The sequence below is a fragment of the Roseobacter sp. GAI101 genome, from assembly GCF_000156335.1.
In the GTDB taxonomy this organism is placed as follows: domain Bacteria; phylum Pseudomonadota; class Alphaproteobacteria; order Rhodobacterales; family Rhodobacteraceae; genus Sulfitobacter.
Map to the genome: position 1 here is coordinate 2,342,995 of NZ_DS999213.1, position 47,732 is coordinate 2,390,726.

Consider the following 47,732-nt stretch of genomic DNA (forward strand, 5'->3'; position numbering starts at 1 on the left):
CGAGGATTTTGATCCATTTGGAAGGGTTAAGGGCGTTCGATCGCGATGGCCGTGCCTTCGCCTCCGCCGATGCAGATGGCCGCGACGCCGCGCTTGAGGCCCCGTTTTTCAAGTGCATTCAGCAGTGTGACGATGATTCTGGCACCTGAAGCACCGATTGGGTGGCCAAGCGCGCAGGCACCGCCGTTGACGTTCACGATATCATGGGACAGCCCCATCTCGTGCATGAAGGCAAGCGGGACCACGGCGAAGGCTTCGTTTACCTCCCACAGATCGACGTCTTCCTTTTGCCAGCCCAAACGGTCCAGCAGTTTTTGTGCCGCAGGAACAGGTGCCGTGGTGAACAGGCCGGGGGCCTGGGCATGGCTGGCGTGGCCCATGATGTGGGCGCGGATGGTCAGCCCCTGATCAAGCGCCGCCTGTTCAGAGGCCAGCACCAACGCTGCAGCACCATCGGAGATCGATGAGGAATTGGCGGCCGTGACAGTACCGCCCTCGCGGAATGCGGGTTTGAGTTGGGGGATCTTTTCGGGACGCGCATTGGCGGGTTGTTCGTCGGCAGTGATTGTTGTGCTGCCCTTGCGAGATGTCACGTCCAGCTTGGCAATTTCACCATCGAAGGCCCCCGAAGACTGCGCCTTGAGCGCGCGCGACAGGGAGGCGAGCGCATAATCATCCTGAATGGTGCGGGTGAACTGATAGGTTTCTGCACAGTCTTCAGCAAACGTACCCATCAGACGGCCCTTGTCGTAGGCGTCTTCAAGGCCGTCAAGGAACATGTGGTCAATCACCTGGCTATGGCCCAAACGCGCGCCGCTGCGCATTTTCGGCAAGACGTAGGGTGCGTTCGTCATGCTTTCCATGCCACCTGCAACCATCACATTCGTCTGGCCAAGCGCGATCTGGTCAAAGGCGATCATCGCGGCTTTCATGCCGGACCCGCACATCTTGTTCAACGTGGTGGCCGGCACCTCTTCGCCCAGACCTGCCTTGAAACCTGCCTGACGTGCCGGTGCCTGGCCCTGGCCTGCGGGCAGAACACAGCCCATCAGCACCTCGTCCACGGTCTTGGCCCCTGCCCCGTCAAGGGCGGCCTTGATCGCGTGGCCGCCCAGATCGGCAGCAGTCATGTTGGCAAAGACACCTTGGAATCCGCCCATCGGCGTGCGCGATGCCCCTGCAATAACGACCTTGTTCATTTTGAACCCTCCCCGGAAAATGATCACCAAATGGTAAGATATGAGCGCTATTCCAACAGGTAACGCAATATACCTTTGGGACGAGCATATGAAACTCTCAGCCAGAACAGAAGAGCTGCTGCAGATTGTTACGGTGATAGATGACCGAATTGATGCCGCTGTTGCGCTTGAGTTCAAGGAAACCATGCGCCAATTGACGGATGGCGCGCCCGATACGGTCATCCTTGACCTAAGCCGGGTAACCTTCATCGATTCAAGCGGGCTTGGGGCGATCGTTGCCACCATGAAATATCTGGCCCCGGGGCGCACGCTGGTATTGGCCGGTCTCACCGGACCGGTTGATCGCGTCTTTCGCCTGACCCGCATGGACAGCGTCTTTACCTTGTATCCCACATTGGAAGCTGCCGTTCATGATCAAGCACTGCAATGATCGTTGAAACCCCGGAAGCAACCAGTGGCCGACACTCCAGCCCCCACATTCGCATTCGAGCAAACCCTTGACGGGACCCAGGAGGCGGTCAGGGGCGCGCTTGCCTTTTTTCTGAACCGGCTTGCCCCTTTGAACCTGTCGGACGATGCGCGTGACACAATCGAACTGGTGGTGGCCGAAACGCTCAACAACATTGTGGAGCATGCGTTTTGCGATCACCCGCAACCCGGCTTCATTTGGATCAGGTGCCACTACCGGTCTGGCGACTTGCATCTGCGTATCACCGATTTTGGAAACGCGATGCCTGATAGGGCATTGCCCCAGCCCAAGAAATTCGACGCGGCGTCGCCCGTTTCTGACCTGCCGGAGGGCGGATTTGGCTGGAACCTGATCCATGAATTGACCGGTGATGTATCGTACGCCCGAAGCGGGCCGATGAACATAATCAACATGCGCATCCCCGTCGGGGCGCACTGACACCGCACCGAAGCCCTGAGATCTGAAACGGAACTGCCCGCACGCGCTGGCTTGGCTGCGCTCGGAAACCACGAACTGCCCAGTCTGCCTTATTGGTTCGCGATAATACCCTGAAACTGCCTTATACGCATCACAGTTTTGCCGCGCTTGGCCGTCAGGTTGGGACTCGTAGCTGCATATGGCTTCCCTCAACGTCGCGTTTCATAGCCCCCACCCAGTGCGTGACGTTGAGGATTTACCCCCCGTAAAATAATTGGCACTCTGGCCAGCCGCACGCTAGGTTCCTGCAGAACAGTCATCTGCAACAGGACCTTACCCGATATGCGCGATTTCCAACTTCCCGGGCGTTCGCCCGTTTTGGCAAAAAACGGCATGTGTGCCACATCACATCCCTTGGCGGCGAAAACTGCCCTGAACATTCTTGAGCGGGGCGGCAATGCCATGGACGCCGCCATTGCCGGGGCGGTTCTGCTGGGCATTTGCGAACCCCAGATGACCGGAATTGGTGGCGATTGCTTTGCGCTCTACTCTCCCGCGGGCAGTGACGAAGTGCACGCCCTGAACGGATCAGGCCGCGCACCCAAGGCCCTTGATGCGAGCATCCTGCGCGATGCCGGTGAAAAAACCGTGCCATTGCAAAGCGCCCATGCGGTCACTGTACCCGGCGCGATTGATGCGTTTTGCCATCTGTCCGAGAACCTCGGCACGCTGGGGCTGGATGTGATTCTGGCACCTGCGATCCACTATGCCGACGCAGGCGTGCCCGTCGCCCCGCGCGTGTCCTTTGACTGGGCCAACGATGCGGGCACGCTGCAAGGCAAAGCGCGCGATTTCTTTCTGGTCGACGGCAAGGCACCGCAGGTCGGGTCCGTCTTTCGCGCGCCCGGCCAGGCCGAAGTGCTGCGCCGCATCGCCAAGGATGGTCGCGACGCCTTCTACACCGGAGAGATCGCAGAAGACATGATCGCCGCGCTGACTGCGCGTGATGGCAAGCATACCGCAGAGGATTTTGCCAATGTCAGCTGCACCAAGGGCGACCCGATCGCGACGACCTACGGCGGCGTCGAGGTGCTGGAACATGCCCCGAACGGGCATGGGGCGACCGCGCTGCTGCTACTGAACATTCTGTCGCATTTCGATATCGCGTCGATGGACCCCTTCGGGGCCCAGCGTCTGCACATCGAAGCGGAAGCAACCAAACTGGCCTATGATGCGCGCAACCGCTTTTTGGGCGACGCCGATTACACCACACGGCTGGCTCACATGCTGGACCCGATGACAGCGCAAAAACTGGCAGAGCTGATTGACCCCAACAAGGCGATGGCCAATCCTGCCCAACTGTCCGAAGCCGTCCACAAGGATACGATCTACATCACCGTCGTGGACAAGGACGGCATGGCCGTGTCCTTGATCTATTCGATCTTCCATGGGTTCGGCTCCGGGATCGCGTCGGATAAATTCGGTATCCTTCTGCAAAACCGTGGCGCTGGCTTTACCCTTGAAGAAGGCCACGTGAACGAGATGAAAGGCGGCAAGCGGCCCATGCATACCATCATTCCCGGCATCATCCGGCAAGATGGCAAGGTGCAGATGCCCTTTGGCGTGATGGGCGGGGCGTATCAGCCCACGGGTCACGCGCGACTGGTCAGCAACCTGACCGATTTCGGGATGGATCCGCAGGCCGCGATTGATGCACCTCGCGCGTTTTCAGACAAGGGTGTGCTGAATGTCGAACGCGGTTATGGCGACGACGTGCGCGCCAAGCTCGTCGAAATGGGCCACAACGTCGAAATCCCGAGAACCGCCATTGGCGGTGCGCAGGCGATCAAGCTGCGCAGCGACGGCGTGCTGGAGGGGGCAAGCGATCCGCGCAAGGATGGCTGCGCTTTGGGCTACTAGAGCGACCATGGGAAGGCTGCGTGCAAGCGCGCCTTCCCGCTTAGTTCAGTTGGAAATGCAGCGGATAGGCACCGTCGGTGAACGGGCCGAACAGATCGGGGATATCCGGATGATCGACAGGTTCGCCGGAATAGTCCGCCACCAGGTTCTGTTCAGAGACATAAGCGACGTAATAGCTTTGGTCATTTTCGGCCAGCAGGTGATAGTAGGGCTGATCCTTGACCGGGCGGCTTTCCTCGGGAATCGCCTCGTACCATTCGTCGGTGTTGGCAAATTCAGGGTCCACGTCAAAGATCACCCCCCGAAAGGGATGTTTCTTGTGCCGCACGACCTGGCCCAGATGATATTTTGCGCGTGTTCTAATCATGACATTGAAGCACCTATCCATCGTTAGTAGTCGCTTCAAGGGGCATTTGTCCAATCACGGTAGTCGAATCATAGGAAACAGTTTGTGAACCTGACGTTAACAGTGCTCGAAATCGTGGCCCCGGTCTTTCTTTTGGCAGGCATCGGCTTTGCTTGGGTAAAGCTTGGATTTGAATACCGCATCCAGTTCGTGACCCAACTGGCCATGACCCTGTCGGTTCCGTGTCTGATCTTCGTGTCCCTGATGAACACCCAGATTGATCCCGCCGCCCTCACGGCCCTGTCACTGGCCACGGTCGTGACCTATGGCGGCGTTACGATCGGGGCAGCCCTGCTGGTTCGGGCGCTTGGACTGAACCGGCGGACCTATCTGGCCCCGCTGATTTTCGGCAACACCGGAAATCTGGGCCTGCCGCTGGCGCTTTTCGCCTTCGGTGATCTCGGTCTTGGCTATGCCGTCGTGGTCTTTGCCATCATGGCGATCTGGTCTTTCACCTTTGGCATCTGGCTGGTGGCTGGTGCGGGATCCTTCGGCAAAGTCATGCGCGAACCCTTGGTCTGGGCCACGCTGTTGGGGGCGCTGTTTCTGGTGCAGGACTGGCAGACGCCAAAATTCCTGACCAACACCCTAAGCCTGCTGGGGCAGATGGCGATCCCGATGATGCTGATCACCCTTGGCGTCGCCGTCGCGCGCCTGTCCCCCGGGGGGATCGGGCGGGCCGTCGTGCTGTCAGCGGTCAAGCTGGCGATCTGCGTGGGCATTGCATGGGCGGCCGGGCTTTACTTTGATCTCGACCGCGTCGCCTTTGGGGTGCTGGTGCTGCAGGTCGCAACGCCTGTTGCGGTGACTTCCTATCTTCTGGCTGAAAAATACGGGGCCGATGCGCAGTCCGTCGCCGGATTGGTTGTCGCCTCGACCTTGATGTCGGTGGCGGCTTTGCCGGTCTTGCTGGCGTTTTTGCTCTAAGTTTTTGGTGGGCGATCCTGCGGAAATCTGGTAAGCTGATCGTTAATAAAAAACGAAAAGAGCGAGAGGCAAATGAGCAGAACCTTTTGCGCCCTGATAATTGCAGTGCTTTTGGCATCATGTAGTGGCGGCCCTACCAGCGCCCCACGAAACCTTGATAATGCCTGTGCGATTCTCAAGGAGCGCCCAGAATACTACAAGGCTTTCCGCGCGACCGAGCGCCGTTGGGGTGTGCCTGTGCATGTCCAGATGGCGACGATCCATCAGGAAAGCAAATTCATCGCAGACGCGCGCACGCCGTTTCGCTATGTGATCGGCGTCATTCCGATGGGTCGGCAATCAAGTGCATTCGGCTACGGTCAGGCGCTGGATGCGACGTGGGATGAATACCTGTCCGAGACCGGCAAACGGTCAGCCAAGCGTGACCGGATCAGGGACGCGTCGGATTTCATGGGATGGTACATGACCAAAAGCCGCGCGAAAAACGGTATCGCGCTGCATGATGCACGCAACCAGTACCTTGCCTATCACGAGGGCAACACCGGCTTTTCGCGTCAAAGTTATAACGGCAAGCCGTGGCTTGTGACCGTGGCCAGCAAGGTACAGCAGCGCGCAGACATGTACCAAGGCCAGATCGCAGGCTGCCGCCTGAGCCGCTGGTGAAATAAAAAAAGGCCCGAAGGGATCACCTTCGGGCCTTTGGTTTATTAGCGGCTTGCCCGCGCCGGTGACTTGCTGACATCGAACAACGAATTCGGCAGGCTGACACCTTTTTGCATATCCCCCAGAACCACGGTCGTCTGATCGCCGTTGCCATTGTTGATGATCCACTGGCGCAGCTCGATCGGGTTGTCGGTGAACTTTAGTTCAATATTCCCATATTCGGGATGCTGCGGATCCTGCGCACGTACGGTGGTTGCCGTGCCGTCATAGCTGTGCCCCGTGACCATCCGCGCCTGCCCCAGGTTCACATTCGCCGCCAAGATGATCGACAGCGGGGTTTTGGACAAAGGATAAGTCTCGGCTGGCTGGTTGGACTTCTTGTCGTAGATCACAACGGTGTTGCTGCCCGCGATCACGATGCCTGAATCGGGCGCGTTGTATTCAAAGCGCACCTTGCCGGGACGCTTGATGTAGATCGTCCCAGTGCTGATCGACCCGTCATCATTGATCTGGGTAAAGTCGCCCTTGGCGGTCTTCATCGCGTTGAGATACTTGGAAATCGCACCCAGCGATAATTGCTCGGCTGTTGCTGGCAGTACAGAAGCCAAGCCAAGGCCCAAGGCCAGAACGGTGGTGGTCACAAAACGCATCTGAGTATTCCTATCGTTATTTCAGTGCCGTCCCTCAGACATAGGCGGTGCCTTGGTGATATGCGATATCACGCGGCAGATTATCGCCCGTTCCAGCTGGAAACGAAAAAGGGTTGGCCTGTTCCCAGACCAACCCCGCACATCTGCACTTCGTTCCGCCTAGCCTTGTTCAGGCACCAGAATTTCGCGTTTGCCAACGTGGTTGGCAGGGGACACAAGGCCCTGATCTTCCATCTGTTCGACCAGACGCGCGGCCTTGTTGTAGCCGATCGCCAGTTTGCGCTGGATATACGAGGTCGAACACTTGCGGTCCTTGATAACGATCGCCACGGCCGTATCATACAGCGCATCCTCGCCATCGGTGTTGCCACCCAGCCCCAGAACGGCGTCTATGCTGCCTTCCTGATCTTCGGGCGGGCCTTCGACGACGCCGGAAATATAGTCAGGCGCGCCATAGGCCTTAAGGTGGTTCACGATCTCTTCGACTTCTTCATCGGACACGAACGGACCATGGCAGCGCACAATCTTGGACCCGCCCGCCATATACAGCATGTCGCCCATGCCCAGCAGTTGTTCGGCACCCATTTCACCCAAGATCGTACGGCTGTCGATCTTGGACGTCACCTGAAACGAAATCCGCGTCGGAAAGTTTGCCTTGATCGTGCCGGTGATCACATCCACCGACGGGCGCTGCGTCGCCATGATCAGGTGGATGCCCGAAGCCCGCGCCATCTGTGCAAGACGTTGGATACAGGCCTCGATCTCCTTGCCCGCGACCATCATCAGGTCGGCCATCTCGTCGACGATGACAACGATATAAGGCAGCGTTTCGGGCTTGAATTCGTCGGTCTCAAAGATCGGTTCGCCGGTTTCGTCGTCAAATCCGGTCTGGACCGTGCGGCTGAACATCTCGTCCTTGGCCAAGGCGTCACGCACGCGGCCGTTATAGCCTTCGATGTTGCGCACGCCCATCTTGGACATCTTGCGATAGCGCTCTTCCATCTCGCCGACAGTCCACTTCAGCGCGACAACGGCCTTTTTCGGGTCCGTCACCACCGGGGACAGAAGATGCGGAATCCCATCATAAACGCTTAGTTCCAGCATTTTGGGATCGATCATGATCATCCGGCATTCTTCCGGCGTCAGCTTGTACAGCAGTGACAGGATCATCGTGTTGATCGCCACCGACTTACCCGACCCCGTGGTCCCCGCGATCAGCAGGTGGGGCATCTTGGCCAGATTCGCGACCACAGGATCGCCGCCGATGTCCTTGCCCAAGGCAAGCGGCAGGCGCATGGTGCTGTCGCCAAAATCACGTGCGGACAGGATTTCGCGCAAGACGACCTTTTCGCGGTTTTCATTGGGCAGTTCGATCCCGATCACACTGCGCCCCGGCACGGTAGACACACGCGCGGACAGCGCCGCCATCGACCGCGCGATATCGTCCGCCAGACCGATAACGCGGCTGGCCTTGAGGCCCGGTGCCGGTTCAAGTTCGTACATCGTGACAACAGGGCCCGGACGCACGGCGACAATCTCGCCCTTCACGCCGTAGTCATCCAGAACGTTTTCCAGCATCCGCGCGTTTTCTTCCAGCGCATCATCGCTCAGGTGAAGACGCTCGACTGAATCAGGGCTTTCCAACAGGCTTAGCGGCGGTAGTTCAAAGCCGGGGTGCGTGTCATCAAAGGTCAAGGCCGGCTGCGCTTCGGCCTGGGCCTTCTTGCTGGGCTGGATCACCTTGCGGGTCGGCTGCTGCACCACCTTGCGTGGCTGGGCGACAGGAATTTGAATGGTGTCTGACGGCGCTGCATCCTGAAGCGGCAAGCCATCGTCCTCCTCGAGGATCAGATCTACATCGGCGGCAGCCTCGGCCTGCGCGGGCCGGATCAGACCGGGCGACATGCTGGCACTTGTCAGCGGTGGCTCGACCCGTGCGGGGCTGGTCAATGGCGGTTCTTCACGGCTGTGAATGCGCGGTGTCGTATCCAGCACCAAGGGGTCCGGTCCGCGACCGCGGCCGCGCGTGAGCGGCGACGTCACAGGTGTGTGCAGGGCGCTTGCCGTACGCACACGACTTTTGATCACGTCGGCGATCTTTGATTTGATACGGTCATTGCTGGGGGTTTCGTCAACTTCGACGTCAGACCAGTCCTCTACCAACTCGGGCTCGGGCAAAGGTTCAGCGCGCTTGACCAGCGCGGGCATCTTGGACAGCAATCCGGTTTTGGGTGCCACAGCGGGGGCTGCCGCATAGGAGTGTTCTTCGTAATAAGCCTGAGATGCGGCATATTCCGCGTTCTCTTCCGCCTCGATCCGGTTGCGCTCGCGTCGCTCTGATTGCTTGGCCTGTAGCGTCTGTGCCGCCGAAACAGCCCCCGCCGCCCCACGCCCCAGCAAGGTCATCAACCCCGCATAAACCATGATCACGCCCACCAGCATGAAGCGCCCGATACGGGTCAGTTCAAGCTTGGTAAAGCCCAGAACAAACGCACCGAAGACAAGGATCGACACGCCCATCAACAGCGACATCAGCTTGATCGTGAATGTGGAGCCAATCGGCAGGATCGTCAGGATCGCGCCCATCACCGTATCCCCGAACAGACCGCCCAGACCAAAACTGTGGGTCTGCAACCACTCGGACCCGGGCGTCAGCGTGGCCCCGTAGACCGAACACAGCGCCACCGCGATCGGGGCAAAGATCAAACGCCCCATGGCGCGGTCCTGCCCACGGTGCAGCGCAAACCGTGCGCCCCATGCCAGCAAGATCGCGGCCACAGCCCAAGCCCCCCATCCGACGATCATGAACAGGGGCGCTGCCAATGACGCCCCCATCCGGCCCAGCCAGTTTTGCGCAGGCGCGTCGGTCGACACCATCCAGTTGGGATCATCCGGCGTATAGCTTCCGATCATCATCGCGGCCATCAGACCCAACGCGATCAATCCGATGCCCAGCAGTTCCTTGCCACGCTTTTCGATGGCCTGGGTCATGCTGGAATCCAGCAAAGGATCGCGCCCACGTGTCTGATATGCCATTGTCCTGATCCCTCGTCTTATTCTGGATAAAGACACGCACGGATCGCTTCGATTCCGCGCGTGGTCTCTTCTTTCGGGGCGACCAAGGCCACCCGGATATATGTCTTGCCGGGGTTTTCCCCGTTCACCTCTTGCGCCAGATAGCCGCCGGGCAGCACCCGCACGCCAGTCTCGCGCCACAGCTTCAGCGCTGCAGCTTCGTCATTCTCCACCGGCAGCCAAAGGAAAAACCCGGCCTCGGGGCTTTGGTAGCCCGGCACATTGCCAAGAATACGGTCGGCGATTTCGTATTTTTCCACATAAAGCGCGCGGCTTTCGACCACGTGCGCCTCGTCCGCCCAAACGGCTGCGGCGGCAGCCTGCAACGGCAGCGGCAAGGGCGCGCCGGCGTAATTGCGCAACTGCTTGATCTCGCGCATCGTGTTCGGCCCGCTGGCCACGAAACCCGACCGCAGCCCCGGCAGGTTCGATCGCTTCGACAGAGAATGGAAAATCACCACACGGTCCGGATCAGCGCCAACCTCCTGGGCCACCTGCATGGCACCGACGGGCGGCGTATCGCGGTAGATTTCCGAATAACATTCATCCGCAAAAATCTTGAAATCGTATTTTTCGGCAAGCGCCAGCAGATCCGTCCAGTATTCGCGGCTTGCGACAGACCCCTGCGGATTGGCGGGCGAACAGATATAGGCAGCAGTGGTACGGTTCAGCACATCGGCGGGCAGGCCCGCGAAATCCGGCAGATGGCCGGTAGCCAGTGTCGCAGGCACCATGATCGGGTCCGCAGCGCCCGAGATGGCAGCGATCATGTAGACTTGGTAAAACGGGTTTGGCATCAAAATGGCTGGTTTCTTGCCATTCTTGGTTTCCGGACACACCGCCATCACCGCGTTATACAGCCCCTCGCGCGTGCCGTTCAGCGCCATCACCTGAGTGTCAGCATCCACAATGACGCCATAGCGGCGCTGGATCCAGTCCGCGATGGCACCGCGCAGGGCCGGTGATCCGTCGTTCGGGGGATAGCTGTTGAACCCGCTGGCATTCTCGGTGATCACATCCGTCACCCACGCCGGAAAGGCATGTTTCGGCTCGCCAATCGTCATGTGAATCGGCGTGCCGCCACCTTCATGGACGTCAAGCAATGCACGCAAACGGGGCCACGCATGGGCCGGAAGGTTCGAAAACCGGTCGGGATATAACATCAAAACTGCCTCGGGTTCGGGATCATTCATGCCCCGTTAAATATAAACTACCCAAGGGGGTGGCCCACGTCCAGAGAATCTAGGACTTGACCTGCGGTTTGTGTCTTTTAGGCCAGCGACTCTTCTGCGGCGGCCGCCAGACGCAACAACCGCTCTTCCGAACCTGGGGCCGCCATCATCATCAACCCGCAAGATGCTGTGCCCGTCGGGATGGTTATTGCGCAAAGCCCCATCAGATTTCCGATGCGGGTGTTCCGCAGTGTCATCAGGTTGGCCGAGACATAATAGTCATGGTCGCTTTCCAGCCGTGCCAGTTTTGGCGGCAAAATCGGAGCGGTCGGCAAGAGGACCGCGTCATAGCCTGCGACTGCACGGTCATAGGCTTTGCGCAATGCCTCGAGCGTGGCCCATGCGGCGACATAATCAGGGCCGGAATGGGACTTGCCCAGCCGGAAACGTTCTAGGATTTCGCCATACATCGCTTCCGGGTCTGCCTCGATCACATCGCGCCATAGCCCGTATGCCTCGGCGGTGAACAAACACCCGCTCAGCGGCATGGCTTGGGCAATCTCTGGCAGGGTGATGTCTTCGATAATTGCACCGGCTTCGCGCAATTTGTCCACGGCATCACTGAAAGCGGCACGTGGGCCGTCATCCAGATCCTCCATCGCAACGCTGTGCAGGATCGCGAAACGACGCCCCTCAAGGTCGGTGCCGGACAGATCGGCGGGTTTCGTCCCCTCAAGCGCCGCCAGTAACAGGCCGGCATCCTCGACCGACCGACATAGCGGACCAACCGTGTCGAATTTCATCGCCAAAGGCACAACGCCTTGCAATGACAGCCGTCCAGCGGTGGTTTTCAGCCCGACCAGATCGTTCCACCCCGATGGAATACGGACTGAACCGCCCGTATCGGACCCGATTGCAGCCGCTGCCAGCCCGAAGGCAACCGACGCCGCTGCCCCTGAGGACGATCCGCCCGAAACGGCCTCGGTGTCATTGATACAAGGCGGGGTGGCGGTGGACGGGTTGTGACCAAGGCCGGAAAAAGCAAGCTCGCTCATGTGGGTTTTGCCCAGGCAGACCAGCCCCATCGCCGTGGCGTTTTGCAGCACCAGCGCATCCGTATCCGGCATGCGGTCTTTCAACAACATCGACCCGGCTTCGGTCACGGTGCCTGCGGTATCAAACAGGTCCTTCCAGCTGATCGGCACGCCATCGAGCGGCGACAGACGGTGCCCCGCCTTGGCCCGCATAGACGCCGCGTGGGCTTCGGCAATGGCACGATCCGCGGTCACACGGGCGTAGATGCGATCGCGCAAAGGATGCGTGTCGATCGCGTCAAGGTAGGTTTTACACAGGGCAACCGGGTCAATCTGCCCGCCCGCGATCCCACGCCCCAAATCCGCCGCCGTCATTTTTAGCCAATCTTGCATGGTGTCCCCTTACGAAATGCTTTGAAAGCGACGGTAGCGACCGTTGCACGCATGGACAATCCCTGCCGCGCGACCATATCTAAGCATATGGAATTCGATACAGATATTGCGATCGTCGGCGGGGGGCTGAATGGTCCCGCTTTGGGGTTGGCCTTGGCGCAGATCGGTCTGCGCGTGACGATCATTGATCGCCTCCAGACGCAGGTCCGCGAAACCCCCGGTTTCGACGGGCGGTCCTACGCGCTGGCGCTGACTTCCACCCGGTTGCTGGACGGCATCGGCGTGTGGGACGCGGTGGCGGATCATGCGCAGCCCATGCTCGAGATCAAGGTGACGGACGGCCGCGCAGGCGAAGGGCCGTCGCCGTTTTTCATGCATTTCGATCACGCCGAGATCGAAGAAGGCCCGATGGGCCACATGGTCGAAGACCGCCACCTGCGCAGCGCCTTGATGCAGGCCGTGGCCACGACCGACGGCATCACAGTGCTGGACGGTGAGACAGTCACAACCCAAACCGTCGATGCCTCGGGTGTCACGCTCAGCTTGGCCAATGGCAAATCGGTGCGTGCCAAGCTGTTGGTGGGGGCGGATGGGCGCGGGTCAGGCACGGCAACACGCGCCGGGATCAAGCGGATCGGCTGGGGCTATGGGCAAACCGCGCTGGTCTGCGCGATCGCACATGAAAAACCTCATGACGGCGTGGCACATCAGTTCTTCATGCCCCCCGGACCGCTTGCGATCCTCCCTCTGACGGAAAACCGGTCGTCCATCGTCTGGAGCGAAACCGCCGAGAATGCAGCCCGCATCAATGCCCTGCCCGATGATGCATATCTGGACGTGCTCCGCCCGCGTTTCGGCGATTTTCTGGGCGAGATTTCGTTGGCGGGCGCGCGCTACACCTATCCGCTTAGCCTGTCACTGGCCCATTCCATGGTCGCCCCCCGTGTGGCGTTGCTGGGGGATGCGGCGCATGGGGTGCACCCGATTGCAGGGCAAGGGTTGAACGCCGGGATGCGCGATGTGGCGGCCTTGGCCGAGGTTATCGCGGATGCGCGGCGGCGGGGTCAGGACATCGGCAGCCCGACGGTGCTGGATCAGTATCAACTGTGGCGACGGTTCGACAACACGGCGCTGGCCTTGGCGACAGACAGCTTTAACCGGTTGTTTTCAAACGATAACCCGCTCATTCGAATTGCACGCGACATGGGCATGGCCGCGATCAACGCGATCCCCGGTGCACGGCGGGGATTCATCCGCGAAGCTGCCGGTCTGACCGGCGACCTGCCCCGCCTGATGCGCGGCGAGAGGCTGTAGTTCAGTCCAGAAGGCGCGCTTCGTCCACCAGCATCACGGGAATGCCATTGCGGATCGGATAGGCAAGGCCAGCAGCTTTTGACACCAGTTCCTGACGCTCTGCATCATAGTGCAGGGTCGTCTGGGTACGCGGGCAAACCAGCGCCTCAAGCATGCGACGGTCAAACTGGATTTCTTCTCGGCTCAATTCATCATCTCCCCTTCGTGGCCGCCACGCAGGGCGTATTCGATCAAGGTCAACAGCGTTTCCCGACGGGTGGACAGCGACGGAGCCTCGAGCAAGGCCTGTTTATCCTCGGAATCGAAATCCAGCATCATTGACAGCGAATTGATCAGCAGTTCGTCATCCGCCTCTTTCAGCGTGTCCCAGTCGGCAGACAAATCGCGCGCATCGAAATAGCGGCCCAACGTGTCCAGAAACGCAGCGCGGTCAAAGGCGACATCGTCTTCGTCCTTGCCCAGATCACGCTCGAACCCGTCCCAGCTTACGTCGCAGCGACGGTAGGGCGTAAATCCTTCGATTTCCTTCACGACACGAAACCGCGACACGCCCCCGAGGGTGATCATGTACCGACCATCCTCGGTCTCGGAAAACTGGGTGATCCGGCCAGCGCACCCGATCGTTTGCAGGCCCGGACCCTCGCGGCCCGGCACAACATTGGGCTGCACCATCCCGATCAGACGCCCCGGCGTCTTGAGGCTGTCTTCGATCATCTGAAGATAGCGGGGTTCAAAAATGTGCAATGGCAGACGCGAACGGGGCAGCAGCAAGGCCCCCCCAAGCGGAAAGATCGCAATTGTATCTGGCAGTTCGGATTGCTTTATCATGATGCTCTATCTAGTGCTCCGAACCCCTTAAGCAAATATCATCGAGCTAAGCTTGCGACGTCCGTTCAGGGCGATTGGGTCATTGCCCTTGAGCGCATCGAAAATAGTGAAAAGCTGCGTCTTGGCGGCGCTTTCGTTCCACTCGCGATCCTTGCCGAACAGCGTCAGCAGCTGATCGACAGCGCCTTGCGTGTCGCCGCTTGCCTGCAAGGCCAGCGCCAGATCAAACCGCGCCTGGCTATCATCGGGGTTGGCATCAACGGCGGCCTGCAATTCGGCAACGGGCCCCGCATTCGCGGCCTGACGGGCCAGTTGCAATTGCGCATGGGCGGCTTCAAGTTCCGGGCTTTTCGAGATTTCGATCGGCGCGCCGTTCAGGTGGCCTTCGGCGGCATCAAGCTGATCAAGCGCGATATAGGCCCGCACCATGCCACCATACGCAGCAGCGTGGTTCGGGTCTTCGCCAAGGATCGCGCTAAAGGTGTCCAAGGCATCTTGTACGGCCCCGTCGGTCAGCATTTCTTCGGCGACGGCGACGGCCTCGTTCAGCGTTTCGCCGGGCGCTTCACCACCGCCCGCCTTGATCACGCGGTCGACGAAGGCTTTGACTTCGGATTGCGGCAGCGCGCCCTGAAACCCGTCGACGGGCTGGCCTTTGAAGAACGCAAAAACAGTCGGCAGCGACTGGATCTGCATCTGCCCGACGATCTGCTGCGCCTCGTCTGCGTTGAGCTTGACCATCTTTACCGCACCCTTGGCGGCGCGCACGGCGTCTTCCAGCATCGGGCCCAGCGTCTTGCACGGGCCGCACCAAGGTGCCCAGAAGTCGACGATGACCGGCACAGTTTGGGACGCTTCGACCACATCAGCCATGAATGTCGCTTCGGAACCGTCCTTGATCAGGTCGGCATCCGGGGCGGGCGAAAGGTTCAAGTCCATCATATCAATATCCTCACTTGGGGCTCACTCTTTATATGAGGGCGCGCCCACTGAATTCAAAGGTCGAATGTCGCAAAGACCGGCGCATGGTCGCTTGGCTTTTCCCATCCGCGCGCGTCGCGCAGGACGCGGCTGGAGTGGGCGGCGTTGGAAATGTCGGGCGTGGCCCAGACGTGATCAAGGCGACGCCCCTTGTCAGCCGCATCCCAATCCTTGGCCCTGTAAGACCACCAGGAATACAGGTTTCCTTCTGGAATATCCTGACGGGTAATGTCGATGAAGCCACCGGCATCTTGCGTTTCGGCCAGCTTTTCAACTTCGATCGGGGTATGGCTGACCACTTTCAGAAGTTGCTTGTGCCCCCAAACGTCGTCTTCACGCGGGGCGATGTTCAGGTCGCCGACAAGAATGGATTTGCGGGGTTTGTCGCCACGAAACCAGTCGCGCATCCCGGCAAGGTAATCCAGCTTTTGGCCGAACTTTTCGTTGACCTCGCGGTCTGCGACATCGCCCCCTGCGGGCACGTAAAAATTCTGGATCGTCACGCCGTTCTCAAGCCGCGCCGCGACGTGGCGCGCGTGGCCCAGATCGGCGAAATCCTGATCGCCGACATCTTCAAGCGGCAAGCGCGACAGGATCGCAACACCATTATAACCCTTCTGCCCCCGTGCAACCATGTGGGTATACCCGGCAGCCGCAAAGGCTTCGGTAGGGATCTTGTCAACCGGGCTTTTACATTCCTGCAGGCACAAGATATCCGGCCCTTGTTCTTGCAGCAGCTTCAGCACGATCGGCTCGCGCAAGCGCACCGAGTTAATATTCCATGTCGCAAGCGTGAATGCCATCGATAGCCCCCAAAGTTCAGATCGCGCGCACCCTAGCCCGAAATGTCCATCGGCTGCCATGGCGAAACAAGGCTTGGGCAGCACAAAAAAGGCCGGGCACTATGGCCCGGCCTTTATTGGGGAGGGATATGTCATTGCCCGGACATAAGCTTCGGGTTCAAACCGATCGACGGGTCATGAAAACCCCGTCTTTCATAGTGACAACAACCGTGGTCCCATTTGGTTCCAAAAAATTATGACACCAATCTGTAACCGCCGGATTCAGTCACCAAAAGACGCGCGTTCGACGGATCGGGTTCGATCTTCTGGCGCAAACGGTAAATATGGGTTTCCAAAGTATGCGTGGTGACGCCGGCGTTATACCCCCAAACCTCGTGCAACAATGTATCGCGCGGCACGACCCCCGCAGCAGACCGGTAGAGGAACTTGAGAATATTCGTTTCTTTCTCGGTCAGGCGTATTTTTTTGTCGTCTTCGGTCACCAGCAGCTTTGCCGATGGCTTGAACGTATACGGACCAAGCTGGAAAATAGCCTCTTCGGACTGTTCGTGCTGGCGCAACTGCGCACGAATGCGCGCCAACAGCACCGGGAACTTGAACGGCTTGGTGACATAATCGTTCGCGCCGGCATCCAGCCCCATGATGGTATCAGCGTCGGAATCGTGGCCCGTCAGCATCAGGATCGGGCTTTTGACCCCTTGTGCCCGCAGTTCTCGGCACAGATCGCGCCCGTCGATGTCGGGCAGGCCCACGTCGAGGATGACCAGATCATACAGCGCCTCGGCTGCGCGGGTCTTGGCATCTGCGCCGGTGCCAGCCTCGAAAACATCAAAGTCTTCGGTCAGCAGCAACTGTTCGCTCAGCGCATCGCGCAGGTCATCGTCATCGTCCACGAGCAAGATTTTCTTTAACTGGGGCATATCAACTCATCCTTTACGTTGACTTGAAGGTGTGATCACGAAGCCGTGCGCACAAGGGGTACGACATTTTGTTCACAGCACCGTGCACAAATCGCGGCTAATGTTTCAATTCCTGCGCATCTCACCTAAGTATTTGGCCACAACCGCAGTGAAAGATTTCAGACCATGGCATTTGGCCCCGACATTATCGAACAACTGGCCCGCGCGCGCGCAGATTTGCGCATGGGCGTGCCGATCGTATTTCTGGGCGACCAGCCCGTGCTGGTGCTGGCGGCTGAAACCTTGACCGCGCAACGCCTGACCGACCTGCTGGCGCTCGGGGGCGAACCCGTGCTGGCCATCACGGCACGTCGTGCCGAAACGCTCAAGGCCCGCGCCTATGATGGTGATCTGGCACGCGTGCTGTTGCCCCAGGACGCGACGCCGCGGTGGGTGCAATCGCTGGCAGACCCTGCGGATGACCTGCGCAGCCCGATGAAGGGGCCGCTGTCTTGCGCACGCGGGGGGACCGCAACGGCGCATGCCGCAGCCTTGCAGCTGACAAAATCCGCCCGCCTGCTGCCCGCAGCCTTGGTGCTGGACCTGCCGGATGCCCCTGCGTTTGCAGCACAACATGGCCTCACGACGCTTGATCTATCCGCAGCTCTGCCTGCCCTTGCCACCCGCAGCCCGCTGCATCCGGTGGTGAATGCCCGCCTTCCGATGGAGGTATCGGAGGCCGGACGCCTGCACATCTTCCGCCCCGATGATGGCGGAGAGGAGCACTATGCGATCGAAATCGGCCGCCCGGACCGAAGCAAGCCAGTGCTGGCACGGCTTCACTCCGCTTGCTTTACTGGCGATCTGATGGGCAGTCTGAAATGCGACTGCGGTCCGCAATTGCATGCCGCATTGGCGCAGATGGGGGTCGAAGGGCATGGTGTGCTGCTATACCTAAACCAGGAAGGGCGCGGCATCGGCCTTGCCAACAAGATGCGCGCCTATTCCCTGCAAGATCAGGGATTTGACACAGTCGAAGCCAATCACCGCCTTGGCTTTGAGGATGACGAACGTGATTTCCGCCTTGGGTCGGACATTCTGAAATCCATGGGCTTTTCATCCACCCGCCTGCTGACCAACAACCCTCGCAAGGTCGAGATGATGGAGGCCAGCGGCATCAAAGTCGCTGAACGCGTCCCCCTGAGGGTCGGAGAAAACAGCCATAACACGGCGTATCTTGCTACGAAGGCCACGAAATCGGGGCACCTGCTATGACGCCGGACGACATGGTCCTGACCCCGAAGGGACTGCGCTTTCAAGGGCAAACCTATCCCTGCACCATCGGCAAATCAGGCATCACATCGCGCAAGAAAGAAGGCGACGGGGCGACACCGTCCGGCGTGCACCGCATTGTCGGCATGCTGTATCGTCCAGACCGGATGCCCCGCCCTGCGGATTGGGCAAAGCCGATCGGTCCATTGGATCTCTGGTCGGATGACCCCGGCGATGCGGATTACAACATGATGGTCCGCGCGCCCTATCCCCACAGCCATGAAAGGCTGCGCCGGGCAGATCCGCTGTATGATCTGGTGATTCTCACCGATTGGAACTGGCCCTACGCTGTCAAAGGGCGGGGCTCTGCGATCTTTATCCACCAATACCGCCGCCCGGGGTTTCCCACCGAAGGCTGTATCGCGCTGTCCCGCAGCCATCTGCGCCAGATCGCCCCGATGATCAAACATCGCACCCGCCTGATCATTGCGTAGGGTGGGTGCAACCCCACCCCTGCGCCCTTAGCTTGGGACCCGCTCGCCGAAAATTGCCGACCCGACACGCACATGGGTCGCGCCCAAGGCAATCGCTTTCTCGAAATCGCTGCTCATTCCCATCGACAGGCCCTCAAGCCCGTTCCGCGCGGCAATCTTGGCCAAGAGCGCGAAGTGAAGCGCCGCTTCCTCGTCGACGGGGGGAATGCACATGAGGCCCCGGATCGGCAGGTCAAGGTCCTGACATTCCTTGATAAAAGTGTCAGCCTCACGTGGTAGAACACCGGCCTTCTGATCCTCTTCGCCGGTGTTCACCTGAATGAATAGATCGGGACATTGCCCCAACTCTTGCGCCAGCCTTGCCAATGTTTTGGCCAGTTTCGGACGGTCCAGCGTATGGATCGCGTCAAAAAGCTCCATCGCGGGGCGGGCCTTGTTGCTTTGCAGCGGGCCGATCAAATGCAGGTCAATGCCGTCGAACTGTTGTTTGAAATCAGGCCATTTGCCTTCGGCCTCTTGCACGCGGTTTTCACCGAAACAGCGGTGACCTTGCTCAAGCACTGCCTGCACGCGGGCTAACGGCTGCACCTTGCTGACGGCGATCAGCGTGACGCTGCCAGGCGCGCGGCCTGCGTCGGCTTCGGCTTTTGCGATGCGTGTGGTGATGTCTTCCAAGCTCATGATCTGCCCCCTGTTCAAGGTCGCACAGAACAACAGCTTGGCCCAAAAGAAAAGGGGCAGACCAATGGCCTGCCCCTCTTTTTAGACTGTTGCGTTCAACTTAGAAGTTGAAGCGAACACCCAGATCGGCACGGACGAAACCGTTGCCACGGTGAGCAACACCACCGCGGAGCGACGTGCCGCCACCCAGGTCGTGGTTGAAGTCAACACCGTAGGATGTGTCTACGAAGTAGTCAGCGTCTGCAACGTAAACTTCAACGTCTGTGGCTGCGCCAACGTCGAATTTTGCGGCCAGAACGTAGTGATCGCCAGTTGTTGTGCCAACACCTGTGTCATCGCCGTTTTTGGCATATGCAAATGTCAGAGCTGCTGGACCAACGTTGCCACCAACAGAGAAGGCAACTTCTGTGTCAGCTGCGCTGTCGGAGTCCTGCAGACCCAGAGCAACTGTGAAGCCGCTGTATGTGTAAGCAGCGTAACCAGCTACGCGGTTGTTTGTGTCGGAAGCAGAGATGTGAAGTGCCAGGTCGCCCATGGAGTACAGAACTTCAACACCGTTGGAACCGGCTGCGCCGTTACCACCGGAGGAGTACGCGTCGCCGCGGAAGTTGAATGCTGTGTAGTCATAACCCAGACCGGTCAGACCCAGATCGATTGGGTACATGCCAGGCATGAATTCCAGAGCGCCGAAGATGTTGCCAACGCCGACTTCAAGACCACCGGAGCGTGCGAAGAAGCGAACGCCGTTGATGCCTGTGCCGGCTGGGCCGGAAGCACCGTTCACGTCGTCTGCTGTACCGGCTGTGCCGTCAGGACCAACGGAGTATGTTGGTGAGTTGTCTGTGTTGTTCTGCTGGATACGAGCACGTGCACCGAATGTAACGCCCATGTCGGACTCGGCTGTCGCGTCGATCTGCAGACGGAAACGGCTTGTGACGTTTGTTTCGTCTGTGCCTGTAGCGTTTTCATTGTACAGAACGCCAAAACGGCCGTAGCCACCAAATGTTACGTCTGCTGCTGCAACGCCGGCTGTAGCAACCAGAGCTGTTGTAGCGAAGAGAACTTTTTTCATGAGTTGTCCCTCGGTTTGAATTCACATGCCCAGACCGGGGAATCCGGAAAGGGTATGACGGTCTTTTCCGCCTTTGCCCCAGTTTTGGCAAGGATCGCGCATCGCTTTGCCACAATGTGAAAAACTCTGATGCAGCTTTGCCACAGTATGCAGATGCAGCGACAGGCCCAGTTGGCGATCATGATGCCCTGCTTTGCACGATCCGCCGGCCAATGCGATCACCCGCCCGCTCTGTATATAGTCGACATAGCGCTTGCCCACGGAACCCTGCTTGGTTAGACCAGTGGCCAAACAGGCAAAGGACGGCTGGGATGGCGCGCACTTCGGTATTCAAATCCACGATTGCCCTAATGGCACTTGTATCGCTCGGGGCGTGTGGCAGTCTTGCGCGCCCTGCGGGCGAACTCGCGCCGCAATATTCCAACACGAACAGTCCAAGCGTGATCGAAACAAATCCAGACAATACCATCTGGTCGATCTTCAATCGCAAGACCACGGACACCAGCGTGTCGGTGAACAAATACCTGTGGTCTGCGTCACTCGAAGTTCTCAGCTTTCTGCCCGTGGAATCAATCGACCCCTATACCGGTGTGATCGTGACCGGCTACGGCACGCCTCCGGGCAGCGGACAATCCTACCGTGCCACCATCCTGATCGACGATCCGGCGCTTGATGCACGGTCACTGAATGTGGCGCTGCAAACTCGTGGCGGTCGTACGGTCAGCAAAGCAACCTCGCGCGCTGTCGAAGACGCCATCCTGAGCCGCGCGCGCGAAATGCGCATTGCCGATAACAAATTCTGAGCCCGCTTCCAAAGCTTTCGCCATTCCAACGCCGGGCCACGCGCTAGTCGCTCGCCCGGCGTTTTCCGTTTGATAAGGTACCTGTCGATGTCCCGCTACTCTCCCGCCGAAATCGAATCCCGCTGGCAAGCCGCCTGGGAAAAAGATTCCATCTTCCAGGCTGTGCGTTCAGCCGACAAACCAAAGTACTATGTGCTCGAGATGTTTCCGTACCCCTCGGGCCGCATCCACATGGGCCATGTACGCAACTACACAATGGGCGACGTGATCGCGCGATACAAGATCGCCACCGGCCACAGCGTACTGCACCCGATGGGCTGGGACGCCTTCGGGATGCCTGCGGAAAATGCCGCAATGGCCATCGGTGGCCACCCCAAGGACTGGACATACGGCAACATCGCCGACATGCGCGACCAGATGAAACCGCTGGGCCTGTCCATTGACTGGTCCCGGGAATTCGCCACTTGCGATCCGGAGTATTACGGCCAGCAGCAGGCGCTGTTCCTTGATTTCCTGAAGGAAGGGCTGGTCTATCGCAAGAATGCTATCGTGAACTGGGACCCGGTCGATATGACCGTTCTGGCCAATGAACAGGTCGAGGCAGGCCGCGGCTGGCGGTCGGGCGCATTGGTGGAACGGCGCGAACTGACGCAATGGTTCTTCAAGATCTCCGACTACTCCGAAGATTTGCTGAACGCGCTGGATACGCTGGACAACTGGCCCGCCAAGGTCAAGCTGATGCAGGCCAACTGGATCGGCAAGTCGCGCGGCCTGCAATTCGCGTTCTCGACCATTGACGCGCCGGACGGGTTTGACCGGATCGAAGTTTATACGACCCGCCCCGACACCTTGCTGGGGGCGAGTTTTGTCGGAATCTCTCCCGACCACCCGCTGGCGAAGTCGCTTGAAAAGGACAGCCCTGAAATCGCGGCCTTCTGCGCGGAATGCCGCAAGGGCGGCACCACCGAGGAAGCGATCGAAACCGCTGAAAAGCTGGGGATGGATACCGGCCTGCGGGTCCGCCATCCGTTTGATACCGCCTGGGAATTGCCCGTCTACATCGCCAACTTCATTCTGATGGATTACGGCACCGGCGCGATCTTTGGCTGCCCCGCACATGACCAGCGTGACTTTGAATTCGCCACCAAATACGGTCTCAAGATCATCTCGACCTTCCTGCCCGCGGAAGACGCCGACCCAAAGGTCGCCGAAGCCTACGTGCCTGCGAAATCCGAACGTGTTTACTACAACGGCGGTTTCGCCGGCGAGAAATGGCAAACCGGCGAAGAGGCCATCGCAGCCGCCATCGAAGCCTGCGAAGCCCAAGGGATCGGCCAGGGCGTCACCAAATACCGCCTGCGCGACTGGGGCCTGTCCCGGCAGCGCTATTGGGGGTGCCCGATCCCGGTCGTCCATTGCAACGCCTGCGGCGTGGTCCCTGAAAAGAAAGAGAACCTGCCGATCGAACTGCCCTACGATGTCAGCTTTGACGTGCCGGGCAACCCGCTGGACCGGCATCCCACATGGCGCGACTGCGCCTGCCCGTCCTGCGGTGCACCAGCCAAGCGTGAAACCGACACGATGGACACATTCGTCGATTCGTCGTGGTATTTCGCGCGATTCACATCCCCCCACGCAGATACGCCGACGGTCATGGAAGACGCTGAATACTGGATGAACGTCGACCAATATATCGGTGGCGTCGAACACGCGATCCTGCACCTGCTGTATTCACGCTTCTTTGCCCGCGCGATGCAGATCACCGGACATCTGCCCGAAAAAGCGATCGAACCTTTCAACGCGCTGTTCACCCAAGGCATGGTGACCCACGAGATTTACCAGACCCGCGATGAAAATGGCCGGCCCGTCTACCACCTTCCCGAGGACGTGACCGACGGCAAGCTTGCCGATGGCACCGCGGTAGAGATCATCCCGTCCGCAAAAATGTCGAAGTCCAAGAAGAATGTCGTCGATCCACTGGGAATCATCGCCAGCTATGGGGCCGATACAGCGCGTTGGTTCGTGCTTAGCGATTCGCCCCCCGAACGGGATGTCGAATGGACTGCCTCCGGAGCCGAGGCCGCCTTCAAGCACCTTGGCCGCGTCTGGAACATTTCGAACCGGATCACTGAAATGGGCCAGGATGCCAGCGGTGAAGGCGATGACGATCTTCTGCGCGCCATGCACAAAACGATCCACGATGTGACCATGGGCGTCGAATCCTTTGGCTTTAACGCTGCCATCGCCAAGCTTTATGCCTTTACCGCCACCTTGCAGAAATCCAAGGCAGGCCACGCCGCACAGCGTGAGGCAATCATGACCCTGGCCCAGCTTATGGCCCCGATGACACCGCATCTGGCGGAAGAAATCTGGACCGCCCAAGGGGGTACAGGGCTGATCACCACCGCCCCGTGGCCCCGTGCAGACGCGGCAATGCTGGTGGATGACACCGTCACCCTCCCGATCCAGATCAACGGCAAACGCCGCGCTGAAATTCAGGTGCCGGCGGACATGTCGAAAGAAGAGGTTGAAAAGATCGTTCTTAGCCATGAAGCTGTCATTCGCACCCTAGACGGTGCGACCCCCAAAAAGGTGATCGTTGTGCCCGGACGGATCGTCAATGTCGTTGCCTAAACGCCGCCTTATGCTGGCCCTGCCCTTGATTGCCCTTGCCGCCTGCGGGTTCCAACCCGTCTACGGCCCCGGCGGCAACGGCGCGGCCCTGCAAAACAGCGTGCAGGTGGATGCGCCCGACGATGCCTTCACCTACACACTGGTCCGCGAAATCGAAACGCGTTTGGGCCAGTCCAATGCCCCCCGATTTGCGCTGGCGGTGAATGTCGTGACCCGCGAAGAAGGGCTCGCCGTTGACAGCGCCGACAACACCACGCGCTATAATCTGATCGGATCGGCAGATTTCGCCCTGCGCGATCTGGGAACCGGCCAGGTTGAAACCTCGGGCAAAGTCGAAAACTTCACCGGCTATTCCGCAACAGGATCAACCGTGGCCACGCTGGCAGCGGAACGGGATGCGCAAATCAGGCTGATGACCATGCTGGCCGATCAGATCGTCACCCGACTGTATGCGACCAGCCTGACACCATGAAACTGCCCCCGCGCGATGCCACCGCCTATTTCAAAAAGCCTGACCCCAACAAAACCGGCCTGCTGATCTATGGCGGCGACCCGATGCGCGTGGCCATGAGAAGACAAGAATTCCTCAAGGCGTTGCTGGGGGCCAATGCCGAAGAAGAAATGCGCCTGACCCGTATTCAGGCCGCCGACTTGCGCCGCGATCCACCGATGCTGCTGGACGCCATCAAGGCCGTCGGCTTTTTCCCCGGCCCCCGCGCGGCCTTCGTCGAAGACGCCAACGACAATATCGCGAAAATCCTGATGGATGCGCTGGCCGGTTGGCAACCAGGCGATGCGCAGATCATTGTGACGGCCGGGGATCTCAAGAAAACCTCAAAGGTGCTCAAGGCGTTCGAGGCGCACAAGACCGCCTTTGCCACGCCGATTTATGACAATCCACCCGATCGGGCCGAAATCGAACGCATATTGGCAGAGGCACGGCTGAGCCCCGAACCAGATGCCATGGGCGCGCTGACCGAATTGGCCCGCGTGCTGGACCCCGGTGATTTCCGCCAGATGGTCGAAAAGATCACGCTGTACAAGATTGGCGACGCCGGCCCGCTGACGGCCGAAGACGTCGCCAATTGCGCGCCCACCTCGACCGAGGCAGAGGTCGACGATATCTTGCATGTCGTGGCCGAAGCGCGCGCGGGCGATATCGGTCCGGTGATGGCCAAGTTGCAGGCCCAAGGCGTGAATGCGGTCACCCTGATCATCATGGCCACCCGTCATTTCCGCACGCTTTACCGGATCGCCAGCAACCCCGGTGGCCAGATCTGGGGCGTGCGCGACCGCGACCGCGCCATGCGGCAGGCCAAGAACTGGGGCGCGGCCAAGCTGGAAACAGCCCTGACCGTGCTGACCGATACCGATCTGACGCTGCGATCGGCGGGACAACACGCGCCGACGATGGCATTGGTTGAACGCGCCTTCATCCGCCTCGCTATGCTGGGCGCACAACGCTAATTACTGGCGATATTCCTTGGGAGGGAACAAAATGTACAAAGTCATCGGAGCCACCAAATCCCGCGCCTTGCGCGTTATGTGGATGCTGGAAGAACTGGGCGAACCTTACGAGCACATCGCCTGCGGCCCACGGTCTGACGAGGCCAAGCAATACAATCCATCCGGCAAGATCCCGGCCCTTGTTGACGGGGATGATGTGCTGACGGATTCTGTCGCGATCATGCAATATCTGGCCGACAAACACGGCAAACTGACCGCACCCGCAGGCACGCCTGCCCGCGCGCGTCAGGACGCCATGACATTCTGGCTGATCGACGAGATGGACGCGATCCTGTGGGCTGCGGCCAAACACAGCTTTGTCTTTCCAGAAGAACAGCGCGTGCCGGAAATCAAGGACAGCCTGAAATCCGAATTTGCCCGCGCAGCAAAAATCCTGTCGGACCGTCTTGAGGGGCCGTTTTTGATGGGCGACAGCATCACCGTGCCGGACCTGCTGGCGACCCATTGCATCAACTGGTCCATCGGGGCCGGCTTTCCCAGCGTCGATGACAAGCTGGGGGCTTGGGCCAAATCCACGCGCGAACGCCCCGCCTTCAAGGCCGCGACGTCGAAAGAAGCTTAAGCTTTCTGCGCCCAGGCAGCGGCGTGTCGCCCTGCCCATCGGCCTGTCGCGAGGCAGGCCGAGATCAGGTAGCCGCCCGTCGGAGCCTCCCAATCCAGCATCTCGCCTGCAACAAAGACACCGGGCCGCATGCGCAGCATCAGTGTGTCATCGACCGCATCAAACCGCACCCCGCCCGCCGTTGAAATCGCCTGATCCATGGGCCGCAATCCGGCATGGGTAATGCGCAGCGCCTTGAGCAGCTTTGCCAACGCTTTTGCATCCTGCGGCAACGGCCGTGCCATTTCCTGCAGCAGCGCAATCTTGGCCACGTCCAGTTTCAGCGTTTTGCGCATGTAGTTGGCCATGCTCATCTTGCCGCGCGGCTTTTCCAGCTTTTCGACCAGGGCCTTTTCGGTCTGGTCCGGCAACAGGTCCAACATCAGGGGATGCCCTTCGCGGACCCCGCGCGAGACAGTGTAGATGCCGCCGCCCTCAAGCCCTTGGGCAGAAACAAGCGCCTCTCCACGGGACCGGTAGGGGCCTGATTTCAGGCCGATCCCCTTCAGCGCCGCTCCGAAATGCGCCATCATATGGGGCGACCACTCCATTGCGATACCGGCATTGGCTGGGGCAAAAGGGGCAATTGGCACATCGCTGTCTGCCAAAGGCACAGCCCATTCGCCGGTTGACCCCAGCCGCACCCAACTGGCCCCGCCCATCGCCAGCACCGTCACGTCCGCCCGCAAGAGCTGTGGCCCCTCGGGCGTATCAAAGGCCAAATCATCGCCCTGCCACCCCGTCCAGCGCCAGCGTGTCTTGATCTGTACCTGTGCGTCGGCCAGCCGCGCAAGCCATGCCCGCAACAGGGGCGAGGCCTTCATCACGGTCGGAAACACCCGCCCGGTGGACCCGGCAAAAAGCGTCTGCCCCAGCCCCGTGGCCCAGTCCTGCACCGCAGTGTTATCGAAAGCTTCGATCATCGGGGCCAGCGCACCGCGCGCACCGGAAAATGCTGCCAGAAAGGGCTCGGACGGTTCGACCTTGGTCAGGTTCAGTCCTGATTTTCCGGCCATCAGAAACTTGCGGCCCACGGAGGGTTTATGGTCGCAAATGGTCACGGCCAAGCCCGCCTGCGCCAACATCTCGGCCGCCATGAGGCCGGCAGGGCCTGCACCGATGACAACGGCTTGGGCGCGGGTCTTGGGGTCTGTGGTCATGGGGCACCCTTCGGGGGAAATCTAGAAACGATGCGCACCAATACATTGACTGAACGCCAATTGCACGACGATCATTGCACACGTCACCGTTGGAGTATCGACAATGCGTATCATCCTGATCCTGACAAGCCTGACCTTGCTTGGTGCCTGCGGTATTCCGTTTATCTAGGTCGCTTGCCCAAGCGCCTGCGTCTATTCGTCAGCCAAACCTGGCCGGGGCACGCACATCGCCTTGATCTGGTTGGCGATATCAGGGGACGCCGCAACGGTAAGCGCAACGATGTCACGTGCCGTCGACATCAAATCACCTGGGTCCACGATCCGGTCGACAAGCCCGTACATCAACGCCTCGTCTGCGGTGATCTTTTGACCGCCCATCAAGATCAGCTTGGTACGCGCAGGGCCGATCAGCGCGACCATGCGCGCGGGGTCGCTGGGTTGCGGCAAGAACCCCAACTTCATCACCGGATAGAAGAACTTGGCCGTCGGTACCGCGATCCGCATGTCGCAGGCCAGTCCCATCCCCATGGCACCGCCGGCAAGTGTGCCGTTCAGCGCGCAAATGCTAAGCCCGGGCAAGGCGGCTATCGCACCCGACAGCCGTTCCCAGATCGTCGATGTGGCAAGCCCCGCGCGGGCTTCGTCCAGATCGGCACCCGCGCTGAACACTTTGCCGTTGCCTGTCAGGATCACGGCACGGGCGGCCTGGGCATCCTCCATGAAGTCGGCAAGGGACACCAACATTTCATGGGTCAGTGAATTGGCCTTTTCGGGGCGGTTGATCGTCGCGACCCAAACGTCGCCATCGCGTGAAAATTCGATCATATCAGACCGACCGTCTTGCGGATGTCTTCGTCGCGAAGCGAAATTTCCTCGCCACAGAACCTGTCTGCCTCGGCGCTGCACATCCACAGCAGGGCGCGGGCCGGCCAATCGGCGGGAATGTGGTCTTCCCAGGCAAGCTCACTGACGGGATTGACCCCGCTTTGCTTGATCTCGCGCTGCATCTGGGTGGCAACCGTGCCGGGTGACAGCCCGATGGCACGAATGCCGTTCGCGGCTTCCTCAAGGTGGACAGAGCGGCCCAGCATGTTCACTGCGGCTTTGGACGCACAATAATGGCTCCATGCTTCGATTGCGTGGTGGGCGGCACCTGAACTGATGGTCAGGATCGACCCGCCACCCGCCTCTTTCATCACCGGCAGCACGGCACGCATACCGTTGTAGACACCCTTGAGGTTGATATCGATCGCCTGCCCCCAGTCATCGGGGTCGGACGTGGCAAGATGCGAGATCGGTTCGATCACGCCGGCATTGTTGATGAACACGTCGACACTGCCAAACGCCTGCAAAGTGAAATCGACAGCGGCGGATACTTCGCCATAGCGGGCCACATTGCACGGGATCGCGATGGCCTTCTGGCCGATCTCGCCCGCCAGATTGCCAATCGCGTCCTGCGACCGCGCCATCAGCACGACATTCGCGCCTGCCTTGGCAAACACACGCGCGGTTTCGGCCCCGATGCCACGGCTCGCGCCCGTGATCATGACGGTTTTGTTGGTCATATCCATGTTGTGCTTCCTTTTTATCCTTGGTTCGGGTGTCCACCGGTCTAGTGTCCCGAAACTGATCAATAATTAGCATCATCTTATGCGGCGACCAGATAAAAGCCCACCGCTAGGCCGAAACTTAGGATAAGGGTGAACGCGGCTTTGCCTTGTAACCCGACCCATGGCAATTATCTATTTGTCGCGCAGCCACGCCGCGATCGCCACGGCCCTCGACATAGGAATATCGAATGAACGGACTTTACCGCGTCTTTACGACAACTTCTCTGGGCATGATTTTTATCGCTCAGGGCGCAGTGGCGGACGTGACCCCCGGCGATGTCTGGCAGGACTGGCGCGACTATATGCAAGGGGTCGGCTATGGTCTGACAGCGACTGAAAACATGTCGGGCGACCGTTTGACCGTCAGCGACCTGCGTCTTGATATGGTGACCGATCCCGATCAGGGCGAGGTCACGGTATCATTTGAAACGCTCAGCTTTGTCCAGAACGCTGACGGGACAGTTTCCGTGGTCATGCCCGATGCGATGCCGATCGTCGTTGATGTCGTCCCCAGTGACGGCGACGGTGAACCGGTCCGCATGGCACTGACGGTCAACCAGACGGGCCAGGACATGGTCGTCAGCGGCACCCCCGCCGCGATGACCAGCACCTATGCCGCCGGCCTGCTGGGGCTGACCCTTGATGCCCTGACCGTAGACGGCGAAACCCTTGATACGACGAACGCCATGATGAAGATCATGATGACCGATGTGAAAAACACAACCCGCACCAGCATCGGCGCGATGCGCGACTACACCCAAAACAGCAGTGTCGCCTCCGTCACCTATGACATGCGGTTCAAGGACCCCAAGGAACCTGCGGTCGCCACCATTACAGGCACCTCGTCTGACTTGGCGCTGCGCGCAAACGGGGTTCTGCCGCTTGGTCTGGCGCAAATCAGCGACATGGCGGGCATGTTACAGGCCGGCATGGATGTAAGCGGTGCCATATCCGGCGGCAACAGCACGCTGACCGTCAATATCGAAGACCCGAACAGCGGTGACACCTCGGCTGCGGTCGCCACCGAGGGCAGCACACTGACGGTCGAAACCGGCCCCGACGGCCTGAGCTATGCAGGCACGCGTCAAGGCACGACCGTTTCCGTGCAACCACCCGAATTCCCCTTCCTGCTGTCCTTTGCCATGGATAACGCCGCCTTCAACCTAAGCGCCCCGGTGACGCAATCAGACGCCCCGCAAGATTTTGCCCTTGGCCTGAACATCGGCGACTTCACCATGTCGGACATGATCTGGGGCATGATCAATCCCCAAGGCAACCTGCCGCGCGACCCCGCGTCTATCGCGCTGGACCTGACCGGCAAGCTGACCCTTCTGGCGGATTACCTGGACCCCGACGCCGCAGAACAGATCGCCGAGACGGGTGACATGCCCGCCCAGGTCGAAAGCGTGAACCTGAATTCACTGATCGTCGATGCCCTTGGTGCCAAGCTGACAGGCAACGGGTCTGCGGTTTTCGACAACTCGGACCCAGATACCAGCGGCTTGCTGACGCCGGCAGGCGCGATAGACCTCAAGCTTGTGGGGGGGAACACGCTGTTGGACAGTCTGGTTGAATCCGGTCTGTTGCCTGCAAACATGGCCATGGGCGCGCGAATGATGATGGGCATGTTCGCTGTGCCTGGTGACGGTGACGACACACTAACCTCAAAGCTGGAGTTCACCCGCTCGGGCGCGATTCTGGCCAACGGGCAGCGGATTCGATAACCGCCTTGCCCCATCCTTCAACAGCGCGTCCCTTGCGAACCTGCAAGCGGGGGGTTAGCTGTCCATTGAATTTCCAAGGAGCTTTCCATGTCGCAATCCCTTGATGCGCTTACCAAAGCATTGTTGCACGCCGCCAAGCAGGCAGGCGCGGATAGTGCCGATTCCATGGCCGTCCGCGGGACGTCTGTCAGCGTCGATGTGCGCGGCGGCACCCTGGAACAAGCCGAGCGTGCCGAGGGTACCGACATCGGCTTGCGCGTGTTTGTCGGCAAAAGGTCGGCGAATGTGTCGGCCTCGGACACGTCTGACCGCACCATCGAAGAAATGGCGTTCCGCGCCGTCGCCATGGCAAAAGAAGCCCCCGAAAATCCCTATACGGGCCTTGCCGATCCCGATCAGCTGGCCACGACCTGGGACATTGACGCGCTGGAGCTCTGCGATCCGACAGCAGAACCCTCCCCCGAAGCCTTGCAAGATGATGCCGCACGGGCCGAAGCGGCTGGCCTTGCGGTAAAAGGGGTAAGCCAGGTCCAATCTGCCAGCGCAGGATATGGCGCACAGCAGGTTCATCTGGCCGCATCCAACGGTTTCGAAGGCGGATACCGCCGCACCGATCGCGGCCTGTCTTGCGTGGCGATTGCAGGGACCGGCACCGGGATGGAGCGGGACTATGACGGCGACAGCCGCATCTTTCAGGCCGATCTGCGCAGCGCCGAAGACATCGGCACATCCGCTGGCGAACGTGCTCTGGCCCGGATGGACGCGCGCAAACCGCCCACAGGGGCCTATCCGGTGCTGTTCGACGAACGCATTTCCTCGACGTTGATCGGGCATTTGCTGGCGGCAGTCAGCGGATCGGCGATTGCGCGTGGCGCATCATGGCTGCGCGATGCCATGGGCGAAAACGTCTTGCCCAAAGGCCTGTCGATCATCGAAGACCCGCACCGCCCGCGCACATCGGGCTCGCGCCCGTTTGACGCCGAAGGCCTGCCCACGGGCAGACGCGTGATTGTCGAAGACGGCACGCTGAGAGGATGGACGCTTGATCTGGCGACCGCGCGCAAATTGGGGATGGCCCCGACCGGAAACGCTGCCCGCGGTCCGGGATCAAACCCCGGCCCGTCGGTCTGGAACATCGAATTGACCCAAGGGGACGTCACGCGTGAAGACCTGATCAAACAGATGGGGACCGGGCTGCTGGTCACTTCGATGATCGGATCGACGATCAACCCCAACACGGGCGATTATTCGCGCGGGGCCTCGGGCCTCTGGGTCGAGAATGGCGAAATCACCCACGCGATCAATGAATGCACCATCGCGGGCAACCTGCGCGATATGCTGGGCAGCATCGTGCCTGCCAACGACGCCCGCACCCATCTTAGCCGCGTGGTGCCGTCGCTTCTGATACCGGGGATGACACTTGCCGGCGCATGATCTTGACCTTTTGATCGACTGCGCCCGCAAGGCCGGTCAAATCGCCTTGGGCTTTTCGGGTCAAACGGCGAAACGCTGGGACAAAGCCGACGGCGCTGGCCCCGTGACCGAAGCGGATCTGGCCGTGAACGCCATGCTGCACGCCGATCTGATCGCCGCGCGGCCCGACTATGGCTGGCTGTCCGAGGAAAGCGAAGACGGTGCCCGACGGTTAAGCCAGTCCGAGGTTTTCATTATCGACCCGATTGACGGCACGCGCAGCTTTATCGAAGGCTCTGACACCTGGTCCCATTCGCTGGCCGTCGCGCAAAACGGCCAGATCACCGCAGCGGTGGTGTTCCTGCCCATGCTCGACCGGCTTTTCGCGGCATCCCTGGGGGGCGGTGCAACGTTGAACGGCGAAAAAATCAGTGCCTCCGAAACACGGGGGCTGACCAATGCCACGGTGCTTGCCACCAAACCCGTTATGGCCGAACAGCATTGGCAAGGCGATCCGGGTTTCAAGCGCGCGCACCGTCCTTCATTGGCCTACCGATTGGGATTGGTGGGGCAAGGCCGGTTTGACGCGATGGTCACCCTGCGCAAAAGCTGGGAATGGGACATTGCCGCAGGCGCGCTGATCGTGACCGAAGCAGGTGGGCTTTGTACAGATAAAACCGGCGGTCCTTTACGGTTTAATAACGCCGATCCCCGACTGAATGGGGTTCTTGCGGGGGGCGCTTCGGTCCATGCGGATATTCTGAGCAGCCTTGCCCCCGCGTGATCCAATGCCTTAGATAGACCCCAAGGCCATCTCTTTGAAAACAAAGGACAGCACCATGACCCAACGCCTGCATCTCGTCTTTGGCGGTGAACTGGTTTCACCCACCGGGACCGCTTTCAAGAATGTGGATGACATCCACGTTGTTGGCATCTTCCCAAATTACGCCAGCGCCTATGACGCCTGGAAGAACGAGGCACAGCGCACCGTGGACAACGCGCATATGCGCTATTTCATTGCCCACCTGCACCGGTTACGCGACGAAGAAGCGGCTGCATCTTCGACCGAAGAACTGGGCTAACCCACGATGGCGGGGTCGTTTGGGTTGACGGCGTATCGCGCTTTTGCCGGCCGAGGTGCTGCGGCACCGTTTGAACCCGTGGCCATCCGCCCCCAAGGCGAACTGGTCTGGTGCCATGCCCCCGAACCCGGCAGCCTTATCGCGATCCAGGACCTTGCCGCGCGCCTGTGCCGCAGCCGATCAGGGCTAAGCGTGCTGATCACGGTCCCGCCGTCAGCAAACGGAACGGAGCTGCCGAAACCCTCGCATAGCGATGTGTTGATCGATACCTTGCCAGAAGATCACCCCGCCAGCGTCGCCAAATTTCTGGACCACTGGCAGCCGAATGCCTGCATCTGGGTTTGGGGGCGCTTGCGCCCGAACATGATCCTCTCCCTGGCCAAAAGGTCCTGCCCGATGTTCCTGATCGATGTCGACAGCGACGGGTTTGACGGGCGGCGGGACCGCTGGCTTCGGGATCTGACACGGGATCTGCTGTCTCACTTCTCGGCGATCCTGGCGCGGTCAGAGGCGGGGTTTCAGCGCCTGGTCCGCCTTGGCGTTGCCCGCGACGACATCGAAGTAACCGCAGCGCTGCAAGCCGGTGGGCAGGCCCTGCCCTGCATTGAATCCGATCTGGCGGATCTGTCGGCCGCGTTGGTCGGCCGACCCATCTGGTTCGCCAACCAAGTGCTCGAGGCCGAGCTTGGCACGGTATTGACAGCACACCGTCAGGCCCTTCGGCTGTCGCACCGGTTGCTGTTGATCCTGCAGCCCGCTGACCCTGCCCAAACCGATACCTTCGCTGCCCGGATGGCAGAGCTTGATTTTCGCGTGTTGCGATGGGGCGATGGGGGCTATCCCGATGCGTCGACCCAAGTGATGATCGCGGATGATCCCGCCGAAATCGGGCTGTTCTACCGGCTGGCCCCAGTGTCGTTTCTGGGCAGTTCGCTGGTCAACGGCGGCGGCGGGTGCGATCCTTTCGAGGCCGCCGCACTTGGGTCAGCCGTGCTTTACGGCCCCAAGGTCCGGCGGTTCTTGCCCTCTTATACCCGGCTTGCAGCCGAAGGGGCGGCGCGGATCGTCAATGACGCCACGGCACTGGGCACGGCTGTCAGCCGCTTGATCGCACCCGACCAAACCGCCGCGATGGCCCATGCGGGCTGGGATGTGATCAGCCGGGGGGCCGCACTGACGGATAAGGTGGTCGATCTGGTTCAAGACACCCTTGACCTGCAAGAGGCCGGAGGATGAGCCGCCCCCCCGCTTTCTGGTATCTGCCGCGCCCCGATTGGCGCGCGCGTTTGCTGCAACCGCTTGGCGCGCTTTACGCCAAGGCTACCGCGCGCAGGTTGGCCCAAGGCACACCGGAAAAGCTGGATATTCCGGTGGTCTGCGTCGGCAACATCAATGCAGGCGGAACCGGAAAAACGCCCACGGTGATGGCCGTGGTTGAACACCTGCGCAATATTTACCACACGCCGCATATCGTGTCGCGCGGATATGGCGGCACCGAAAAAGGGCCCCTGCAAGTCGACCCGGCAAGGCATACCGCAGCCCAAGTTGGCGACGAACCTTTGCTGCTCGCCGCTTTCGCGGAGGTCTGGGTCGCCAAGGATCGGGCAGCCGGGGCGCGTGCGGCGCAGCAGGCCGGGGCCAGCGTCGTGGTGTTGGATGACGGCTTTCAAAATCCGGCGGTGTCCCAAGACCTGAGCATCGTGGTCGTCGATGCCGCGAAAGGTTTTGGCAATGGCCTGTGCCTTCCGGCGGGGCCCCTGCGCGAGCCGGTGCAAACGGGATTGGCGCGCGCGGATCTTGTGCTCTCGATCGGCAGTGACAGCGATCAGGAAGGCTTTGATACCACGGCCCTACCATCTGGTCTGCCCCACGTACGGGCCGAATTGAAACCGTTGCAAACCGGCATGGATTGGTCTGACACCCGCGCCTTGGCCTTTGCCGGAATAGGACATCCGGAAAAGTTCTTTGCGACCCTCAAGGGATTGGGTGCCAAGATCGTCCACGCGGAGGCGCTTGACGATCATCAGGCGCTGTCAACGGCACTTTTGACACGGCTTGAAGCAGATGCATTTGCCAAGGGCGCGCAGCTTGTAACGACAGAAAAGGACGCCGTCCGGTTGCCGGCGTCCTTTCGGATGAAAGTCATCACACTGCCCGTGCGTCTGGACCTACCGCCCCAGAATGCGCTGTTCGACGCCTTGGATCGATTGCCCAAGCCCGCATAGCTGGCCGGAATTTTCAAAAATCCCGATCCGTTTTCTTCGAAGGAAACGGCCAGTCCGTCAACTTTCAGTCATCTTCGCCCAACTTGGGTGCCGCACGATGAAGCGCCAGTTCCGCCCCTGAGAACACGAAGGGGGATCTGATCCCAGGCACGCCGTCCAGCTCGACCTTCATGCCCCGTGCAATCACCTGAGGATCATCGAACATATCGGCCATATCGTTGATCGGCCCGGCAGGCACGCCCTTGTCTTCGCATGCGGCCAGCAGGTCGTCACGGGTGCGCATGCGTGTCGCTTCATTCAGTCGGCGGATCATCTCGGGGCGGTTTGCGACGCGGTCAGAGTTTTTCGCGTAGTCCGCCGCCTCTGCCATATCGTCCAGCCCGAGCATCCGACACAGGCGTTGGAATTGCCCGTCATTGCCGGTCGCGATGATCAGGTGCCCGTCGGAGGATTCAAACACCTCATAGGGGGTCAGGTTCGGGTGTGCATTGCCCATCCGGGTCGGGGCCTTGCCCGTCGTCAGATAGTTCATCGCCTGATTGCCCGTTACAGCCACCGCGCAGTCAAGCAGCGCCATGTCGATATGCTGGCCCACACCCGTCTGGCTGCGCTGGTGCACAGCGGCCAGAATGGCTGTGGTCGCATAAATGCCGGTGAAGATATCGGTAATCGCCATCCCGTGTTTTTGCGGCTGGCCATCCGCCTCGCCGGTGATCGACATCAGACCGGACATCCCCTGAATGATGAAATCATAGCCCGCGCGATGCGCATAGGGGCCCGTCTGACCAAAACCCGTGATCGAACAATAGATCAACTTGGGGAATTGTTTGGACAGGCTGGCGTAGTCCATGCCGTATTTCGCCAAGCCACCGGTTTTGAAATTCTCGATCAGGATATCGGCGTCGGCCAATAGTTCCTTCATCTTGGCCTGCCCCGCGCCGGTGGTCAGGTCGACCACGACCGATGCCTTGCCGCGGTTGGCCGAATGAAAATACGAGGCTGATTTATCTTCGCCCCGCTCGATGAACGGAGGCCCCCACTGGCGGGTATCATCGCCAGCGGGGCTTTCGACCTTGATCACCTCGCATCCAAGATCGGACAGGGTTTGGCCGGCCCAGGGGCCTGCCAGAATACGCGCCAGCTCAATAACCTTGAGCCCTTCAAGAGGGGCCGCCATCAGTCGGCCAGCGCTGCGTCGATGATCTCTTTCATCTCTGCATAGGGCATGTTGGAGTATTTCGTGCCGTTGATGATAAAGCTTGGTGTGCTGGTGATGTCGTCGGCCTTCTGGTTTTCTTCCCACCAGGCGACCAGTGTCTGCGCCTTGGTGCTGTCCTGCAAGCAGGCCTCGAGCGTGTCGCCGTCGATCCCGGCAAGGCGACCGATCTTGCGCAACTCACCCACGATGGCTGCAGGCTCACCTGCCCGCACCCATTCGGACTGGCCTTTGTAGATCAGATCGCTGATGCCAAAGAACTTTTCCTCACCGCCGCAACGCGCGACCATAGACGCCCACAAACCGTAGCGGTCAAAGAACACTTCGCGGTAGGTAAAGCCGATTTTATCGGTGTCGATGTATTCTGCCTTGAGCTGTTTGTAAGGCCCTTGGTCAAAGGCCGCGCAATGCGGGCAGGTAAAGGATGCATATTCAATGATCTGCACCGCAGACTCTGCATTGCCCAGCTTCATTTCCTTGATCGTCGACGTATCCACATCCGCCGTTTCGGTCGTTTGGGCATTCGCCGCGCTTGCAAGCGGGTTGATCTGTGCGCTGTTCACGGCGTCAGGGCCGCTGAAAACATACCAGCCGCCAGCAGCAGCAACGGCCAAAGCCGCGAGAATTGGGAAAGTGCGTTTCATCTGTTTTCCTTTGTCAGCGTTTCGTCTTGTTCAATATGTTCTCGCCCAGACGTGCAAGGGCATCGCGCAGGCTTTCGTCGCCCATGGCCCCCACGGTTTCCGTGGCGCGCTGGCGCAACACCGGGTCTGCGGGGGCGGCGGCATGCGCTTTGGGCCGTGCCTCGAACGCGACCTGACCTTCGGCAAAGCCGGTTGCAGCCGTCTGCGTCACCCGCACGCGGGCGATCGCGTTATAGCCGTACACCGCGTTCACCTTGGCGCGCAGTTGTTCCTTTTGCATCTCGAGCATCGGAGCATTCGACCCGTTGGTCAGCAGCGTCAGGGTTGCCCCCATTCCCGCCCGGCCATAGCTTACCTCGACCGGCCTCGAGATCGACGCAACGTCCTCGCCCACGATCTCGGCCCATTGGGTCAACAGCCGGGATTGTGCAAAGCCACGGGTTTCGCTGGCCTGTCTGATCTTTGCAGACAGCAGGCTATCGGTCCGTTTAAAGCCTTTTGTACTGGTACGCCGTGGCGGCATGACTATCTTTCCCGAATGACTTGCCACAACATAGCAATCCCGTCGGGTATCGCCAGCCCAACCCAACCGCAAAGGCCATAAACATTGCGTGACACAGATGATACAAGCACCCTGCCGCGCATCTTGCTGGAATGGTATGATGTGCACGCCCGCGCCATGCCGTGGCGCGTTGGCCCCACGGACCGAAAGGCAGGCTTGCGCCCCGATCCATATCGCATCTGGCTAAGCGAAGTCATGCTGCAACAGACCACGGTGGCCACGGTGCGCGACTATTTCCAACGCTTCACGGCGCGCTGGCCAACCGTTGCCGATCTTGCCGCTGCCCAAGACGCAGATGTCATGGGGGAATGGGCGGGGCTGGGCTATTATGCCCGGGCGCGCAATCTGCTGAAATGCGCCCGCGCTGTCGTGGACCAACATGGCGGAGAGTTTCCGGCCGACCATGCAGCGCTATTGAAACTGCCGGGCATCGGGCCATATACGGCGGCGGCGGTTTCATCTATCGCCTTCGATCTGCCCCACGCGGTACTGGACGGCAACGTCGAACGCGTCATGGCGCGGCTTTATGAAATTCACACCCCCCTGCCCGCCGCCAAACCGGAAATGATGGCCCGCGCCGAAGCGCTGACCCCAAGGGTGCGCCCCGGTGATTACGCCCAAGCCGTGATGGACCTTGGGGCCACCATCTGTACGCCCAAATCCCCCGCCTGCGGCATCTGCCCGTGGCGCGCCCCATGCGCCGCCCGACAGGCCGGAACCGCGGCAGAGCTGCCCAAGAAAACGCCCAAGACCCCCAAGCCGGTGCGCCACGGCACGGTCTATCTGGCGCAGCGTGAAGACGGCGCGTGGCTGCTGGAAACGCGCCCCGACAAGGGCTTGCTGGGTGGCATGTTGGGCTGGCCCGGGTCGGACTGGATCGATTCCGGCGCGCCGCGCCCGCAAGGCACGCCGCCCGTCGACGCCGACTGGCAGGTCCTGCCCGGCGAGGTCCGCCACACCTTCACGCATTTCCACCTGATGTTAACCGTCATATACGCCTCTGTGCCCTCAGATCTTTCGCCCGACACCGGAGAGTTCTTTGCCCCGGACAGATTCCGGCCTTCAGATTTACCAACAGTCATGCGCAAGGCATTTGATCTGGCGCGTTAGCGGCAAGGCATCACAGTTCCAAGGATCGTGAATCTGCGCTACAAAGAACCGACCCTCGTGAAAGCAAACACCTCATGACCAATACATCCACAAATATCAGCACGGATCAGCTGGCGCAGATCAAACGGGCACTGCCTTTTGCCTTGTCCTTTGCCCTGATACCGCTGGTTTGGTTAACGGCCTATGCCGGGGGCTGGGCGGTCATCCTGGTGCCCCTCATCACGTGGTACCTGTCTTCAATTGTCGACAGCCTCCTGGGCTTGAACCTTGATAATGCCGATCCCGACGCGACGGATGAAGACCTGTTCTGGTACCGCATGATCCCGTTGCTCTGGATGCCAGCCCAGCTGGTCACACTGCTGGCGATGCTGTGGTACGTGCCGCAGGCCGACCATCTGGGCGGCTGGGAACGGTTCTTTATCTTCTTTGGAATAGGCGTGATGACCGGAACCATCGGCATCAACTATTCCCACGAACTGATGCACCAGAAGAGCAAACTCGAGCGCCTGTGGGCCGACATCCTGCTGGCGATGGTGCTCTATTCGCATTTCCGGTCGGAACACCTGCTGGTCCATCACCGCTATGTCGCCACCCCCCGCGACCCGGTAACGGCCCATTACAACGAAGGGTTTCACCGCTTTTATCCGCGCGTTCTGCGCCAGTCCTGGAAATCCGCCTTTCGCGCCGAAAAGGCGATGTTGGCACGCAAAGACAGGCCCTGGACCCATAGAAAGAACCCTTTTTTCAGGTATTGGGCGCTTCAGGGGACGTTTCTGATGCTTGCGCTGCTCCTTGGAGGCTGGGCTGGACTGGGGCTTTTCCTTGTTCAGGCTGGCACTGCGATCTGGCAGCTTGAGCTGGTCAACTATGTCGAACACTACGGCCTGACCCGCAAACATCTGGGTGACGGAAAATATGAACATGTCCAGCCGCATCATTCATGGAACGCCGCGCACCGGGCCTCGAACTGGTTGCTGATCAACCTCCAGCGGCATTCCGACCACCATTACAAGCCGGACCGACGCTTTCCCGTGCTGCAAACATACGGTGCCTCGGCTGCGCCACAGCTGCCTTACGGCTATCCTGTCATGACCGTCATGGCGATGATGCCATGGGTCTGGCGGCGCGTCATGAACCCGCGCGTTCGCAAATGGCGCGAGATGTATTACCCGGAAATCACCGACTGGACCGCCTATAACAAGGGGACGACACCGTACCCTCGTTGATGGCCCGCGTTGACGAGATGTTAATCCGATCCTGACATCAAATAATATCGGTTCATTTGGGGGGGGGGATATTATGATCAGTCAGCAACAGCGACGCCGGACACAGGGTACAGAGAGGGTGCCAACCTGTCTGATCATCGAAGACAGCAGATTTGATCAGCAAAGAATGACGCGGATGATCAACAAATTCGCGGAAGACATGCAGGTCTATGTCGCAACAACCCTTAGGGAAGCGCGCCGTACGCTGGCAGAAAACCGGGTTTCGGTGATCTTGCTCGACAACAACCTGCCCGACGGGCTTGGCGCGGACTTTGCAATCGAACTGGCCGACCTGAAGGTGTTTTCCCATATCCCGGTGGTCATGGTCAGCGACTGGCCCTCGCCGTTCATGTGGGAAAAAGCCGCAACAGCCGGTGTGCTTCATGTCGTGAACAAGGCGGAATTTGGCAAGCATTACCTGATGGATGCCCTCAGACACGCCAAGACCAGACAGGCCCCCGTACATTAAGGCTGGTCCGAAGGCCATGAATCCAAAAAGACCCCGCCAAATAGGCGGGGCCAAGGTAAGTGCATTTTATAGCGCTCCTTCAAAGGAAGGGCGCAAGCACCAGCGGTGTTCATAAACTTGTGAGGAAATCGGGTGGAGGCCTAGTTGGCCATCTCTGCCCTGATTTGCTGGCGCAAGATATCGATCGGCACACGTTTGCCGTCTTTCTTGTAGCACCAGTATGTCCATCCATTGCAGCTGGGGGCTTTTTCATAGGCCGCACCAACCTGGTGGATTGATCCTTTGACTTCATTGCCGATCAACGTGCCATCGGCACGCACCTTGGCCGAATAGCGTCCGTTAAGCGAATAAAGCTCTTCTCCCGGGCGCAGCATCCCACGCTCGACCAGCTGGCCAAAGGGCACACGTGGTTCGGCGCGTTTCGATGTCGTTGTCTGCAAGGCTTCCTTGTCAAACTTGCGCACGGATTTGATCCGCTTTTCCGCAACCTTGCGATACGCTTCCTCGCGCTCGATCCCGATAAAATCACGGCCCAGCATCTTGGCGACGGCACCGGTCGTGCCTGTGCCAAAGAACGGATCCAGCACCACATCACCAGGGTTGGTCGATCCAACCAGAATACGGTGCAACAGGCTTTCGGGCTTTTGCGTGGGGTGCGCCTTGTCACCCGCATCGTCTTTCAGGCGCTCGTGGCCCGTGCAGATCGGCAGCACCCAATCACTGCGCATCTGGATGCCTTCGTTCAGCGCCTTGAGCGCCTCGTAGTTGAAGGTGTATTTGGAGTTTTCGTCCTTACCGGCCCAAATCATCGTTTCGTGGGCGTTGGTAAAGCGTTTGCCGCGGAAGTTCGGCATCGGGTTCGACTTGCGCCACACCACGTCATTTAGGATCCAGAACCCCTGATCCTGCAACGCAGCACCGACCCGGAAAATATTGTGATAGCTGCCGATCACCCAGATCGCCCCGTTTGGCTTAAGCAGGCGTCGCGCCGCCTTCAACCATTCGCGGGTGAACTTGTCATAGACGGCAAAGCTTGCAAACTGGTCCCAGGCATCATCAACCGCATCGACTTTGGAATTGTCAGGTCGATGCAAATCGCCTTTCAACTGCAAATTATAAGGCGGGTCCGCAAAAATCAGATCAACTGATCCTTCCGGCATCGCATTCATCGCTTCAATGCAGTCGCCTGCAAGGATTGTGTTCAAGGGAAGTGCGTTTGCACCCTTTGTCATCGTCTTCATAATTTGCTGCCTCTGTCCCGGCACATTGTGTGCTCTTGGTTGAGGACAAGGATGCCCCGACAGACGATTCGCGGTCAATTTGTTTTTTGAATCAATCGCTTAGTTATTTATCTTGATACAACATCTTGTGTACCGGCTTGAACAAACGTCTATGGTGTGGGGTCACCCCAAGATTTTGAAGCGCCTCTATGTGGCTTTTCGACCCATATCCCATGTTCGTTTCCCAGCCATAACCGGGGTGCTGTTGCGCCAATGACAACATGACACAATCCCGACATATTTTGGCCATAATTGAGGCAGCCGAAATCGACTGGGACCGTGCATCCCCCTTGATCACTGTCTGCGATTTGATCGCCAGATCACGCGGGACCATATTGCCATCAATCAGCGCGAAATCAGCAGGCGTGCGCAGGCCGTCCAGGGCCCTCACCATCGCCAGATGGCTGGCGCGCAAAATATTCAGCTCCTCGATCTCCTCGACCGAGGCATGGGCGATGCTTACATCCGCCACCGCCATAATTTCGTCATACAATCGTTCCCGCGCCCGCTTGGTCAACTTCTTGGAATCGTTCAGGCCTTCGGGAATGCGCGCAGGGTCCAAAACCACGGCCGCCGCCGTTACAGGCCCCGCCAAGGGTCCGCGTCCAACCTCATCAACACCCGCCACCCGCGCAAAGCCGCGCGCATAAGCATCCCGTTCAAATTCAAAATCTGGTCCCATAGGTCCCCGAAACACCAGGCGTGAAGAAACCTCAACCCTGATCTCTTCTCTGGCTCTTAAATATCCTCGCCGAAGGCTGTCCAAAACACTTCTGTTTTGGACATAAAAAAGGGAGAGATGCCCGAACACCTCTCCCCCACACCCGGGCGACAAACAATCCGCCCGGTTTCGGCACGCGGAAATTAACCGCGCGCCAAACTGTATCCGGCCCCGCGCAAGCAGCGGGCATCATAGCCGACACGCTTCCCTTGCACTGTCCGGATCCTTTGCGCGCATTGCTGCGGCAAACGATTTGCATGACGATAATTCTTTTCAAGACACCGACGCCCGAACATCAGCACCGATCCGCGGCGGGTCTCGAAGCTTTGAAAACAACGCTGTGGCAACAGCTTGTCGTCATGGCGCGCCCGATTGTTCTTGTGGCCATACCCCCGCGGCAACGGCCGTGGTTGCACCTGATGACGCTGCTCAACCCGCGGCGCGCGGTACACGGGCGCAGGATCGACACGGTGACGGGTGACCGCCTGCTCCCGGTTATCCTCCCGCTTGTTGCGGTCGTGGATGATTTTCCCGATGATCGCGACCCCCAGAACCCCGGCAGCGATGCGGGCAAGGTCACGGTTACGTTCCCCGGCAGCGGCCGCGGTTGCGCTGATCGCTGTGACGGCAATAGAGACCGCGGCGATGGTTGCGATAAACTTGCGGTACATAGGTCTGATCCTTTCTCAACAAGACACGGGTCCAGCCCCATGCAAAGCCACGATGATGGCTATACCCCAACCTCGCCCCGACCCCCAAAGACAGGCAATAACATCCCGATGTTATCCGATATCACCGCACCCAAACCCCATTGGATATTGAATATCCGCTGGCAAAGGCGCACTCTGTCTCTATGAAACGCATATCCCTCGCCGTGCTGATATCAGCCGCCTTCGGCCTCGCCGCGCTGCCCGCTCAGGCGGCAGGCTGTTATGCCGATTACAAGGCCAAACAAGAAAACCCTTTGCGCCTGCATTACGGTGTGGCGCAGATATCAGGTGCCTGTGACCGCGCTGCCTCGCAGGCCGAACTCACACAACGCCTTGCAGCGAAGGGCTGGACACTTCTTACGGTGATCTCGGTTTTCGGCGAAGACGGGCTTAACCAAAGGAGAGACAGTGCAGGACAAAACTTCCTACGCTTCTGACATAAGACGCGCCGGTGGCCGTTTTGTAGGAGGCGGAATTTCAGCTATCGTGGCGATCTTGTTGATCGGCGCGGGTCTGTTGCTATGGGCCCTGCCCGACGCCAATGCGTTCAACGCCCAGGTAGAACGCATTTTCATCGAAAACGATGATCTGACAGCCCAGGCTGAAATCAAATTGCTAGAAATCCTCGCCCAGTCAGGCTCGGTGTTCTCCGAAACCCTCTCAAGCTACCGCATCGTCATCATTGTTTTGCTGGTTTTTGCCACCGCGATGCTGGTCGCCGCCCTCGTGTTCCTGATCATGCTGGTCAGCTTCAACCGCCGCATGGCCCAGATCGAACGCGTCGGCATTCAGGTCAACTCCCTGCTGATCAGCCGCGAGGAAAACACAGTCTACCTTAACAACCTCGGCTTCAAGCTTACCGCCGCCGCGATGGAAACCATGTCGGTCCTCGCCGAAGCACGCATGGACGATGATGTCATGTCCGGCTCTGAAATCGAAGGCGTGATCTCGGGCCGCAATGCCGCAGATTGCGACGAAGCCGCCGGAGCTACCCGCATCAAACGCCTGCGCGACACCCTCGGCAATCAGATCGTCTCGGAACTGCTGGTCAAGAACATTGCCCGCCGTGGCTATATGCTCGCCATCGACAAGGACGTGATTAAGGTCATCTGACCCCTTCATTTTTCAAAATAAACTCCGGGGGGACGCGTTTACGCGGCGGGGGCAGCGCCCCCTCTGGACACCGGCTGATCCATACCCCTAGGGTGCGCTCAATCACAGCACCAAGGATCACGCCAATGCCAGCCCCCCACAACCCTTTCAAACAATCTCTCAAAGACGGCGAAACGGTTTTCGGCTGCTGGCTTGCCCTCGCAGACACGTTCAGCACCGAACTGATGGGCACGGCAGGCTTTGACTGGCTTGTGATCGACGGGGAACATGCCCCCAATGATCTGCGGTCGATCCTTGCCCAGCTTCAAGTGCTCGAAGCCTCCAGCAGCCATCCGGTCGTGCGCGTGCCGATCGGTGAAACCTACATGCTGAAACAGGTTCTTGATGCCGGCGCGCAAACGGTGCTGGTCCCGATGGTCGACAACGCCGATCAAGCCCGCCAACTGGTCCGCGACGTGACCTATCCGCCCCACGGCGACCGTGGCGTCGGCTATGCCCTGACCCGCGCGGCGCGGTTCTCTCAAACGGCGGATTACGGCACCACGGCCGATGACCAGATCTGCCTGTTGGTGCAGGTCGAAAGCGTCAAGGGCCTTGCCAACCTTGATGACATCCTCACCGTTCCGGGCATTGATGGTGTCTTTATAGGCCCCGCCGATCTGGCGGCCGACATGGGGCATATGGGCAATGCCCTGCACCCGGATGTACAGGCTGCAATCATGGGGGCGCTCGGCAAAATCGATGCCTCGGGCAAGGCCGCCGGAATTCTGTCCACCAATGACGGGATGACGCATGCCGCCATCAAGGCTGGCGCGCGTTTCGTCGCCGTGGGGGCCGATGTGTTGATCCTCAGCCATTCCGCCCAGGCCCTGGCCGGCAAATGGCGCGACACCCTTAAATGACACGCGGCATTGCCCTGCTGGGGCTGGCCTACGTGCTCAGTCAGTTCTTCCGCGCCTTTCTGGCCGTGCTCAGCCCTGCCCTGCGCGCCGATATCGGGGCCGGTCCCGAAGACCTCGCCTTTGCGTCGGGCCTTTGGTTCTTTGCATTTGCCGCAATGCAACTGCCTGTCGGCTGGGCGCTTGATACCATCGGGCCCCGCCGCACGGCCGCGGGCCTGCACCTGCTGGGTGCCGGTGGCGGGGCGGCGATCTTTGCGCTGGCAACCACCCCCCTGCACATCGACATTGCCATGGTCCTGATCGGGATCGGCTGCGCGCCCGTGCTGATGGCCGCCTACTATATCTTCGCCCGCGAATACCCGCCCGCCCGCTTTGTCGTGATGGCCTCTGTCATGGTCGGCGTCGGCACCTGCGGCAATCTGGTGGCATCCTACCCCATGGCCATCGCCGCCGAGACGATCGGCTGGCGCGCATCCCTGTGGGGGCTTTGCGCCATCACCAGCCTGACGGCGCTTGGCATCTGGACCGTCGTCCGCGACCCTGTCCGCCCCGAAGGCGAGGCGCGCGGCAGTCTGTTGGCTGTCTTCAAGATCAAGGCGCTTTGGTTCATCTTTCCCATCATGGCCGTCAGTTATGCCCAGGTCGGTGCCTTGCGCGGCCTTTGGATCGGCCCCTATCTCGAGGACGTCTTTGCCGCCGACGCCCACCGCATCGGCCTTGCCACCTTGTTGATGGGATCCGCGATGGTCGCGGGCACCTTTGCCTATGGCCCGCTTGACCGCATCACCGGCAGCACCAAATGGGTCGTCATCAGCGGGACTACCTTGAATCTTGTGGCGCTTTTCGGGCTGATTTTGTACCCGTCCGGCAGCCTGTTCCTTGCAATCCTGCTGATGGCCGCCATCGGTTTTTTCGGCGCGACCTATGCCATCATCATGTCGCACGGGCGCAGCTTTCTGCCGCCCCACCTGATCGGGCGCGGCATGACCCTTTTGAACCTGTGCAGCATCGGCGGTGTAGGCGTCGCGCAATTCCTCTCGGGCCGCGCCTATGCTGCAAGCCAACCGGCGCTGACCCCCCAAGCCCCATATGTGGTGATATTCACCCTGTTCACGGGGCTGATGCTGGCGGGGTTGTTCGTCTATCTGTTTGCACGCGACACACGCCATTAACGCGCACCCCCTTTCCCCGCACGAACAAGCGGTATATGAGGCGCGCACCATCACATTTTAATATTGGAGTTTTCAGATGGGTTATCGCGTCGTCATCGCGGGTGCCACAGGTAATGTGGGCCGTGAAATGCTGAACATCTTGGCCGAGCGCCACTTCCCTGTAGACGAGATCGTGGCACTCGCCTCGCGCAAGTCTATGGGATCCGAAGTCAGCTTTGGCGACAAGACACTCAAGACGAAAGACCTTGATACGTTTGACTTTACAGGCTGGGACATGGCGCTGTTTGCCGTCGGTTCGGAAGCGACAAAGAAGTATGCCCCCAAAGCCGCCAAGGCCGGATGCGTGGTCATCGACAACTCGTCGCTTTATCGTTACGACGCCGATATCCCGTTGATCGTCCCCGAGGTTAACCCTCAGGCGATCCACGAGTATTCCAAGAAGAACATCATCGCCAACCCCAACTGTTCGACCGCGCAGATGGTTGTGGCGCTGAAGCCGCTGCATGACCGTGCGACGATCAAGCGCGTCGTCGTGTCGACCTATCAGTCTGTGTCCGGTGCGGGCAAAGACGGCATGGACGAACTGTGGGACCAGACCAAGTCGATCTACAACCCGACCGATGACAAGCCTGCGAAAAAGTTCACCAAGCAGATCGCCTTTAACGTGATTCCGCATATCGACGTCTTCATGGACAGCGGCGACACGAAGGAAGAATGGAAGATGATGGTCGAGACGAAGAAAATCGTCGACCCCAAGATCAAGGTTACGGCCACCTGCGTGCGCGTGCCGGTCTTTGTCGGCCACGCCGAATCGATCAACATCGAATTCGAAGACCACCTGGACGAAAACGAGGCCCGCGATATTCTGCGCGAAGCCCCCGGTGTCATGGTAATCGACAAGCGTGAAGACGGTGGATACGTGACGCCCGTCGAATGTGCCGGCGATTTCGCGACCTTCATCAGCCGCATCCGTCAGGACAGCACAATCGACAACGGCATCAACCTGTGGTGCGTCAGTGACAACCTGCGCAAAGGGGCCGCGCTGAACGCGGTACAGATCGCAGAGTTGCTGGGCCGCGAAGTTCTGAAAAAGGGCTAAGCCCCAAGACACTGTTCCATG

At 59.8% G+C, this 47,732-nt stretch carries 50 protein-coding genes; 27 read left to right on the forward strand and 23 right to left on the reverse strand.

Translation table 11 applies throughout. The features are described 5' to 3' along the window. Positions 1 to 26: 26 nt before the first annotated feature. Entirely contained in the window at positions 27 to 1,199 is a 1,173-nt protein-coding gene (locus RGAI101_RS10890) for a thiolase family protein (protein ID WP_008228191.1), read from the reverse strand. A gap of 88 nt (positions 1,200 to 1,287) precedes the next feature. On the opposite strand from RGAI101_RS10890, the gene RGAI101_RS10895 reads away from it, so the two are divergent. The 3 genes from RGAI101_RS10895 (at position 1,288) to RGAI101_RS10905 (ending at position 4,005) form a co-directional block, all read left to right on the forward strand. Beyond that, positions 1,288 to 1,629 (forward strand): STAS domain-containing protein, encoded by a 342-nt coding sequence (locus RGAI101_RS10895; protein ID WP_008225620.1) that lies wholly within the window; start codon positions 1,288 to 1,290, stop codon positions 1,627 to 1,629. A 24-nt stretch (positions 1,630 to 1,653) separates the two neighbouring features. Further along, positions 1,654 to 2,106 carry an ATP-binding protein gene (locus RGAI101_RS10900; RefSeq protein WP_008226148.1) on the forward strand — a complete coding sequence of 151 codons (453 nt, stop codon included), beginning with the start codon at positions 1,654 to 1,656 and terminating at the stop codon, positions 2,104 to 2,106. 321 nt (positions 2,107 to 2,427) lie between these two features. Next, a complete protein-coding gene (locus tag RGAI101_RS10905; RefSeq protein ID WP_008225454.1) occupies positions 2,428 to 4,005 on the forward strand; it encodes a gamma-glutamyltransferase family protein in 1,578 nt (525 codons plus the stop codon). A gap of 40 nt (positions 4,006 to 4,045) precedes the next feature. Here RGAI101_RS10905 and hspQ read toward each other — a convergent pair whose 3' ends face one another. Next, entirely contained in the window at positions 4,046 to 4,372 is a 327-nt protein-coding gene (gene hspQ, locus RGAI101_RS10910; RefSeq protein ID WP_008225460.1) for a heat shock protein HspQ, read from the reverse strand. A gap of 84 nt (positions 4,373 to 4,456) precedes the next feature. On the opposite strand from hspQ, the gene RGAI101_RS10915 reads away from it, so the two are divergent. Then, positions 4,457 to 5,338, forward strand: coding sequence for an AEC family transporter (locus RGAI101_RS10915; RefSeq protein ID WP_008225898.1), 882 nt, complete (start codon positions 4,457 to 4,459; stop codon positions 5,336 to 5,338). Between the two features lie 72 nt (positions 5,339 to 5,410). Then, positions 5,411 to 6,001 (forward strand): transglycosylase SLT domain-containing protein, encoded by a 591-nt coding sequence (locus RGAI101_RS10920; protein ID WP_037227999.1) that lies wholly within the window; start codon positions 5,411 to 5,413, stop codon positions 5,999 to 6,001. Between the two features lie 44 nt (positions 6,002 to 6,045). Here the strand turns inward: RGAI101_RS10920 and RGAI101_RS10925 are convergent, their stop codons facing one another. The 4 genes from RGAI101_RS10925 to RGAI101_RS10940 form a co-directional block, all read right to left on the reverse strand. Continuing rightward, complete coding sequence (locus RGAI101_RS10925; protein WP_008227644.1) at positions 6,046 to 6,651, reverse strand: LolA family protein; 606 nt, start codon at positions 6,649 to 6,651, stop codon at positions 6,046 to 6,048. Between the two features lie 159 nt (positions 6,652 to 6,810). Next, positions 6,811 to 9,687 (reverse strand): DNA translocase FtsK, encoded by a 2,877-nt coding sequence (locus RGAI101_RS10930; RefSeq protein WP_008226161.1) that lies wholly within the window; start codon positions 9,685 to 9,687, stop codon positions 6,811 to 6,813. A gap of 17 nt (positions 9,688 to 9,704) precedes the next feature. After that, on the reverse strand, positions 9,705 to 10,889 hold the full coding sequence (locus RGAI101_RS10935) for an aminotransferase class I/II-fold pyridoxal phosphate-dependent enzyme (protein ID WP_037229415.1): 1,185 nt from the start codon (positions 10,887 to 10,889) through the stop codon (positions 9,705 to 9,707). A 107-nt stretch (positions 10,890 to 10,996) separates the two neighbouring features. After that, positions 10,997 to 12,325, reverse strand: coding sequence for an amidase (locus tag RGAI101_RS10940; protein WP_008227661.1), 1,329 nt, complete (start codon positions 12,323 to 12,325; stop codon positions 10,997 to 10,999). Between the two features lie 87 nt (positions 12,326 to 12,412). Between RGAI101_RS10940 and RGAI101_RS10945 the strand changes: the two genes are divergently transcribed. After that, positions 12,413 to 13,639, forward strand: a complete 1,227-nt coding sequence (locus tag RGAI101_RS10945) for a UbiH/UbiF/VisC/COQ6 family ubiquinone biosynthesis hydroxylase (protein ID WP_008227427.1) — start codon at positions 12,413 to 12,415, stop codon at positions 13,637 to 13,639. 1 nt (position 13,640) lies between these two features. Here the strand turns inward: RGAI101_RS10945 and RGAI101_RS21565 are convergent, their stop codons facing one another. The 5 genes from RGAI101_RS21565 to RGAI101_RS10970 form a co-directional block, all read right to left on the reverse strand. Beyond that, complete coding sequence (locus RGAI101_RS21565) at positions 13,641 to 13,793, reverse strand: Trm112 family protein (RefSeq protein ID WP_008225667.1); 153 nt, start codon at positions 13,791 to 13,793, stop codon at positions 13,641 to 13,643. Between the two features lie 29 nt (positions 13,794 to 13,822). Beyond that, on the reverse strand, positions 13,823 to 14,467 hold the full coding sequence (locus RGAI101_RS10955) for an LON peptidase substrate-binding domain-containing protein (RefSeq protein ID WP_008228755.1): 645 nt from the start codon (positions 14,465 to 14,467) through the stop codon (positions 13,823 to 13,825). A 27-nt stretch (positions 14,468 to 14,494) separates the two neighbouring features. Beyond that, positions 14,495 to 15,409: a thioredoxin family protein gene (locus RGAI101_RS10960; RefSeq protein WP_008226221.1), complete on the reverse strand. Its 915-nt coding sequence runs from the start codon at positions 15,407 to 15,409 to the stop codon at positions 14,495 to 14,497. Positions 15,410 to 15,462: 53 nt separating this feature from the next. Further along, positions 15,463 to 16,251, reverse strand: a complete 789-nt coding sequence (locus RGAI101_RS10965; protein ID WP_037229421.1) for an exodeoxyribonuclease III — start codon at positions 16,249 to 16,251, stop codon at positions 15,463 to 15,465. A gap of 233 nt (positions 16,252 to 16,484) precedes the next feature. After that, positions 16,485 to 17,171 carry a response regulator transcription factor gene (locus RGAI101_RS10970; protein WP_037228007.1) on the reverse strand — a complete coding sequence of 229 codons (687 nt, stop codon included), beginning with the start codon at positions 17,169 to 17,171 and terminating at the stop codon, positions 16,485 to 16,487. A gap of 165 nt (positions 17,172 to 17,336) precedes the next feature. On the opposite strand from RGAI101_RS10970, the gene ribA reads away from it, so the two are divergent. Together ribA and RGAI101_RS10980 are read left to right on the forward strand one after the other, a co-directional pair. Further along, positions 17,337 to 18,425, forward strand: a complete 1,089-nt coding sequence (ribA, locus tag RGAI101_RS10975) for a GTP cyclohydrolase II (protein WP_008225129.1) — start codon at positions 17,337 to 17,339, stop codon at positions 18,423 to 18,425. Next, complete coding sequence (locus RGAI101_RS10980; protein ID WP_008227865.1) at positions 18,422 to 18,916, forward strand: L,D-transpeptidase family protein; 495 nt, start codon at positions 18,422 to 18,424, stop codon at positions 18,914 to 18,916. Before ribA ends, RGAI101_RS10980 begins: the two co-directional genes overlap by 4 nt. Before the next feature lie 27 nt (positions 18,917 to 18,943). Here the strand turns inward: RGAI101_RS10980 and RGAI101_RS10985 are convergent, their stop codons facing one another. From RGAI101_RS10985 to RGAI101_RS10995, 3 genes are all read right to left on the reverse strand, one after another. After that, positions 18,944 to 19,597 carry a YggS family pyridoxal phosphate-dependent enzyme gene (locus tag RGAI101_RS10985; RefSeq protein ID WP_037228009.1) on the reverse strand — a complete coding sequence of 218 codons (654 nt, stop codon included), beginning with the start codon at positions 19,595 to 19,597 and terminating at the stop codon, positions 18,944 to 18,946. Between the two features lie 100 nt (positions 19,598 to 19,697). Further along, complete coding sequence (locus RGAI101_RS10990) at positions 19,698 to 20,669, reverse strand: porin (protein ID WP_037228013.1); 972 nt, start codon at positions 20,667 to 20,669, stop codon at positions 19,698 to 19,700. 21 nt (positions 20,670 to 20,690) lie between these two features. Beyond that, entirely contained in the window at positions 20,691 to 20,930 is a 240-nt protein-coding gene (locus RGAI101_RS10995) for a hypothetical protein (RefSeq protein WP_008228606.1), read from the reverse strand. A 50-nt stretch (positions 20,931 to 20,980) separates the two neighbouring features. Between RGAI101_RS10995 and RGAI101_RS11000 the strand changes: the two genes are divergently transcribed. The 5 genes from RGAI101_RS11000 to RGAI101_RS11020 all read left to right on the forward strand — a co-directional run bounded on the left by RGAI101_RS11000 (position 20,981) and on the right by RGAI101_RS11020 (position 26,195). Continuing rightward, positions 20,981 to 21,472, forward strand: coding sequence for a DUF3576 domain-containing protein (locus tag RGAI101_RS11000; protein WP_008226513.1), 492 nt, complete (start codon positions 20,981 to 20,983; stop codon positions 21,470 to 21,472). Positions 21,473 to 21,559: 87 nt separating this feature from the next. Next, positions 21,560 to 24,106 (forward strand): leucine--tRNA ligase, encoded by a 2,547-nt coding sequence (leuS, locus tag RGAI101_RS11005; RefSeq protein WP_008226269.1) that lies wholly within the window; start codon positions 21,560 to 21,562, stop codon positions 24,104 to 24,106. Beyond that, positions 24,093 to 24,578: an LPS assembly lipoprotein LptE gene (gene lptE, locus RGAI101_RS11010; RefSeq protein WP_037228015.1), complete on the forward strand. Its 486-nt coding sequence runs from the start codon at positions 24,093 to 24,095 to the stop codon at positions 24,576 to 24,578. Before leuS ends, lptE begins: the two co-directional genes overlap by 14 nt. Further along, positions 24,575 to 25,573, forward strand: a complete 999-nt coding sequence (gene holA / locus RGAI101_RS11015; RefSeq protein ID WP_008225810.1) for a DNA polymerase III subunit delta — start codon at positions 24,575 to 24,577, stop codon at positions 25,571 to 25,573. Before lptE ends, holA begins: the two co-directional genes overlap by 4 nt. 31 nt (positions 25,574 to 25,604) lie before the next feature. Further along, complete coding sequence (locus RGAI101_RS11020) at positions 25,605 to 26,195, forward strand: glutathione S-transferase family protein (protein WP_008224923.1); 591 nt, start codon at positions 25,605 to 25,607, stop codon at positions 26,193 to 26,195. Here RGAI101_RS11020 and RGAI101_RS11025 read toward each other — a convergent pair. From RGAI101_RS11025 to RGAI101_RS11035, 3 genes are all read right to left on the reverse strand, one after another. Continuing rightward, complete coding sequence (locus RGAI101_RS11025; RefSeq protein ID WP_008228955.1) at positions 26,192 to 27,394, reverse strand: TIGR03862 family flavoprotein; 1,203 nt, start codon at positions 27,392 to 27,394, stop codon at positions 26,192 to 26,194. The two genes, RGAI101_RS11020 and RGAI101_RS11025, sit on opposite strands and share 4 nt — an antisense overlap. A gap of 192 nt (positions 27,395 to 27,586) precedes the next feature. After that, positions 27,587 to 28,219, reverse strand: coding sequence for an enoyl-CoA hydratase/isomerase family protein (locus RGAI101_RS11030; RefSeq protein ID WP_008226308.1), 633 nt, complete (start codon positions 28,217 to 28,219; stop codon positions 27,587 to 27,589). Further along, complete coding sequence (locus RGAI101_RS11035; RefSeq protein WP_037228018.1) at positions 28,216 to 28,965, reverse strand: SDR family oxidoreductase; 750 nt, start codon at positions 28,963 to 28,965, stop codon at positions 28,216 to 28,218. The genes RGAI101_RS11030 and RGAI101_RS11035 overlap by 4 nt, the downstream gene beginning before the upstream one ends. Before the next feature lie 227 nt (positions 28,966 to 29,192). Here RGAI101_RS11035 and RGAI101_RS11040 point away from each other — a divergent pair, with 227 nt between their 5' ends. The 6 genes from RGAI101_RS11040 to lpxK all read left to right on the forward strand — a co-directional run bounded on the left by RGAI101_RS11040 (position 29,193) and on the right by lpxK (position 35,448). Continuing rightward, positions 29,193 to 30,728 (forward strand): DUF2125 domain-containing protein, encoded by a 1,536-nt coding sequence (locus RGAI101_RS11040; RefSeq protein ID WP_008227955.1) that lies wholly within the window; start codon positions 29,193 to 29,195, stop codon positions 30,726 to 30,728. Between the two features lie 87 nt (positions 30,729 to 30,815). After that, positions 30,816 to 32,162: a TldD/PmbA family protein gene (locus tag RGAI101_RS11045; RefSeq protein WP_008225326.1), complete on the forward strand. Its 1,347-nt coding sequence runs from the start codon at positions 30,816 to 30,818 to the stop codon at positions 32,160 to 32,162. Beyond that, the gene (locus tag RGAI101_RS11050) at positions 32,149 to 32,925 is read left to right on the forward strand and encodes a 3'(2'),5'-bisphosphate nucleotidase CysQ (RefSeq protein WP_008226522.1); all 777 of its coding nucleotides are present in this window, start codon (positions 32,149 to 32,151) and stop codon (positions 32,923 to 32,925) included. Before RGAI101_RS11045 ends, RGAI101_RS11050 begins: the two co-directional genes overlap by 14 nt. 55 nt (positions 32,926 to 32,980) lie before the next feature. Next, positions 32,981 to 33,223 (forward strand): DUF4170 domain-containing protein, encoded by a 243-nt coding sequence (locus RGAI101_RS11055; protein WP_037228020.1) that lies wholly within the window; start codon positions 32,981 to 32,983, stop codon positions 33,221 to 33,223. A 6-nt stretch (positions 33,224 to 33,229) separates the two neighbouring features. Further along, entirely contained in the window at positions 33,230 to 34,459 is a 1,230-nt protein-coding gene (locus RGAI101_RS11060) for a 3-deoxy-D-manno-octulosonic acid transferase (RefSeq protein WP_008227974.1), read from the forward strand. Next, positions 34,456 to 35,448: a tetraacyldisaccharide 4'-kinase gene (gene lpxK, locus RGAI101_RS11065; RefSeq protein ID WP_008225872.1), complete on the forward strand. Its 993-nt coding sequence runs from the start codon at positions 34,456 to 34,458 to the stop codon at positions 35,446 to 35,448. The genes RGAI101_RS11060 and lpxK overlap by 4 nt, the downstream gene beginning before the upstream one ends. A gap of 64 nt (positions 35,449 to 35,512) precedes the next feature. Here the strand turns inward: lpxK and RGAI101_RS11070 are convergent, their stop codons facing one another. From RGAI101_RS11070 to RGAI101_RS11080, 3 genes are read right to left on the reverse strand one after another with little or no spacing between them, the layout of a single operon-like run. After that, positions 35,513 to 36,625 (reverse strand): CaiB/BaiF CoA transferase family protein, encoded by a 1,113-nt coding sequence (locus RGAI101_RS11070; RefSeq protein ID WP_008229033.1) that lies wholly within the window; start codon positions 36,623 to 36,625, stop codon positions 35,513 to 35,515. After that, positions 36,625 to 37,308: a DsbA family protein gene (locus RGAI101_RS11075; protein WP_008227519.1), complete on the reverse strand. Its 684-nt coding sequence runs from the start codon at positions 37,306 to 37,308 to the stop codon at positions 36,625 to 36,627. The genes RGAI101_RS11070 and RGAI101_RS11075 overlap by 1 nt, the downstream gene beginning before the upstream one ends. Before the next feature lie 13 nt (positions 37,309 to 37,321). Then, the gene (locus RGAI101_RS11080; protein ID WP_008228701.1) at positions 37,322 to 37,831 is read right to left on the reverse strand and encodes a DUF721 domain-containing protein; all 510 of its coding nucleotides are present in this window, start codon (positions 37,829 to 37,831) and stop codon (positions 37,322 to 37,324) included. A gap of 84 nt (positions 37,832 to 37,915) precedes the next feature. Here RGAI101_RS11080 and mutY point away from each other — a divergent pair, with 84 nt between their 5' ends. From mutY to RGAI101_RS11095, 3 genes are all read left to right on the forward strand, one after another. Further along, on the forward strand, positions 37,916 to 38,980 hold the full coding sequence (mutY, locus tag RGAI101_RS11085) for an A/G-specific adenine glycosylase (RefSeq protein WP_008227319.1): 1,065 nt from the start codon (positions 37,916 to 37,918) through the stop codon (positions 38,978 to 38,980). 74 nt (positions 38,981 to 39,054) lie between these two features. Beyond that, positions 39,055 to 40,206, forward strand: a complete 1,152-nt coding sequence (locus RGAI101_RS11090; protein ID WP_008225581.1) for an alkane 1-monooxygenase — start codon at positions 39,055 to 39,057, stop codon at positions 40,204 to 40,206. A 73-nt stretch (positions 40,207 to 40,279) separates the two neighbouring features. Beyond that, the gene (locus RGAI101_RS11095; RefSeq protein ID WP_157044675.1) at positions 40,280 to 40,714 is read left to right on the forward strand and encodes a response regulator; all 435 of its coding nucleotides are present in this window, start codon (positions 40,280 to 40,282) and stop codon (positions 40,712 to 40,714) included. A gap of 140 nt (positions 40,715 to 40,854) precedes the next feature. Here the strand turns inward: RGAI101_RS11095 and RGAI101_RS11100 are convergent, their stop codons facing one another. From RGAI101_RS11100 to RGAI101_RS11110, 3 genes are all read right to left on the reverse strand, one after another. Then, positions 40,855 to 41,955 (reverse strand): site-specific DNA-methyltransferase, encoded by a 1,101-nt coding sequence (locus RGAI101_RS11100; protein WP_008225162.1) that lies wholly within the window; start codon positions 41,953 to 41,955, stop codon positions 40,855 to 40,857. A 103-nt stretch (positions 41,956 to 42,058) separates the two neighbouring features. Beyond that, the gene (locus RGAI101_RS11105; RefSeq protein ID WP_008225328.1) at positions 42,059 to 42,676 is read right to left on the reverse strand and encodes a ribonuclease HII; all 618 of its coding nucleotides are present in this window, start codon (positions 42,674 to 42,676) and stop codon (positions 42,059 to 42,061) included. Between the two features lie 182 nt (positions 42,677 to 42,858). After that, the gene (locus tag RGAI101_RS11110) at positions 42,859 to 43,386 is read right to left on the reverse strand and encodes a hypothetical protein (RefSeq protein WP_254655268.1); all 528 of its coding nucleotides are present in this window, start codon (positions 43,384 to 43,386) and stop codon (positions 42,859 to 42,861) included. A 182-nt stretch (positions 43,387 to 43,568) separates the two neighbouring features. Between RGAI101_RS11110 and RGAI101_RS11115 the strand changes: the two genes are divergently transcribed. From RGAI101_RS11115 to RGAI101_RS11135, 5 genes are all read left to right on the forward strand, one after another. After that, the gene (locus RGAI101_RS11115) at positions 43,569 to 43,862 is read left to right on the forward strand and encodes a hypothetical protein (RefSeq protein WP_037228024.1); all 294 of its coding nucleotides are present in this window, start codon (positions 43,569 to 43,571) and stop codon (positions 43,860 to 43,862) included. Between the two features lies 1 nt (position 43,863). Beyond that, positions 43,864 to 44,538, forward strand: a complete 675-nt coding sequence (locus RGAI101_RS11120) for a winged helix-turn-helix domain-containing protein (RefSeq protein ID WP_037229424.1) — start codon at positions 43,864 to 43,866, stop codon at positions 44,536 to 44,538. 125 nt (positions 44,539 to 44,663) lie between these two features. Then, on the forward strand, positions 44,664 to 45,440 hold the full coding sequence (locus RGAI101_RS11125; protein WP_008228671.1) for an HpcH/HpaI aldolase family protein: 777 nt from the start codon (positions 44,664 to 44,666) through the stop codon (positions 45,438 to 45,440). Further along, positions 45,437 to 46,612: an MFS transporter gene (locus tag RGAI101_RS11130; RefSeq protein WP_008229437.1), complete on the forward strand. Its 1,176-nt coding sequence runs from the start codon at positions 45,437 to 45,439 to the stop codon at positions 46,610 to 46,612. The genes RGAI101_RS11125 and RGAI101_RS11130 overlap by 4 nt, the downstream gene beginning before the upstream one ends. Positions 46,613 to 46,688: 76 nt before the next feature. After that, on the forward strand, positions 46,689 to 47,711 hold the full coding sequence (locus RGAI101_RS11135; RefSeq protein WP_008225422.1) for an aspartate-semialdehyde dehydrogenase: 1,023 nt from the start codon (positions 46,689 to 46,691) through the stop codon (positions 47,709 to 47,711). The last annotated feature ends 21 nt before the right edge of the window (positions 47,712 to 47,732 follow it).

What these genes read in the sequence shown, in the direction of transcription:
- RGAI101_RS11130 (WP_008229437.1), top strand. Translation starts at nt 45,437, where the DNA reads ATGACACGCGGCATTGCCCTGCTGGGGCTGGCCTACGTGCTCAGTCAG.
- RGAI101_RS10940 (WP_008227661.1), bottom strand. Translation starts at nt 12,325, where the DNA reads ATGCAAGATTGGCTAAAAATGACGGCGGCGGATTTGGGGCGTGGGATC.
- RGAI101_RS10945 (WP_008227427.1), top strand. Translation starts at nt 12,413, where the DNA reads ATGGAATTCGATACAGATATTGCGATCGTCGGCGGGGGGCTGAATGGT.
- RGAI101_RS10905 (WP_008225454.1), top strand. Translation starts at nt 2,428, where the DNA reads ATGCGCGATTTCCAACTTCCCGGGCGTTCGCCCGTTTTGGCAAAAAAC.
- RGAI101_RS11135 (WP_008225422.1), top strand. Translation starts at nt 46,689, where the DNA reads ATGGGTTATCGCGTCGTCATCGCGGGTGCCACAGGTAATGTGGGCCGT.
- hspQ (WP_008225460.1), bottom strand. Translation starts at nt 4,372, where the DNA reads ATGATTAGAACACGCGCAAAATATCATCTGGGCCAGGTCGTGCGGCAC.
- RGAI101_RS11125 (WP_008228671.1), top strand. Translation starts at nt 44,664, where the DNA reads ATGCCAGCCCCCCACAACCCTTTCAAACAATCTCTCAAAGACGGCGAA.
- RGAI101_RS11055 (WP_037228020.1), top strand. Translation starts at nt 32,981, where the DNA reads ATGACCCAACGCCTGCATCTCGTCTTTGGCGGTGAACTGGTTTCACCC.
- lpxK (WP_008225872.1), top strand. Translation starts at nt 34,456, where the DNA reads ATGAGCCGCCCCCCCGCTTTCTGGTATCTGCCGCGCCCCGATTGGCGC.
- RGAI101_RS11105 (WP_008225328.1), bottom strand. Translation starts at nt 42,676, where the DNA reads ATGGGACCAGATTTTGAATTTGAACGGGATGCTTATGCGCGCGGCTTT.
- RGAI101_RS11080 (WP_008228701.1), bottom strand. Translation starts at nt 37,831, where the DNA reads ATGCCGCCACGGCGTACCAGTACAAAAGGCTTTAAACGGACCGATAGC.
- RGAI101_RS11110 (WP_254655268.1), bottom strand. Translation starts at nt 43,386, where the DNA reads ATGTACCGCAAGTTTATCGCAACCATCGCCGCGGTCTCTATTGCCGTC.
- RGAI101_RS10935 (WP_037229415.1), bottom strand. Translation starts at nt 10,889, where the DNA reads ATGTTATATCCCGACCGGTTTTCGAACCTTCCGGCCCATGCGTGGCCC.
- RGAI101_RS10890 (WP_008228191.1), bottom strand. Translation starts at nt 1,199, where the DNA reads ATGAACAAGGTCGTTATTGCAGGGGCATCGCGCACGCCGATGGGCGGA.
- RGAI101_RS10895 (WP_008225620.1), top strand. Translation starts at nt 1,288, where the DNA reads ATGAAACTCTCAGCCAGAACAGAAGAGCTGCTGCAGATTGTTACGGTG.
- RGAI101_RS10965 (WP_037229421.1), bottom strand. Translation starts at nt 16,251, where the DNA reads ATGGCATTCACGCTTGCGACATGGAATATTAACTCGGTGCGCTTGCGC.
- RGAI101_RS11000 (WP_008226513.1), top strand. Translation starts at nt 20,981, where the DNA reads ATGGCGCGCACTTCGGTATTCAAATCCACGATTGCCCTAATGGCACTT.
- ribA (WP_008225129.1), top strand. Translation starts at nt 17,337, where the DNA reads ATGGCATTTGGCCCCGACATTATCGAACAACTGGCCCGCGCGCGCGCA.
- RGAI101_RS11095 (WP_157044675.1), top strand. Translation starts at nt 40,280, where the DNA reads ATGATCAGTCAGCAACAGCGACGCCGGACACAGGGTACAGAGAGGGTG.
- RGAI101_RS11045 (WP_008225326.1), top strand. Translation starts at nt 30,816, where the DNA reads ATGTCGCAATCCCTTGATGCGCTTACCAAAGCATTGTTGCACGCCGCC.
- RGAI101_RS11090 (WP_008225581.1), top strand. Translation starts at nt 39,055, where the DNA reads ATGACCAATACATCCACAAATATCAGCACGGATCAGCTGGCGCAGATC.
- holA (WP_008225810.1), top strand. Translation starts at nt 24,575, where the DNA reads ATGAAACTGCCCCCGCGCGATGCCACCGCCTATTTCAAAAAGCCTGAC.
- RGAI101_RS10960 (WP_008226221.1), bottom strand. Translation starts at nt 15,409, where the DNA reads ATGATGGACTTGAACCTTTCGCCCGCCCCGGATGCCGACCTGATCAAG.
- RGAI101_RS10970 (WP_037228007.1), bottom strand. Translation starts at nt 17,171, where the DNA reads ATGCCCCAGTTAAAGAAAATCTTGCTCGTGGACGATGACGATGACCTG.
- RGAI101_RS10920 (WP_037227999.1), top strand. Translation starts at nt 5,411, where the DNA reads ATGAGCAGAACCTTTTGCGCCCTGATAATTGCAGTGCTTTTGGCATCA.
- RGAI101_RS11040 (WP_008227955.1), top strand. Translation starts at nt 29,193, where the DNA reads ATGAACGGACTTTACCGCGTCTTTACGACAACTTCTCTGGGCATGATT.
- RGAI101_RS10990 (WP_037228013.1), bottom strand. Translation starts at nt 20,669, where the DNA reads ATGAAAAAAGTTCTCTTCGCTACAACAGCTCTGGTTGCTACAGCCGGC.
- lptE (WP_037228015.1), top strand. Translation starts at nt 24,093, where the DNA reads ATGTCGTTGCCTAAACGCCGCCTTATGCTGGCCCTGCCCTTGATTGCC.
- RGAI101_RS10955 (WP_008228755.1), bottom strand. Translation starts at nt 14,467, where the DNA reads ATGATAAAGCAATCCGAACTGCCAGATACAATTGCGATCTTTCCGCTT.
- RGAI101_RS10980 (WP_008227865.1), top strand. Translation starts at nt 18,422, where the DNA reads ATGACGCCGGACGACATGGTCCTGACCCCGAAGGGACTGCGCTTTCAA.
- RGAI101_RS10985 (WP_037228009.1), bottom strand. Translation starts at nt 19,597, where the DNA reads ATGAGCTTGGAAGACATCACCACACGCATCGCAAAAGCCGAAGCCGAC.
- RGAI101_RS11070 (WP_008229033.1), bottom strand. Translation starts at nt 36,625, where the DNA reads ATGGCGGCCCCTCTTGAAGGGCTCAAGGTTATTGAGCTGGCGCGTATT.
- leuS (WP_008226269.1), top strand. Translation starts at nt 21,560, where the DNA reads ATGTCCCGCTACTCTCCCGCCGAAATCGAATCCCGCTGGCAAGCCGCC.
- RGAI101_RS11115 (WP_037228024.1), top strand. Translation starts at nt 43,569, where the DNA reads ATGAAACGCATATCCCTCGCCGTGCTGATATCAGCCGCCTTCGGCCTC.
- RGAI101_RS10925 (WP_008227644.1), bottom strand. Translation starts at nt 6,651, where the DNA reads ATGCGTTTTGTGACCACCACCGTTCTGGCCTTGGGCCTTGGCTTGGCT.
- RGAI101_RS11075 (WP_008227519.1), bottom strand. Translation starts at nt 37,308, where the DNA reads ATGAAACGCACTTTCCCAATTCTCGCGGCTTTGGCCGTTGCTGCTGCT.
- RGAI101_RS21565 (WP_008225667.1), bottom strand. Translation starts at nt 13,793, where the DNA reads ATGCTTGAGGCGCTGGTTTGCCCGCGTACCCAGACGACCCTGCACTAT.
- RGAI101_RS11020 (WP_008224923.1), top strand. Translation starts at nt 25,605, where the DNA reads ATGTACAAAGTCATCGGAGCCACCAAATCCCGCGCCTTGCGCGTTATG.
- RGAI101_RS11060 (WP_008227974.1), top strand. Translation starts at nt 33,230, where the DNA reads ATGGCGGGGTCGTTTGGGTTGACGGCGTATCGCGCTTTTGCCGGCCGA.
- RGAI101_RS10930 (WP_008226161.1), bottom strand. Translation starts at nt 9,687, where the DNA reads ATGGCATATCAGACACGTGGGCGCGATCCTTTGCTGGATTCCAGCATG.
- RGAI101_RS11100 (WP_008225162.1), bottom strand. Translation starts at nt 41,955, where the DNA reads ATGAAGACGATGACAAAGGGTGCAAACGCACTTCCCTTGAACACAATC.
- RGAI101_RS11030 (WP_008226308.1), bottom strand. Translation starts at nt 28,219, where the DNA reads ATGATCGAATTTTCACGCGATGGCGACGTTTGGGTCGCGACGATCAAC.
- RGAI101_RS11035 (WP_037228018.1), bottom strand. Translation starts at nt 28,965, where the DNA reads ATGGATATGACCAACAAAACCGTCATGATCACGGGCGCGAGCCGTGGC.
- RGAI101_RS11025 (WP_008228955.1), bottom strand. Translation starts at nt 27,394, where the DNA reads ATGACCACAGACCCCAAGACCCGCGCCCAAGCCGTTGTCATCGGTGCA.